This is a genomic window from Actinomyces ruminis, from assembly GCF_002154335.2.
Lineage (GTDB): Bacteria > Actinomycetota > Actinomycetes > Actinomycetales > Actinomycetaceae > Actinomyces > Actinomyces ruminis.
Window position 1 is genome coordinate 1 of record NZ_MTPX02000005.1, and the last position, 42,157, is coordinate 42,157.

Sequence of the window (42,157 nt, forward strand, 5' to 3'; positions counted from 1 at the left end):
CGCCCTCCGTGCCTGCGGCATCGACGGCGGCGTCCCCGGTGGCGCGGCGCCCAGGGTGTTGGCGCGCTCCACGGCCAGCTTGCAGGAGTCCACTCGGTTGACCTGCCCCATGCCAACCCCGACGGTGGCGCCGTCATGGGCCAGCAGGATGGCGTTGGAACGCACCGCGCGCACGGTGCGCCAGGCGAAGGCGAGGTCGGCCAGGGTGGCTGCGTCCGCGGCCTGGCCGGACACCAGCGTCCAGCCTGTGGGCGCGTCACCGGGCGCGTCGATGGTGTCGCGCTCCTGGATGACGGCACCGCCGGAGATCTGCTTGACTTCCCAGCCGCCACGCGCGGGTGGGGCCACAACCAGGATGCGCAGGTTCTTCTTGGTGGTAAGGATCTCCAGGGCCTCGTCGTCATAGGCGGGAGCGGCGATCACCTCGGTGAAGATGGGCTTGATCTGGCGGGCCATGGCGGCCGTGACGGGGGCATTGGTGGCGATGACGCCGCCGTAGGCCGACACGGGGTCGCAGGCGTGGGCCTTGCGGTGCGCCTCGGCCACGTCGCCGGCAGCGGAGACGGCCACGCCGCAAGGATTGGCGTGCTTGATAATCGCCACGCAGGTGGCCTCGCCGTGGTCGTAGGCGGCACGGACGGCGGCATCGGTGTCGGTGTAGTTGTTGTAGCTCATGGCCTTGCCGGACAGCTGCCGGGCCCCGGCCACCCCCTGCCCGGGCGCGGCCCCGACGGCGGTGTACACGGCGGCCCGCTGATGGGGGTTCTCCCCGTAGCGCAGCGGGCTCAGGCGCGTATAGGCGTCCCCGACATAGGCGGGCAGGGCGGGCGCGGACGCGTCGGCCTCGAGTTGCTGGGCGAACCAGGAGGCGACGGCGGCGTCATAGGCGGCGGTGTGGGCGTAGGCGGCCGCCGCCAGGGCACGGCGCTGAGCGAGGCTGAAGCCGCCGGCAGCCACGGCCTCGGCCACCTCCCCGTAGCGGGCCGGGTCGACCACCACCGCGACTGAGGGGTGGTTCTTCGCGGCGGCGCGCACCATGGCCGGGCCACCGATGTCGATCTGCTCCACGCAGGCATCGAAGTCGGCGCCGGAGGCGACCGTCTGGGTGAAGGGGTACAGGTTGACCACCACCAGGTCGATCGGGGCGACCGCAAGCTGAGCGAGCTGAGCCCGGTGCTCGGACTTGCGGCGGTCCGCGAGGATGCCGGCGTGGATGCGCGGGTGCAGGGTCTTGACTCGCCCGTCCAGGCACTCGGGGAAGCCAGTGACGTCCTCGACGGCGGTCACCGGCAGGCCGGCGTCGGCAATGACGGCGGCGGTGGAGCCGGTGGAGATGATCTCGACGCCGTGGGCGGCCAGGGCGGCTGCCAGCTCCGGCAATCCGGTCTTGTCATACACCGAGATGAGGGCCCGACGGATCGGGATCCGGTCGGCGTCGGAGGGTGCGGCGGGGCTGGTGGACGAGGATGGGGTCTGGGCGGTCACGAATGCTCCTTGTGCCGGTGTCGGCGGGACGCCCAGGCGGGCGACGTCCCGTTTCGGGATACCGGTGTCCGGTCGGCTGCTCCCCGGTGGTGCCCCACCCTCGCCAGTTGCGGCCAGGGCCAGCCTACCGCTTGTCGGAGCGTGCTTTCAGGTGCTCCCGGACACGACCGGCGACGGCACCGGTGGCGGCGGTGGTCGCCTCCACGCCGCGGAAGGTCAGCGCGCGGGTGCGCGGGTGAGGCAGCACGGCCACTAGGCCCACGCCCACCAGCACCATCAGAGCGACAATTGCGGCCACGTAGCCGCTGCGCGGCCCGACCTCGGCCATGCGCCCCGGTCCAATCTGTCCGGAGGCGGCCAGGCACACCAGCAGCACGCCGAGGGCGACAAGCGCCGTGACCGTCGCCGTCGTCGCCGCCGCCTGCCGCAACGGCAGTTCGCGCAGCACCGCTCGGTGCCGCCACGCCACCACACCGGCCGCCACGGCAATCACGAAGGGCAAGCCGCCGCCCCCGGCACCGATCGCGGCGGTAGGCAACCCGCCCAATAGCGGCAGCGCCGGCACGGCCCCAGCGAGCACGCGGGTGGGTGAGAACACCGAGCCGGCGCCCACCACGAATCCGGGGCCGGCCAACCAGGACAGGGCCCACACCATCCAGGTAGGCAACCAGCCCAATTGCAGCGCCACCAGCCCCGCTGTCGCCGCCAGCGAACCACCGGCAAGGGCGTCGTGCAGCCGGGAGACTCGGCCCGCGCCCACGATCAGGCCCAATAGCGCCACCACCGCGGCCAAGCCCACCAGCACCAGTGCCAGTTCACCGGCGATACGCGACGCCAACCCGATCCACCGGGGGCGCAGTTCCCGCCAGGCGCTCAGCGCCGCCCACCCCCGGCCGGAGCGCTGCAGGTAGCCGGCGATGACGATGGCATTCAGGACGGTCACGCCGATCACCGCGGTCCAGGTGCGGGAATCGACGGGGTGGGTGGCGACGGTGATCAGCTGGGCCGTCAGGGCAGCGGCAAGCACCGCGATCGCGCCGGCGGCGGGCCCGCTGATCCGGGCGCGACGCACGCTGGCGCGGGTCAGCCACGCCTGCAGTAGCGTCAGCCCCAGCAGCGGCAGGCTGAGCGTGCCGTAGTCGCCGTCGGGCGTCCCCATGGCGCCGCCGAAGCCGAGGCTCCATATGCCGGTGCCGGTGCGCAGCACGCCGCCCAGGGTCAGGGCCGCAGCGGCATCGCGGGAGGAGTCGACCAGGTAGAGGGTAAGGGTGGGCAGTACCACGGCGCCCCAGCCGAATGCAACCGCCTCCACGCCCGCGCGCACGGCCAGCGGCCAATCGGCGGGCAGAGCGGGACGCCGGGAGTCCCTCGGCGTCGGCGGGGGCTGCCGGTGCAGCCGTTCCCTTAGGTTCATACCCGCTTCTCCATCCTGTTCAGGGGCGTACCTCCCGACGGCGTCGGGCTGGTCGACACCGACACTAACCCGGTCCGGCGGGCGGGCCGCGCTAGGACACGGGCGGGCCCGGCGTGAGCCAGGGGCGAACCAGGTGAACAAGGCGTGAACGAGCCCTGACGCACGTAGGGCATGCGGCGCGTACCACATTAGAATCGGGTCCAGCACCAGGCACCGGACGCCACGGAAGGACCCACCATGGCTAACGACGCGCTCAGCAGTACCTCGGCCGACCCGGCCGACGCCGCTGGTACTAGCCCCGCTTCCTCCACCGCCGAGCCCGTGCGCGTCGGCGTGCTCACCTCCGGCGGCGATGCGCAGGGCATGAACGCGGCCGTGCGCGCCGTCGTGCGGACCGCACTGCGCATGGGCGCCCAGCCGTACGCGGTCATGGAGGGCTGGTCGGGCGCCGTGGCCGGCGGGGATGGCATCCGCAAGCTGGAGTGGGACTCGGTCGGCTCCATCCTGCACCGCGGCGGCACCATCATCGGCACCGCCCGCTCGGCGGAGTTCCGCGAGCGCGCCGGGCAGTTGGCGGCCTGCCGCAACCTGCTGGAGCATGATATCGACCGGCTGGTGGTGATCGGCGGGGACGGTTCCCTGACCGGCACCAACGAGTTCCGTAAGAACTGGCCGTCCCTGGTGGCCGAACTGGTCGAGCGCGGGGACATCACCGAGCAGACGGCGGCCGCACACCCGGTGCTGATGGTCACCGGGCTGGTCGGCTCGATCGATAACGACCTGGTCGGCGCGGACATGACCATCGGCGCCGACTCCGCCCTGCACCGCATCCTGGAGGCGATCGACGACATCTCCTCCACCGCCGCTTCCCATCAGCGCACCTTCATTGTGGAGGTCATGGGTCGGCACTGCGGCTACCTGGCGCTGATGGCGGCCGTGGCCGGGGGCTGTGACTACGTGCTGGTGCCTGAACTGCCACCTGCCGAAGGCTGGGAGGAGGACATGTGCCGCAAGCTGGCCAAGGGTCGGGAGGCCGGGCGCCGCGAGTCCATGGTGATCGTGGCCGAGGGAGCCACCGACCGCGCCGGCAACCCCATCACCGCCGACGACGTCAAACGGGTGCTTGCCGAGCGGCTCGGCGAGGAGGCACGCGTGACCATCCTCGGTCACGTGCAGCGCGGTGGTAAGCCGAGCGCCTACGACCGTTGGATGTCCACCCTGCTGGGCTGCACCGCCGCCCGCGAGGTGGTGCTGGCCACCGCGGAGAGCGAACCGGTGATCATCGCCGAGCGGCAGAACCGCATCAAGCGCCTGCCATGATGGAGCAGATTCACGCCACCCGGGCCGTGAAGGATCTGGTGGCTGCCGGCGACTACCGGGGGGCGGTGGCGGCACGCGGAGCGAGCTTCGAGCAGATGCTGGGGATCTTCGAGACCATGTCCACCCCGCCCGAGCTGGACCCGGCGGCGGAGGGCGCCCTGCAGGGTGCCGGCCGCGACCGGCGGGTGGCGATCGTGCACGCGGGCGGCTGGCGCCGGGTATGAACACGGCCGCACGCGCCGCGGTGCGCCTGGGCTTGGACCACGGCTTCACCATGCTCGGCGTATACGGCGGCTTCCCGGGCCTGCTGGACGGCAATGTGCGCGAGTTGTCCTGGGACGATGTCGAGGGCTGGGTCGGCGACGGCGGCGCCGAGCTGGGCACGCGCAGGGACATCCCCAGCATAGAGCAGCTGTATTCCCTGGGCCGGGCGATTGAGTCCAACCGGATCGATGCCCTACTCATCATCGGCGGTTTCAACGCCTATCTGGCCGCGCACGAGTTGGTCACCGAGCGGGACCGCTACCCCGCCTTCAAAATCCCCATGATCTGCGTGCCCGCGTCCATCGACAATAACCTGCCCGGCTCCGAGCTGTCGATCGGGGCGGACACGGCCTTGAACAGCGCGGTGGGGGCGCTGGACGCGATCAAGCAGTCGGCGGCAGCCTCGCGGCGCTGCTTCGTGGCGGAGGCGATGGGCCGCCGCTGCGGCTACCTGACCCTGATGAGCGGCATTGCCACCGGCGCCGAGCGGGTGTACCTCAACGAGGAGGGGCTGACGTTGAAGAAGCTGGCCCAGGACTCGGCCCGCATGGTGGAGTCCTTCCGCTCGGGCCGCAAGCTCTACCTGGTGATCCGCAACGAGCGGGCCAGTGAGAACTACACCCTGGACGTGCTGGCGAAGATCTTCTCCGAGGAGAGTGAGGGCCTGTACGACGTGCGCCAGGCGCAGATCGGCCACCTGCAGCAGGGCGGCGATCCGACCGCCTTCGACCGCATCATGGCCACCAAGCTGGTGGCGCACGCACTGGACCTGTTGTCCGACCAGCTGGATGCCGGTACCTACCACTCCAGCTATGTGGGGCTCGTGGAGGGGCGGATCACCCACCATCGCCTGGAGCGCATGGACGAGGAGCTGGACCTGAGAGCGCGCCGTCCGCTGAACCAGTGGTGGATGGGGCTGCGCGACGCCATCGGCCTGGTCAACAAGAACCTGGGGGTCATTCCCCCTCAGGAGGTGCCCGACTTCGGCCAGACGGTCGCCCAGGCGGCCTCCGCCAGAGAGCCGGACTGAAGCCACACGGCAGGCCAGGACTATCGCGGATTCGGGCATGATGCGGACATGGTGACAATCGCCGATGTTGCGCGGCACGCTGGTGTCTCGCCGAAGACTGTGTCCAATGTGCTCAACGGATACCGATATCTGCGACCTGAGACTAAGGAACGGGTGGAGAGGGCCATTCGGGAGTTGGGCTATACGGTCAACCTCGCGGCACGCGGCCTACGACGCGGACGCACCGGGATGGTGACGCTGGCAGTTCCCGACCTGCGCGACCCCTATCTGGCCGAGCTCTCCGGGGAGGTTATCCACGCTGCCGAGCGTGAGGGAGGCCGTGTGCTCGTCACGCAGACGGATGGCCAGCGCGAACGTGAGATCGACGTGCTCCACGGTCCTAACCGGCATTTCACCGATGGAACGATTCTCAGTCCTCAGGCCCTCGGACCGGAGGACGTGGAACAGTACGAGGTTGACTTCCCACTGGTGCTGCTGGGCGAACGCGTGGATCCGCCCGGTTTAGACCGGGTGACTCTGCCGAATGTGGCTGCTGCGCGTGCGCTGACCGCCTATGTGCTTGGCCTGGGGTGTCGCAGGGTGGTGCTGTTGGGTTGCGCACCGGGTACCGATCATGGCTCGGCACCACTGCGCGAGCAGGGGTTCCGCGAGGCTCATGCGGAACTGGGGGTTGAGGTCGATGATCGTCTGCTGCTTTCGGAGTCGACCTGGCGCCTGCCTCAGGGCGCTCAGAGAATGAACGCCTTCATCGACTCGGGAACGCCCTTCGACGCCGTCGTGGCGATGAACGACGCCTTGGCCGTCGGTGCGCTGCACAGCTTTCGGGCGCATGACATACCCGTGCCTGACGCCGTGAAAGTAGTGGGTATTGACAACATTGAGGACGCTTCTTTCACCAGTCCCACGCTGACTTCCCTGTCCGTCGACCACCGCGAGTTCGCGCGGGAGGCTATTCGACTGCTACTGACACGGATCGACGAGCACCATCGCGATCCCGATCTGCCGCGCCGTCCCAAGGAACTGATCCAGCCCGCCTTCCGCATTGAGGTACGTCAGTCCACCGGAGGAATTCCGGTAGACGACGGCGTTCTAGGTGGTCCCGAAACAGACTCGAACGGGATCGACGGTCAAATGACTTCAAGTTGAGTGAGCCTGCCGCCGTTCGGGAATAACCATCTGATCGCCTCAATGTGCTGTTCCGCCTCGAACGAGTCGAACAGGGCGATTACTCGCGTCTCTTCCGGCCAGCGGAACACCACCCGACGTTTGATAGCTCGGGACCAGACACCTTCGGCACGCACAGCCACCTCCAGATCGGTGCTGCCGGTTCCGGTCAGAGTAATGACTCGGACTGGTTCGGCACTGTTCAGTTCCATCTCCATCTGCGCGCCGGGAGGCAACACGACCTCGGTGTCCGCGGTGTCGTCAAGGAGGGCGGCGATCCCCCGTTGCGTCGAGCGCAAGCTCCCGGAACGGGTTTTGTCCTGCTGGTATTCGCAGGCGGACGCAGGCGCGAATTGTGCCCCCATTCCCCAGCCGTGTGGTCTGGAATCAACCCGTACCCGGATATGCGTGTCGGCATGCAGGACAGAGGCAGCTACCACCGGGACAGTCAGCGCACGCCCATTGACCTCGACATCGGCGATGTACTTGCCACTCCCCTGCCGAGTGATGGACAGGACGGTCCCGTCACGGCGAGTCCAACGCATTGAGGGCAGTTGCGGCGTAGTAACCACGAATTCGCCCGAGCCCACGTCGAGCGGATACAGACCCATGGCCACAAAGAGCCACCAGGCGCTGAACTCGCCGTTGTCCTCGTCGCCCGGCCAGCCCTGTCCGATACGACCGCCGGTGAACAGATGGGCGAAGGCGTCGGCCAAGACCTCAGCAGATCGGTCCGGCCGATCGGAATGCAGATACATGAACGGCACATGGTGGGCGGGCTGATTCGAGACGGCGAACTGTCCCATGCCGATTGCCCGGGCCTCGGTCATCTCGTGGAGGATATGCATAAGTGCCACGTTGGGAGGAGGCCGCCTTCTCCGGGTCCTGGTAGTAGCGTCGAGCCTCTTCCCCAATGCAGCCGGTCCCCCCAGGGCATTTACCAGCCAGTCGGCATCATGAACCGGAGAGAACGCCATTCCCCAACCGTTCGTCTCGGTGTATCCCCCGCCCCATTCTCGCGGATTGAACTGTGCCAGGGGGACCTCCCACATGCCATCAGCGCGACGCTCCCGGACGAAACCGGACCGGGGGTCGAAGAGGCTGCGCCAGCGCAGTGAACGGTTGGCGAAGTAGTATGACTCCGCTAGCAAGTCCGAACGTTCTTCTCCATCGGCGCGGTGGGCGCGGCGCCGCGCCCACCGCGCGATGGCAGCGTCATCAAGCGCATTCTGGACTGTCCAGCTCAGGCCTTCCGGCACGGCGGAGTCGATATAGTCCCGGAATCGTGCCGCACGGTTGCTCCTGCGCCCCACTTGCGTGCTGGATGGCGGAGTCATGGCGTTGCGCAAGGCGGACAGGTAGGCCGTTTCCTGGTCGAAGTCGACGCCGTGCGCGGAGGCGTCCGAGAAGATCACATCGGAGTCTGTGCCCACCATGCAATCGATGAACCCGGGGGCCGTCCATCTGCCCATCCAACCGCCGTCACGGAACAGCTGCAGCAGCCCGTTCAGCAGTTCCCCGGCACGTTCCGGCATGAGCAGATGGTACGCGGGCCAACTGGTCCGGTACGTGTCCCAGTATCCGTTGTTGACATACAGTTCGCCGGGCAACACGCGACATCCGGTGACGGTGTCGGTGTGCTCACGGTCGAGCGGCAGAGCGACGGCCGCGTGCGCAAGGCGTGGGGCCTGCGCGCTTCCGACGTTCTCATGGGCGATATTGGGATAGCACAGGAGTCGATATAGACCGGTGTAGGCAGCCTCACGCTGTTCTTCCGTGGCGCCGTCCAGTTCCAGCGCCTCGAGCGGTCCCCTCCACGCATCGTGCGCCGCTTGCCGTAGCTCCTCGAAAGTGCGTCCCTCCGACTCCAGACCGAGGTTGTGCCAGGCCTGTTCCACGGAGATGAATGAGGTGGCCAGACGCACCTCGTGCGTGCCCGCGGAAAGGGTGACATGCGCGGCTTGGCTGCGCACACGTCCGTCATCCTCATAGGCGGGATCGACGCGGATGCCGTCATCAATCTCACCGACAAAGAACATGCGCGGCGGGCTGGGATGGGAAGGGCGCGCTACGTTTCCGGGGGCCCAGCCGTGCAGCGACACCCCGGTATCGGTCACCCGGGCGTGCAGGCGCCCGTCAAAAGCTTGATCGACGGTGATGCCGCCGGCACGTGGCAGGTGGATCCGCAGAGCGATCGTGCGAGTCGTCGCGGTCATCTCCAACTCGACGCCACCATCTAGGCTCACCCGGTAATAGTCCGGGCGAGCGATCTCGTCATCATGGCGAAAGCTCAGTGACCGGCGCCGCGGTTCCAGGATGGGGGCGTCGAGGTAGGGCATGATCTGCATCGATCCGCGGTCACCGATCCAGGGGCTCGGCTGATGGCTCAGTGCGACGGCCTCCAGACGAGGGTTGGGGTCTCCGTGCCATCGATAGAGCCAGCGGCGGGTGCGGGCATTAGTCACCGGCGTAGCGAAATTCATGCCGTGTGGCAGACAGACCGCCGGTAACGTGTTACCGCGAGAAAAACCGCGGCCGCTGTGTGTCCCGCGGGTGGTGTGTACGTACTCGACCACGTCCCCGACGTCCCGCGTGCTCTCCGTAATATTCCCCGCCACCACGCGCACCTGAATCCAGCCGGATCCGTGATCGGTGTGAGCAACAAGCCTGACCATGCGGAGCGGAGTACCGGTCGGCAGCGCATCGAGTGGTATCCGCCAGAGATTCCACTGCTCGGGGAGCAACGCAGTGGCGGCCAGATGGGGCGGGCGTCTCGGCGGTGAGGCAGTTAGGTCGCGCCCGCCGTCGTCATGCAGGCGCCAAAGCCCGCCCCGCCCGTCGTCCACCCCTACACCCAGCAGAGTTGAGGCACGGTCGGGCACGCCGTCCCGCTGCAACAACAACTGGGGGAACAAGGCGATTTCGAGAATCTCCCCCGCTGCAGCGGGACGGTCGGGAAGACCGATGTCAGCCCGGCCAGGGGCAAGGACCGTATACGTCCTGACCTCTCCTTCGAACAGGCCGCAGAGCGGTGTCGAGCTCGGCGGTGTCCCCGGACCGCGCGACGCTGCGAAACGTATGGCTTGGGGCGTTGTCGAAGTCGTCATTGCTCAGTCTCTTTCCATCCGAAGGCCTGGCAGGTACACTCATAGTACATCGTGGTACTACCACGATGTACTAGGTGCACTGATGCACCGTCGTCTGAGCTGCAAAGGAGCCTTCAATGTCGACACACTTCTTCCGCCCCTCACGTCGCGCTGTGCTTGCCTACAGCGGCGTCTTCACCGCGTCCAGCCTGCTGGCAGCCTGTGGCTCATCAGGTTCGGGATCCTCGAGTAGTTCGGACGCCAACAGCATCGAGATGTGGGCGCGCGGCGGCGCCACCACCGCCGACGCCTATGCGGAAATCGTCCCCACGCTCGAGCAGGCCACCGGCATCACAGTCAACTTCTCCACGGTCGACAACTTCGGACAGGAGCTGCAGAGCCGGGCTCAGTCCAAGAACCTGCCGGACTTGTGGATCAACGACGACGTACTGTTGGGCACCTACCAGCGCCAGGGCCTCCTGCGCGAGATTGTCCTCGATGACTATGCCGAAGCATCCGACATCGATGACGCCCGGTGGGCGGAGACGCAGATCGATGGCGGCGCTTACGCCGTGCCCTACTCCCGGCAGACAATGGTCAACTGCTTCCGCTCTGACTGGCTGGAGACGCTGGGGCTTTCGGTACCGACCACTTGGGAGGAGTATGTCGCCTTCCTGGACGCCGTCGTCTCACAGGACCCCGACGGCGACGGGTCGGCGAATACCTACGGCACCAACGTGGCCGGAACCGCCAAGAACGGGTACCTCGCTCGCTGGGCCATGAGTTACATATGGCAGAGCGGCGGTTCGTTGTGGACGGACAACGGCGACGGCACTTTCTCGGTGGACACGACCTCAAAGGAGACGGTATCCGCAGTGCAGTGGATCCAGGACCTGTTCGCCGTCGGCGGGCGCGTTCAGCCCGGAGCGCTCACTGCGGACACCTCCGTATCCACTCCCTTCTTCGCAGAAGGGAAGGTGGGGCACACGCTGACCGGTCCGTATCAGTTCTCCGCCATGGACGAGGCACCCGGAAAGGATCTTTACGTGGTCGCTCCGGCCCCCGCAGGACCGCATGACAGCACGGTTCTTGCCGAAGGCGAGAACATCTACGTTTCAGCCGGCACCGAGAAGCTGGAGGCCGTCAACAAGGTCATCTCCTGGTTCATATCAGAAGAGGGACAGACAACCTGCATGACCAACAGCAAGCAGCCGGTCGTGAGGGTTCCGGTTCGTTCCGACATGGACGCGGCCACGATCTACGACGACGAGCGCTGGGGCGTTGTCCAGAACAGCCTCGCCGATTCCTCACAGGTGTTTCCCGCCGTCGCGGACGCATCGGCCATCAAGCAGGTCATCGCCGAGTCCCTAAACACCATCGTTTCCAGCCCGGAGCAGGACCCGACGGCCGAGCTCGAGAATCTCAAGGCCGAGCTGGAAGGTGTCTTTGACGAGTTGGGGCTACTGTGACCAGTTCCCGTAACGCTCTGCCGAGCGCACGCAAGCGGTTGCCCATTCCGAAGGCAACCACCGTCACTATGTGGCTGTTACTGACGCCGGCGTTGCTGCTGGCCGTGATGTTCAAGTTCATCCCGCTCGCAGAGGGGATCTACTACAGCTTCCACAAGGTGACCCCGTATCTCGGTAACACCTGGGTGGGACTGGACAACTATGCCAAGGTGCTCACTTCCTCCGGATTCACCTCCGCCCTGGGCCACACCGTCATTCTCGCCTGCGTGCAGACCGCAGGGAGTGTCGTCGGCGGTCTGTTGCTGGCCCTAGCTCTAGAGGGATCGGGAATCGGCCTGTGGCTCACCCGCACCGTCGTGGTCCTGCCCGTGGTCACTGCAACAGCAGTTATTGGTGAGATCTGGCGCATCATCTACTTCCCGGACGCAGGCGGCTTTCTCAACACCATTCTCGGTTGGTTCCACCTCGGGCCGTCTCCCTTTCTGGACAGCCCGAGCACGGCGCTGATGTCGGTGGCCGCGGTGGGGATCTGGTCGGGAGCCCCCTACAACATGGTGATATTCCTGGCCGGGTTGGCGGGCATAGACAGGAACCTTTACGAGGCCGCAGCAGTCGACGGTGCCGGACGGTGGCGGCGCCTATGGAGCATCGTGATCCCCAGTCTGCGCAGCTCCATGGTCATTGTTCTCACACTCGCTGCGATTCGCGCACTGGGCATCTTCACCGAGGTCTACGTGCTGACGGGTGGTGGTCCCGCGAACTCGACGACTACCTGGATGACGCAGGTATACACACAGGGATTCGATCGCAGCGACGTCGGCGTTGCCAGCGCCGCTTCCATGTTGCTGCTTGCTACAACGCTGACGCTCACCATCATCGTCCGCTGGTTGGCCGCGCGCAGGAGGGAATCGTGAAAGGCAAGGGCAGGCCCGCGCCAAGTCGCTTCGACTCAGCACTAGGATGGACCGGGGAGCCGAGCTCCAGGCTGATCAGGCTGGTGATCGCTGCACTGTTGCTGGCGGTCTTCGGCGTCCCATTCCTCACGGTCATATCCAGCGCCTTCAGTCACACCTCCGACCCGACCCAGCTCGCTGTGCTGCCGACAGACCCGACGCTGGACAACTTCCGCGCAGCAGGCGAGTGGAGCCTGTTCACCTACCTGCGCAACTCCTTGATCATCGCCGGGGGCGGGCTGCTGTTGCAGATGACGGCGTCGGTGCTAGCGGGTTACGCGCTCTCTCGGCGCAAGTTCCGTGGGCAGGCATTGGTGATGCTGCTGTTCCTGATGACCATGATGCTGCCTGAAGAAGTGATCGCGGTCCCGCTGTCCATTGTGCTGGGCGATCTCCCGCTCCTGGGAATCAACCTCAAGGGCACCGTCTTCGCGATCATCCTGCCCGTAGGCATCTGGGGATTCTCCATCATGGTCATGACCGAGTTCATGCGGGATATCCCCGAGGAGATCTTGGAGGCGGCGAGGCTGGACGGGCTCAGCGAGATCGGCGTACTTGGCAGGATCGTCCTTCCGATGTGCAAGCCAGCGCTAGGCGTCATCACGATCTTCGGCTTCATCATGATCTGGAACCAGTATCTGCTGCCGTTGATCGCCTCCAATGGACCCGGCTCCTACACCATCACCGTAGCCATCGCACTACTGCGGGATGACCCTTCGGGTTCCACAGGACTACTCGCAGCGGGCTCAGTATTAGCACTGGTGCCGAGCCTGATCGTTTACCTGCTCCTACAGAGCTCTTTGGTACGAGGGATCACCGCAGGGGCAGGAAAGTAGGCGACGATCAACGAAGCAGCCGTCGATTCGCCGCACCGGGGTAGCTGAGTATGCCGGTAGGGTCGCGGGGTGACCACTGCCCCTGCCGCAACTCCGCCCGGCTCCCCCGCCCGCGCCGGCGTGCGTCTCCTGGCGGCCGCCCTCGTCTCCGGCGTGGCCGCGGGGCTAATCGGCATCGCCATGGCCCTCCTACTGGAGGGCTTCGAATGGCTCTTCTACGGCGTTGGCGCGGGGACGCTGCCGCAGCGGGTGCAGACGGCCGCCACCTGGAGGCGGATCGCTGCGCCGGCCGCCGGTGGGCTGACGGCCGGCGCCCTGTGGTGGTGGGAACGAACCACCGGCGGCGTGGTGAGCGTGGAGGCGGCGGTCGGCGACGTCTCCGGCCGGGCGGGGCGGCGCATGGGTATGCTGCGTCCCTTCGCCGACGGCGTGCTGCAGGTACTCACAGTAGGTGCCGGCAACTCGGTGGGACGTGAGGGCGCACCCCGGCTCATGGCCGGTGCGGTCGCCGCCCGAGCCGCCTCACGTCTCGAACTGGACCCGAAGACGACGCGAACGCTGGTGGCCGCGGCCGCGGGTGCGGGGCTGGCGGCCATGTACAACGCGCCTCTGGGCGGGGCCGCCTTCGCCGTCGAGATCACGATGCTGGCGGGCATGCGCCGCCGGGGCGTGTGGCTGGCCCTACCGGTGAGTCTGCTGGCCACGGTAGTCTCCTGGCTGCACTCGGGCGGGCGACCTACCTTCACGGTGAGCATCGACGAACCCAATGCCGCCACGCTGGTAGCCGCCCTGCCGGTGGCGGTCGTCGCGGCACTGCTGGGCGTGGGCGCCCGCGCGCTATGGGCATGGGTGCGGGCCCACCGGTTGCCGGACACCTGGCACTGCCCCTCGGCATAGGAGCTGCCGGGCTGCTCACCGGGACCGCCTCCCTGTGGCTGCCGGTGCTGCCGGGCAACGGCCGTGACGCCCTGGAGGCGGCGCTGCTCTCCCCCGCTACCACAACCGCCCTGGCGGTCCTGGTCAGCGTCGTCGTGCTCAAGCCGCTGCTGACCGGACTGACCCTGGGCGCGGGCGCCACCGGCGGGTTGCTGGCGCCCTCCTTCGCCCTGGGCGGCAGCGCGGGGGCGGCGATCGGCGTCGCCGCGAACCTGGCCGGCTGGCAGGTGAGCATCCCAGCGCTGGCGCTGGTCGGAGCCGGGGCCGTGCTGTCGATCACGCAGCGGGCCCCGGTGTTCGGCACCGTGTTCGTGTGGGAACTGGCCCGCGGTCCGCTGTGGGTGCTGGCGCTTATGGCGGTGGTCTCCGGGATCTGCAGGTGGTTGACGTCGCGGCCCGACCACCCGCGCAAACCGGCCCCCTAAAACCATCGGCGCAGAATGACCGAGTCCCAGCCGGCCAGGTCGGGCACGCCGGTTTCCAGGGCCGCGTCGGTCGGCCGGGAGGCCATGAGCACGCGCTCGGCGGCATCCCACTCCCCCAGGTCAACTCCCTCGGCGGCCAGCCGCCCGCGCAGCGCGGAGCCGGGCCCGGTCTCCAGCCCCTTGCGCGTACACGAGGCGAGCAGCAGCACCTGCTCGCGCGTACCGTCGGCATCCACGTACTCGCGCAACAGCGTCCAGGAATCGGGTGCGTCGGCGTCCAGGAGGCGGAAGGTGCCCAGGGCGACGGCGTCGTCGCTGTGCCGCAGGGCAATCAGCGCCCGGTAGTGCTCGAAGACGCTGCCGGGCACGCCCACCTGGGCGGCGGCGTTGATCTCCCCGTAGTTGGGGGTGACGTCGATCCACGGGGTGCCGCTGGTGAAGCCGGCGCCCGCGGTCGCGTCCCACTGCACCGGAGTGCGGGCGTTGTCGCGGGAGTTGACGGCCATGCCGGCCAGCAGCGCGTCCGGGTCGTCGCCGACGCCGGTGCGCTCGCGGAAGTAGTTGATGGACTCCAGGTCCCGGTAGGAGTCGATGCCGGTGAAGACGGTGTTGGTCTGGCCGAGCTCCTCCCCCTGGTAGACGTAGGGCGTGCCCCGGTGCAGGTGGAGGATGGAGGCGATGGTCTTGGCACTGATCTCCCGCCAGGCGGGATCGTCGTCGCCGAAGCGGGAGACGGCGCGCGGCTGGTCGTGGTTGTCCCAGTAGTTGGAGTTCCAGCCCCGCTCACCGGTGATGCGGCCGGCGGCGTCGACCTCGGGGGCGAGGGCGGCCTGCCAGTCGGCCAGGTTGCGCTTGAGGGCGACGCGGTCCAGCGGCCGGGGATCGAACTTGCCGCCGGGGCCGTCGGTCAGGCCCACATGCTCGAACTGGAAGACCATGTCCACCTCACCGCGGGCGGGGTCGGTGTAGCGCGTCGCCTCGGCGGTGGTGACGCCGGGAGTCTCGCCAACAGTGATGATGTGGCGCCTCCGCGGCACGAAAACCGTCTGGTTCATCTCGTGCAGGAACTCGTGCACCCGCGGCCCATTGGCGACCTGCGCGGCGCCGTCGCCGTACAGGGCGCCCTCCGGTCGGTGACCGTCGGCCAGGGGGTAGGTCTTGGAGATCAGGTTGATGACGTCCATGCGGAAGCCGTCCACTCCGCGGTCGAGCCAGCGGCCCATCATGTCGTAGACGGCGTGGCGCACCTGCGGGTTCTCCCAGTTCAGGTCCGGCTGCTTGACGGAGAACAGGTGCAGGTAGAACTCCTGCGTGTCCTCATCCCACTGCCAGGCGGGCCCCGAGAAGAAGGAGCCCCAGTTGGTGGGCTCGGTGCCGGGCGCGCCCGGTTTCAGGCCGGGGACCGCGCGGGCGGGCCGCCAGATGTACCAGTCCCGCTTTGGGTTGCCCTTCGAGCCGCGGGAGGCGGTGAACCAGGGGTGCTCGTCGGAGGTGTGGTTGACCACCAGGTCCATGACCAGGCGCATGCCGCGCGCGTGCAGCCCGGCGATGAGGTCGTCGAGGTCCGCCAGCGAACCGAATAGCGGATCGATGTCCTCGTAGTCGGAGATGTCGTAGCCGTTGTCGTCCTGCGGGGAGCGGTAGACGGGGCTGAGCCAGACGACGTCGACGCCGAGGCGATCCAGGTGGTCCAGGCGGGCGGTGATGCCGGGGATATCGCCGTAGCCGTCGGCGTTGGTGTCCTGGAAGGAGCGCGGGTAGATCTGGTAGACGACGGCGCGCCGCCACCAGTCGGCGTCGTCTCCAACGTGGCGGGGGCTGACGATCAGCGGCGGGTAGCTCATGGCAGTGGCCTTCCGGGCGGGGATGTATAGCGGCAGCTCCCGCCCGGGGGCGCGGGACTACGACGTTCCGCGCCCCCGGGGAGGAGCCGTTGCAACCGGTCTCGGCACGTCATCGGTGCCGGTCTGGGTGTGTTACTAGTGCCGGTCTCGGCCGGCGGTGTTGGGAAGAGCCTATGCCCTCTCCCCTACTTCTGGCTGCCGCGCATGACGCCGGAGATGACCCAGCGCTGGGCGACCACGTAAACCAGGAACATGGGGGCGATCGCCATCAGATAGGAGGCGAAGGACACCGGGTAGTTCGTGTTGAACTGTCCCTGGAAGACGTACTGGGCCAGCGGCAGGGTCGCCTTGGACTGGTCGGTGAGGATGACCAGCGGGAGCAGGAAGTCGTTCCACGCCCACAGGCAGGTCAGGATCCCGACGGTGGCGTTCATGGGCGACAGCAGCGGGAAGATGATCCGCCAGAAGATCGTCCAGCGGCTGGCGCCGTCCATGGCTGCCGCCTCCTCTAGCTCCTCCGGGATGGATTTGATGAAGGAGGTGTACATCAGGATGTTGAAGGCCAGGCCGTAGACCACGTACAGCAGGATCAATCCCGCCTCATTGTCCAGGTGCAGCAGTGCGGTCTCCTTGACCACCGGCAGCATGATGATCGGGAACGGCACGAACAGCGCCGCCACGAAGTAGTAGTACAGGCGCCGGAACCAGGGGCGGTGCATGTTGCGGCCGAGTGCATAGGCGACCATGGAGTTGGACAGCAGGGTGAACACGGTCGCACCGACCGTGATGATCGCGGAGGTCAGCACCCGCCGCGGGTAGGAGGTCATCTCCCAGGCCGTGGCGAAGTTGTCCAGGCTCCAGGAGCGCGGCAGTGCCCAGCCGGAGGTGGCGAGCTCCTCGGGGGTCTTGAACGCGGTGACCACGGTGAAGTACAGCGGCACCAGCACGGTCAGGCTGAGCACGATTGCCAGCAGGGTGGTCCACCAGTTGGTGCGGCCGAATATGCTCTTGGAGCCACGGCGGACCCGGTATACCTCGGGATCGGCTGTACCGATACGGCTCGAACCGGCTGCCGGGTTACTAACCCCGCCGGTGGGGTTGGAAGCGTTGGCGGTGGTGGCGGTCATGGCGGATCAGACCCTTTCCTGGCTCTGGGTGAAGCGCAGCTGGGCGAAGGACAGCAGCACCACGATGAGGAAGTAGATGACGCCATTCGCCGTCTGGTAGGCGTACTCGCCGCCCTGGAAGCCGTTCTTGAAAATGAGGTAGGAGATGGACTGAGTGGCTGTGCCCGGGCCACCGGAGGTCAGGGCGACGATCTGGTCGAAAACGCCCAGGAAGTTCTTGAAAGAAAGCACCATGTTGATGCCCAGGTAGGGGATGATCAGCGGCAGGGTCATGGACCACAGCCGCCGCACCGGACCGGCACCGTCGATGGCGGAGGCCTCGTAGATCTCATCGGGCACGGTCTGCAGGCCGGCCAGGTAGATGATCGTGTTATAGGCGACCGCCTGCCACACGCCGACGACGACGATCGCGAGCCAGGCCAGGTCCTCGTTGGCCAGCAGCGAGGTGCTCAGCCACTCCCAGCCCAGGGCCTGCCCGATCTGGGGCAGGTTGTTGGTGAACAGGTAGCTGAAGATGTAGGAGACGACCAGCACCGGCAGAATGTAGGGCACGAAGAACACGCCGCGGAAGAAGGTGCGCGCCTTCATCTTGGAGTTGAGGATGAGGGCCAGCCCCAGGGCGATGATGTTGGTCAGGATGGAGGCTACGATCGAGTACTTGAAGGTGAACAGGTACGAGCCCCAGATGATGTCATCGGAGAACAGGTTCTTGTAGTTGGTCAGGCCGACGAAGTGCCAGTCGCCGTAGCCCTTGAAGTTGGTGAAGGTGTAGAAGACGCCCGTGAGCAGCGGGATCGTCAGCAACACGGTGAAGACGAGCGCTGCCGGGACGAGCATCCAGATGAAGGCCGGGTCGACCTTCTTGGCCTTGTTGTCCTGGATCTTGCGGGGCACGGCCTGCGGGTCTTGGGCCCGCAGCACGGTGGCGGTTTGCGTGGTCATGATGATTCGGTCCTCCTGCCTCAGGCCGTCTCGTTGATGCGACGGACGACCTTGTCCCACTGGCGTCCAGGGTGGTGATGAGCTGGTCCATGTCGCCGTTGAACAGGTACTGCTGTACGTAGGCGTTCAGCGTGATGGCCGGCGGGAAGTTATGGTCGGAGTAGGTGGCCACGCGCCCGGCGTCGAAGTAGGACTGGAGCCCCTCCAGGGCGGGGTCCTGGGCGGACAGCGTGGTCAGGGTCGGGTAGGCGACCTGCTCGTCGCAGTAGGCGGTCATATTCGCCTCATCCATCAGGTACTGGAAGAAGCGCAGATTCTCTTCCAGGTGGGCCGGATTCTCGCCCATAGTCAAGGCCACGTCGACGCCGGAGACCACCTTGGTGTCGGCCGCGTTGTCGGCCGGGGCGGCGAAGGTGCCCAGGTTGATGTCCGGGTTGTAAGAGCGGATGGCGGGGATGGCGTAGGTGCCGTGCCAATACATGGCCGCCTTGCCCTGGGCGAAGCCCTGATTGCCGTCGTTGTAGCCCAGCGCGGCCTTGTCGGCGTTGCCGTACTGGATCGCTTGGTACATCTTCTCGAACACCGGGCTGAGCTCGGCGAAGGAGGTGCCCGAGTCGAGGTCGCGGCGCTGCTCGTACCAAGCGGCGACGCCGTCGGCGAGGAAGGAGCCGGACAGGGAGTTGAAGGCGGGAGCTCCGGTCCAGTTGTCCTTGATGGCCCAGTAGAAGGGGTCGATGCCCTGGGCGGTGAGCTCGTCGCAGACCTCGATGAGCTCGTCCCAGGTGGTCGGCGGCTCCACGCCGGCGGCGTCAAAGACGTCTTTGTTGTAAATGATGCCCGAGCCGTTGTCGGCGAAGGCGACGCCGTTGGTCTGTCCCTCGCCGCCGGTACCGAGCGTGTCCAGGATGGCGGCGATGGACGGGTTCACGCCGTTGAGCAGGTCGGTGCGGTTGAAGTCGTAGAAGATGCCGGTGTCGGCCAGGGCACCGTAATTGTAGTCGCCGTTGATGGTGATCAGGTCCGGGGTGTCGCCCTTGACCAGCCGAGCGCGCAACGAGGTGATGTTGTCGGCCTGGAAGTTCTGGGTGACGACGATGTCCGGGTTGGCGGCGTTGAAGTCCTCGCAGATCTGGTCGAACAGGGTGATGGCCTCACTCTTGAACTGGAACAGCTCCAGGTGGACCTTGCCGTCGCCGGACGAGCAGCCGGCGAGGGTGCCGCCCGTGGCCGCGAGCGCCGCCGCCGTCGCCGTGCCGGCGAGGAAGGAGCGCCTGCTCAGTGCTCTCATGGGTACCTCCGTGCATCCTTGCTGAGGTTGGGTGGGGGGGGTGGGAATGCCACCGGTCGGCGGCAACACAGATTATTCTGCGCCAGAAGAAACATGCATGCAAGCCCACCGGCCATGAGCGTCGCCGAGTCGGGCATGATGGGGCCATGGCCGTCTCAACCGCCACGCCCGGCGTCGATTCACCCGATTCGCCGTGGGCCGACCTCAGCGACACCCAGCGCGAGATCGTATTGGCCCTGCTGCGCCACGGGCGGCTGCTGCGACCCGACATCATGCGCATAGTCGGCATCTCCCCCGGGTCCGTGACCCGGCTGACCACACCCCTGGTGGAGGCAGGACTGCTGACCGTGCACACTCAGCAGGTCGCCGACACCGGCCGACCCCAGTCGCCGCTCGAGGTGCGCGCCGACGCCGAGTCCGTGGTTGGGGTTGGCCTGTCAACGAACCTGCTGACCGCGGTCCTGACCGACCTGCGCCTGGGCGTTCTCGCCACCGTGCGCCGCCCATTGACAGGCCATAGCCCCGTCGACATTATCGGGGAGCTGTCCGCTGCGCTGACCGATCTCGCCGGCGCCGCCACAGACGCCCCGCTGCCCTCCTGCCTGGGGATCAGCCTGGGAGGTACGGCGCGCGATGGGCGCACGGTGGATGAGGCGGTGTTCTACGGCTGGCACCGGGTGCCGCTGGCCGATTTCGTCGAGGCCAGGCTGGGAGTGCCCACCATCATCGGCAATGACCTGACCGCCTTGACGCTGCGGGAGGCCTGGTTCGGAGTGGGACGGGAACATGGCCGTTTCAGCCTGCTCACGGTGGGGGCCGGTATCGGACATGGACTGGTAGTAGACGGGCAGGTAGTGACCAACCCCGACGCCGAGATGGGGCTGCTGGGTATGGTTCCGGTGCCCGACGGCGGTCGGCCGGCCAGTGCCGCCGCGGCAATGGACTGCCTGACTAATGAGGCGATCGAGCGCGCTGGGTGCAACGTGGTCGCAGCTGGCTGGCAGCGGCGGACATCGTCGAGCTGGCAACTGCGGGCGACACCGACGCCGTGGCCCTATGCGCTTCCTACGCGCGCAGGCTGGGGCGCTTGCTGGGCATGGCCGCAGCCTTCACCCTGCCCGAGGTGGTGGTGATCGCAGGCGAACGTGCCGCCATCGCCACGCTATTCGAAGATGAGGTGCAGCAGGGGGTCGCAGCGGTGCGCCGCGCCAGCGCGACTCCGCTCGACGTCGTCGTGCGCGAGCACGATCGGGCCGAATGGGCCACCGGCGCCGCCACCCTGGCCCTGCGCGCCCGCGTCCTCGGCGAGCTATGATTCACGTCACGCCAATAAGGCCGCGACTACATCGCGGTCCAAGACGAAGACTTCACCACATCCAAACCAAAAGACCTTGTCGGAAGTGACTGCTATGGGCAGCGGGTCGAGTAACTCCAAGTCGCGCTTCACGTTGCACGTCCTGGCAACGTTCATAGTTGCCGTTGTGGTCTGCGGCGTCTTTGCGGCGCTGGGACGCGGCGACAACATCCCCCTGGTCCTCGTTGCCGCGCCCATCGTCGGCGTTCTCGACGCTGGCGCCCTGAAGCTGAGGCACAACCACGACGTCGATGGTGACCGACGCGAGTGAGGCAGGCTCTGGCGGCGGCCTCCGGTATCAGCTAGGCGCCGGCCCGAGCGTCCCTTCCTCCTGCCAGACGACCGGAAGCACGGTTTGCCGCGGCCCGTGCGCTATGGCGAGGTGCGCACGGCGGATCAGGCCCAGCGATTCGTCTGCTCGGGCTGACGGTTCGTGCCTTGGCCTGACGGTTCGTGTGTTCTGGTCGACGATTCGGCACTTGCCACGACGGTTCGCACGGTAGGTGTACGAATCGTCGTCGTTCATGCCGAATCGTCGGTGCTAGGTGACGAACCGTCACCGGAACACACGAACCCTCCACCCCTCGACGACGTCCCTGTCTGTCCAACAACGTCCTCACCGACCCGACCACGACCACCACACAGCAACCCCAGCCCACACCACCACACCCACAAACACGAAGAACTCTGCAAGTGACGGCGCGTTCCTCAAATGGTGTCACGCAGCCGCAAGATTTCCTCCGTGAGGCGACGCCGAAGCTCCCGATGAGCCACACCCAGCGCGTATGCCGAACTGATCCAGGACGACCGCGGATACAGCCACACCGGTACAGACCTTCTCTACCGCACTGGCCACGAGGTCGACATCGGCCAAGAAGGCAACTCATTTCAGCCATTCTTTACTCTCCCATAGTCTGGCAGGCAGTCCACGGTTTGGCCGGAGCATTCTCGGCCGCAGCAGGACGCCTCCTATTAATGCCGTCATACGCGCGACTCAAATCGGTGCTGGCCCAAGTGTTCCCCCCTCCTGCCAAGCTACCGGCAGTACGGTCTGCCGCGGGGTGCCGTCGCCGTCGCGCAGCTCATCCAGCAGGAAGTCGACGGCAGTGGTGGCCTTGTCCCTTATTGGCTGACGTACCGTGGTCAGAGGCGGCTCCAAGTAGCGGGCCAGGTCCAGCCCGTCGAACCCGACCACGGAGACATCCTCGGGCACCCGCCGCCCCGCCTTCCGCAGTCCTGCGACCACACCGAGGGCCAGCACGTCACCGGAGGCGAAGACGGCGGTTACGACGGGATCTCGCTCCACGATCCTGCTCGCGACACCAGCACCCTCATCGAAGTCGACTTCGCTGAGCAGCACATCCTCTCTTGCGATGCCGCCGCCATAGACGGCTAGCCCCTCGCGCAGACCGCGCAGGCGCTCGCGCACAACCCCAGGGATGTCAACCGTGGGCCCAACGAAGGCCACGCGCCGATGGCCCGCGGTCCCAAGCCGCTCACCCGCCATCCGCGCGCCGACGGCATCGCCAACGTTCACTTGGGAGACTCCCTCAGCCTCCTGGTATGCGTCGATGAACACCGCAGGTACGCCGGAGCGCTCCAAGAACTCGCCCGGCAACATCCGGGTGGTGGCCATGACGATCGCACCGGCAACGTTCCATGAGCGCATCTGGGCGACCGTGTCCTCCGCCTTCGATGCGCCGCAAAGCATAAGGGCATAGCCCTGTGCCCGCGCCGCCTGCTCGCACACGCCCACGAACATCGACTCATACGGAGACTCCAAAGCCGGACGTCCCGGAACCGCCTCATAAACCAAGGCGAGGATCCGCGAGGACGAGACCGCCAAAGACCGGGCCGCGGCGCTGGGCACGTACCCCAGGGCGGCAATTGCCTCCCGGACGCGGGCAATCGTCGGCTCGGAGACCTTGCCGGTGCGGCCGTTGATGACGTTCGACACCGTCATAGCACTCACGCCGGCGCGCGCCGCCACGTCTCGCAAGGTCGCCATGAACCACTCCTGCCTGCTAGCAACATCTTGACGGTCGTACTTCCCGCCGATACAGTGTATGACGTTTACCGGTAAACCTAACGCCGGTACCGACGAAGGACTCTACGATGCACACTCCCTCCCCCAGGGCAATCTCCCGCCGCGGCTTCATCGCTGCCGGAACCAGCGCCGCACTGTTGACCACCCTCGCAGCTTGCGGCGGCGAAAATAAGACCGCGACAGTCCAGGACACCCTAGCCGCCAAGGGCCTCGAGATTCAGGGCGACCACTTGACCTACGACCCGAACACCCTGGTGAACCAGGCGCCCCCATCACTATCGAGTGGTGGCTGTGGGATGGCGATGAGAAGTTCAAGGCATTTGCCGACGCCTACAGCGAGATCCACCCCAACGTTGAGATCAAGATCGTAAACCAGGCCTGGGACGACTATTGGACCAAGCTACCTCTAGCCCTCCAGGGTGAGGACGGCCCGGCCCTGTTCAACATCCACAATTCCTACCACGAGAACATCCTGCCCTATTGCGAAGCTTACGACATGGACCTGGATAGTCTCTCCCAGGACTTCGTCGGAGTCGACGGTCATGTCATCGAAGGCTCGGTTTACTACATCGACTACGGCTCATGACCGGCTGATCTTCTACAACAAAGCGATGTGGGAGGCTGCCGGACTGACGGAAGACGATATCCCGACGACATGGGACGACTTCCGTGAGATAGCGAAGAAACTCACCGTGCGTGACGGCAACTCGTTCCAACAGGCCGGATTCAACTTCAATGACAGCCTCTACCTCATGCTGCTGGGGAAGCACTACCAGTCGGGATACAACTTGTTCAACGCTTCCGGAACCTCCGTGCAGGTTGACAACGAAGTAATGAAGTCCGATTTCCAGTACTTCAAGGACCTTTACGACGTAGACCAGGTGGGATCGCCGGACTTCGGCCCCAATGCGCAGGAGGCCTTTGGGCAAGGCCTGTCCGCCATGCACTACTCGTGGGGACACCTGTACGGCACGATGGCCAACGATTACCCCGAAATCGAGTTCGGCACCTTCCAGTTCCCGGTCAACGACGCCGACCAGACCCCCTACGCATACGACCGCTACAACGGAGAATCCACTCCCGGCATCAATAAGAACGCCTCTGACGGCGCACGCGAAGTCGCCCAGGACTTCCTAAAGTTCTTCCTGACAAGCAACGATCTGCTCGTCGACCTCTGCCTCAACTACAGTCTCTTCCCGTCGTCGGTCGCACTCGCCGACAACGCCGAGATCAAGGAGCACCCCGTCACCAGCGTCCTCGGATCGATTGACCGTTACGTATGGCCCGGCCCGATGCCTGCCACCGTTGAAGACAACATGAACATCGCCGTGTCCGACGTGCTTTACAACGGCGTTGCCATCTCCGAGGCCTTGACCACCGCAAAGGCGACCATCGACGCCGACATCGCCAAGAGCGACTTCATGTCCGTTGAGAACCTTTACGCCCACGCCGACGAGCTGGTCGGCTAGCACCCGGCTCACCCGGCCAGACGCCACCTGAAGGAGGACGGGTGGGCGGGGAAGGCGCCACTCCCCGCCCACCTATCGTCATGAGCAAACAAATATCAGCGGCCGCCTCGTCGTCCCCATCCCCCACTGTCACGCGGCACCGCCGTACCTACAAGGGAGAAAGAAGCCTTCGCAACAGTGTCGTTGCCCTGATCGTCCTGTTCAACGCCGTGCTGCTGGTCTACCCGATAGGTAAGGCGTTCTCAGGTTCCTTTCACCAATGGAACCCACTGAACGGCACCTATAAGTGGGTCGGCACACAAAACTACTCCGACCTCTTCAGGGACCCGGCTTTTTGGACCTCCCTCACCAATACCCTGTACTTCTCGGTCGTAGTAATCATCCTGCGAGTCGGTCTGGGCCTGGCACTCGCCTACGCCATATGGTCGAAGGTGACTCGTCATAAGACTCTCTTCCGCACCATATTCTATATGCCCACGGTCACTCCGATGGTGCTGTCGCCTACGTGTGGAAGATGATGTACAACCCCCAAATCGGCATCTTTCACAGCTTCCTCAACATAGACATCAATTGGCTGTACAACTCGCACTGGGCCTTGCCCGCGATCATGCTCATGACGGTGTGGAAGGACTTCGGCTACGCGGTCATCCTCTTTCTATCCGCACTGCACTCCCTGCCCGAGGACGCTCTCGAGGCCGCCAGCGTTGACGGAGCAAGTTCATGGAAGCGTTTCCGCCACATCATTTGGCCCCTGCTGCGTCCGATGACCATATTCGTAGTAATCACCTCCCTCATAAGCTACGCGCAAGCCTATGTTCAAATCCTCATCATGACCCAAGGTGGCCCAGGAAAGTCCACGTTCCTCATTTCATACATTATCTTTGACGAGGCCTTCCAGCAGTACGACTTCGGGTACGCGTCCGCGATTGCGTTCGTACTTCTGGTTATCACCGCGGCGCTTACCGCGATGTCATTCGGCCTCAACTCACGGAGCTCGGGAGGCCAGCGATGACCAAGCGCATCCAAACCCTCGTCCTCGAGGCGCTCCTGCTCATTGTCGGCATCACGACCGTGTTCCCGTTCGTGTGGATGCTGTTTTCGGCATTCAAGCCCAATTCGGAGATCCGCGCACTCGACCAGACGCTCCTTCCACGGGAGTGGACGCTTGATAACTTCCTGAGTCTGCAGGACAAGTTCGACTTCATCCGCTTCTTCGCGAACTCGCTTGGCATAGCGCTCGTCGTCACCGGAGTAACCATATACACCAGCTGCCTGTGCGGCTTCGTGCTCGCCAAGTACCGCTTCCCCGGCCGTAACGCCATTTTCGGTTTCATCCTCGGCACGATGATGATTCCCTGGGCCGTGACCATCATCCCGCGTTACACCATGTTCGCCGCATGGGGTCTGCGTGACAACTATCTATCGCTGATCCTGCCGGCAGCGATGAGCGGCTTCGGCATCTTCATGATGCGACAGTCGATGGATGACATACCCGACGCGGTCCTCGAGGCGGCGCGCATAGACGGCGCAAGCGAGATCTACATCTTCCACCGCATAGTTCTGCCAATGAGCCGTAATCCCATCTCGGCACTCGCGATCTTCCAGTTCCTGTGGGCCTGGGAGGACTACCTGTGGCCATACCTCATGATTGACAATGAGAAGATGCAGGTTCTCGCGGTCGGGCTTACTACCTTCAACGGGCGCTACGGCACCGACTATGGTGGCCTGTTCGCCGCCACTACGATTTCGGTCATCCCCGTTCTCGTGGTTTATCTTATCTTCCAGAAACGCTTCATCGCCGGTGCCGCTGCCGCGGCAGTAAAGGGCTGATTACATGGCTTCCCCCCTCTCATCCGCTTCAACCGACCTCCGTCCAGCACCTGCCCCGGTCGCGCCGTCGTCGCCGGCGCCGACTACCGCTTTACGGTGCTGACCTCGCGGCTGATCCGCATGGAGTACTCCCACGCCGGCAACTTCGTGGACGCCGCCACCCAGCTGGTGGTCTCCCGGGACCTCGGCCCGGTACCGCAGTTCGAAGTGCGCCGCAGCGAGAACCGTATCGAGATCATCACCGAGCACTTGCATCTGACCTACCTGCCCGCGCGCGGCTTTTCCCGCTCCGGACTCAGCGTCACCCTGCGCACCGCCGTCATTGGCGCCCACGGAGGCACCTGGCGCTACGGGGACCGCTGGGACCCGGATGAGCTCTACCGCACCAACTTGGGTGGCACGGTCCGCACGCTCGACACCGTGGACGGCGCCACTCCGGTACAGCCCGGTCTGCTGTCAATTACCGGGCAGTCGGTCGTCGACGACTCCGGCTCGCTGCTCATTCAGGAGGACGAGTGGGTGCGCCCGCGCCCGCACTCCGACGCCGCTAACACCGCAAGCGCCCCGGATAGGGACCTGTACTTCTTCGGCTACGGGCAGGACTATCAGGCGGCCCTGCGTGACTTCTTTGTTCTGACCGGCCCCACCCCGCTGATCCCGCGGGCGCTGCTGGGCAACTGGTGGAGCCGCTTCCACAGGTACTCCGCGGAGTCCTACCTGGCGCTCATGGACCGCTTCGCCGCCGAGCAGCTGCCCTTTTCCGTGGCCGTGATCGACATGGACTGGCACCTGGTGGACATCGACCCGGCGATCGGCAATGGCTGGACCGGATACACCTGGAACCGGGAGCTGTTCCCGGACCCGGAGCGTTTCCTGGCGGCGCTGCATGAGCGCGGCATGCAGGTGACGCTCAATCTGCACCCTGCCTCCGGCATCCGCCGCCACGAGGACGCCTACGCCCCCGTGGCCCGCGCGCTGGGACTGGATCCCGCCACGGGTGCGGACATCCCCTTCAACATCGGGGATAAGGCCTTCACCGCCGCCTACCTCGAGCACGCCCACCACACCCTGGAGGATCAGGCGTCGACTTCTGGTGGCTTGACTGGCAGCAGGGAGGCGACACCGACATTCCGGGACTGGACCGCTGTGGATGCTCAACCACGTCCACTACCTCGACTCCGGCCGCGAGCGCAGCGGCCCCGGGCAAAGCACCTACCGGCGTCGGCCCATCACCTTCTCCCGGTTCGCCGACGCCTCCAGCCACCGCACCCCGATCGGCTTCTCCGGGGACACGGTCACCACCTGGGAGTCGTTGCGGTTCCAGCCAGAATTCACCGCCACCTCTGCGAACATCGGTTACTACTGGTGGTCCAACGACATCGGCGGGCACATGCTCGGTGTCAAGGACGATCAGATGGCTGCCCGCTGGGTACAGCTGGGCTGCTTCTCCCCCATCAACCGCATGCACTCCACCATGTCGGTGTTCAACTCCAAGGAGCCGTGGCGCTACTCCCGCGACGCCCGGGCGACCATGAATGCCTATCTGCGGCTGCGGCACCGACTCGTGCCCTACTTGTACACCTGGGCCCGGCGGGCGCACACCGAGGGCATCGGTCCGGTGCGGCCCGTCTATCACGACCACCCCTGGCGCATGGGCTCCTATGACAACCGCAATGAGTTCCTGTTCGGGGACCTGCTGGTCATGCCGATCACCCGCCCCGCCGACCGGGCTTCGCGCCTGGCCCGGGAAGAGGCGTGGCTGCCGCAGGGCACCTGGTTCGATCTGCCGACCGGACGCCGTTACGACGCCGCTGCCGCCGATGGCCGCATGCTCACCCTCTCCCGGCCGCTGGAGCAGGTACCCGTGCTGGCGCGCGCCGGCTCGGTGATCGTGGGCGCCGAGGACCTTACCGAACCGGCCGGCGACAACCCGCGCCATCTCTCCGTACTGGTGGTGCCTGGGGCCGACGGCGAGTTCTTGCTCGAGGAGGACGATGGCTCCGCCGACCCCGGTCCTGACGCCGTGGTGCGCACACGCTTCGCCCTCGCCTGGGACGAGGCGGCCGGCTCGGCCCGCTGGATATCAACCAGGAGGGTCCGGACGGCGTCGTGCCGGACGAGCGAGAGATCACCGTGCATCTACTGTCCGTCGGCGGCCCGGTCACGGCCCGCATGAACGGCACCGAAGCACCGGTGAGCGTGCGCGAGGCCGACGGTTTCACCCTCGGCGGCGGCATGGACGTCTCCCTGGGCACGGTACGCCCGGCCGACCGCGTCGTGCTCGAGCTGTCGGGAGTGAGCACGCAGCCGCCGGCGCTGGCAGACGAGGTCTTCCGAATGCTTGAGCCCGCTCAGATGTCCTACGTGGCCAAGGACCGGGCCTGGGGCGTGGTCTCTTCCGGGGCCACCGGTGGCGAACTCATCGGTGGACTGCGGGCGGCGGGCCTACCTGAAGACCTCCTGGCCGCGGTCAGCGAGGTCGCCTGAACGAGCGTTCTCGGGCCCGTCGCGTCTCCTTCCAGCACCCGTGTCGCGGTCGGTCGCTGTGACGACCGACCGCGGTACGTCATTAGTGCCGGTACCGGCAGCGGTCTGGGTGGACTAGGCGGGGTGGGGCGGGGCGGTGGAGCCGTGATCGATGAGGCGGGGGGCGACCAGTTCCACACCGGACATGGTTTCGCCCTCCAGGGATTGCAGCAGCAGGCCGCCGGCTTTGCTACCAAGTGCCGGGCGATCCACCCCCACCTCGGTCACCAACTCTCCACTCTGGGTGCGGGCCACGGTCAGGCCGACCGACACGGCGGACAGATCCCCCGGCAGAGACAATCCGCGCGCCCAGGCCGCCGCGATCACCCCCTCGAGTGCATGGGGATTGTTGGAGACAACGGCGGTGCAGCCCTCAGGGAGCCCGGCGGCATCTACCTCGCGAGCGCCGGCGATGACGTTGTCGGGACAGGAACGGAAAACGGCCTTCACCCCATGTCTGCGGGCCGCCGAGCGCACCGCCCGGCTCTGCGCCATATAGGCGTTTGAGCGATCGGCGTGCACGTCGCGCATGAGGAACAGGATGCGGCGGTGCCCCAAGTCAACCAGGTGGCGCACGCCCAGGTCGGCCATCTGGTCGAAGTCTGCGTCTACTCCAGGAGCGCCGTCGGTGCGGTGGGAGGTGCCGATCAGCACGGTCGGCACACTTTCATTCAGCAGGTATTCCTCGCGCTCGTCATCGGGGGCGACGTCCATCAGCACGGCTGCGTCCAGGGCTCGGGATCGCACCAGCCCCTCCAGCGCGAGTCCGCTGGAGCGTCGTCCTACGGGCACGAACACCTGAATGCCGAGCGGCTCCACGCTCTCGCGCAGACCCTCGACGTACTCCAGGTCGTTGGCGTCGATCCCGGAGCGCTGCATGCGGAACAGCACTCCAACCGTGCGCACCGAACGGGCCGCCAGCAGGGACGCGTGACGATTGGGCCGGTACCCGAGCTCGTCAATTGCACGCTGCACGCGTTCCCGGGTGGCGCGGGTAGTGGAGCGCTGTCCCGTCAGCACATAGGTGACGGTTGACGGGGAGACCCCGGCGAGGCGCGCGACATCGGCACGGGTGGCCATGCCTCCTCCTTCCGGGGCAACCTGTTACCCCTCCCTGCGTCGCCTCATGCGGCCAGCCATAGCGTTGCATTCGCCGGAATGGTGACGGCATCCAGGTGCGCACCCATATGTCCATTCCAAGACTGCACCAGCACGGTACCCGTCAGGGGCAGCGTGGCCTCCTCGCTCCCCATATTGATAACGACGGTGACCTCGCCGTTGCGGAAGGCGAGCACCGTCTCGGGCATGCCCTCCAGCCATTCGACGCCGCCACGGCCCAGGCGCCACTCGCGTCGAGCGGCGATGGCGCGCCGGTACATGGACAAGGTGGAATCGGGGTCCTTCTCCTGGATGGCGGGGGCATAGGTGCCCCAGCCTCCGGCTGCGGGAGCCAAGTCCGCCCGGTGCTGTTGAAGCCGCAAGTCGGTCCGTCGGCGGCCCAGGGCAATGGCACCCGGCATCCGTCGCGCCCACGCGTGCGCTTGCCGGTGCGCAACCAGGCCGGGTCCTGCCGGGCGGCATCATCCATGGTGGTGTGCTCGGGCAGGCCGAGCTCCTCCCCCTGGAACATGTACATGCCGCCGGGCAGCCCCAGGGCGAACAGGGTGGCGGCCCGGGCCTTGAACAGCCCCAGGGTGGCGTCCGGCTGCGGGTCTTCGGCGCCAATGCCATCGTCCGGTTCCATCCCCGGGGGAAAGCCGAAACGAGTGGCGTGACGCACGACATCGTGATTCGACAGCACCCAGGTCGTGGGCGCACCGACGACCGCATTGGCGGCCATGGAGGTATCGATGACCCGCCGCAGGTGCGGCGCCCTCCAAGGGGACTTGAGGTAGTCGAAGTTGAAGGCCTGGCTCATCTCGTCCTCGCGGACGTACTTGGCCATCTGCTCGGGCGGGTCCACCCAGGCCTCGGCCACCAGCAGGATGTCGGGGCGGATGCCGCCCAGCACGCGCCGCCAGTCGCGGTAGATCTCATGCACGCCGGGCTGGTCGAACATGGGGCCATTGTCGGCGGTCTTGGGGCGGGAGCCTTCCTCATCGGCGGGGACGCCACGCCAGCGGTCGGCGCCCAGGGCGTCGTCGGGCAGGCCGGGGGCCTTGACCAGGCCGTGGGCGACGTCCACGCGGAAGCCGTCCACGCCGTGGCCAGCCCAAAAACGCAGGAACTCACGGAACATCTCGTGCACGTCGGGGTGGTCCCAGTTGAAGTCTGGTTGTTCGGCGGCGAACAGGTGCAGGTACCACCAGTCGCGGTCCTCCTGCCGGCCGGTCAGGGGTTCGACCTGGGTCCACGCCGGGCCGCCGAACAGGCTGCCCCAGTTGTTGGGCGGTCCATCCGGGCTGTGACGGAAGATGTAGCGCTCGCGCTCCGGTGAGCCGGGACCCGCCTGAAGCGCCGCGCGGAACCAGGCGTGTTGGTCTGAGGAGTGGTTGGGGACCAGGTCGACGACCACCTTGATGCCGACGGCGCGGGCGGCGGCCACCATGGCGTCGAAGTCCGCCAGCGTGCCGTATTCGGGGGCGACGTCGAAGTAGTCGGCGACGTCATATCCGGCGTCGACCTGCGGGGAGGGATAGAAGGGCGAGAGCCAGATGGCGTCGATTCCCAGAGCGGCCAGGTGGTCCATGTGGGAGGTGATGCCGGGCAGGTCGCCCAGGCCGTCGCCGTCGGAGTCGGCGAAGGAGCGGGGATAGATCTGATAGATCACTGCGTCGCGCCACCAGGCGTCCTGGTCGTTGCGCACGGCGGCTATGGGAGCGAGCGAGGTCATGAGGTCTTCTGGTCCTGGAACGGGGCAAGCCCGGGAACTACGGCCCCGGGCACGGGTGAATGGTACATACACTAGAACAGAGCGAAAAACCGGGAACGGTGGGTGGGTGCGCACGGCGACTGCGCACCCACCCACCGTCCACGTCACTGCTTGAGTCCGCCGGCAGCCAGGCCGGCAACAATGCGGCGCTGGAAGATCAGCACCATGATCACCAGCGGCAGTGTCATGATCACGCCTGCGGCCATCTGCGAGCCGAACGGGGTGTTGAACTGGGACGCGCCGGTGAACTTCGACAGCAGCACGGTGGCCGGCTGCATGGCCGGGTTGTTGATCATGGTGACGGCCACCAGGAACTCGTTCCACGCGCCGATGAAGATGATGATGGCGGTGGTAAAGATGCCGGGCGCGGCGATCGGCAAAATGACCTTGCGGAACGCCTGCCCGGGGGTACAGCCGTCAACCATGGCGGACTGCTCCAACTCCTGCGGCATCTGCCGGAAGAAGCTGGTGAGGTTCCACACCGCCAGCGGCAGCGAGAACGACAGGTCCGGGATGATCATGGCCTGGTAGGTGTTGATCCAGCCCCAGGCGGAGAAGTTCTTCAGCAGCGGCACAATGATGGCCACCAGCGGGAACATCGAGGTGGCCAGCACCACCAGCAGCAGCACCCCCTTGCCGCGGAAATCCAGGCGGGCCAATGCGTAGGAGGCGAAGGTGGCAATCGCCAGGGCGACGACGGTGACCACGATCGACACAATGAGCGAGTTGACCAGCCCCTGGCCGAAGTTGTTCTTGGAGGAGAACACGGCCTGGTAGTTCTCGAATGACACGTGCCTGGGCCACCAGGTGTTCTCGAAGATCTCGGTGTCCGGCCGCAGCGAGGACACCACCATCCAGTAGAACGGGGCGAGGCAGTAAATGACGATGAGCACAATACCGAGGGTCGAGAAGCCGCCGGCCCAGTCGATCTTCCTCCGGGGTCGTGCACTGACTGGTGTTGACGCAATTGCTGCGCTCATGACGCGCTCCTCTCATCGGGCTCGGCGCCGCTCGCCCCTACGGCGGCCGCGAAGGGGCTGCGTCGCGGCAGAAAGACGGCGGCGGGCAACTTGCGCCGCCGCCTGCCACCGGTGCGCGGGGCGGTGGCCCCCAGGTCGGCGTGGGTGATCCGGGTGAAGGCGAAGGCGAAGATGAACACGTACAGGAACAGGATGAGCGCGTACGCGGCCGCCGAGCCGTAGCGCAGGTTGGAGGCCTCGTCCTGGACGAGCATGGAGATCGTCTCGACCGACCCCTTGCGTGGACCGATGAGGATATAGGGCAGGTCGAACATGCGCAGCGCGTCCAGGGCGCGGAACAGCACCGCGACAACCAGCGCCGGCTTGACCAGCGGCAGCGTGATCCGGGTGAACCGCTTCCAGGCGTTCGCGCCGTCGATCTTGGCGGCCTCATACACCTCGTCTGGAATGACCTGCAACCCGGCGAGCGTGAGCAGCCCGATGTAGGGGGCGGTCTTCCACACGTCGGCGATGATGATGGCCAGCTTGGCGGTGGCGTTGCCGGAGGCCCACATGATGTGCTGCCCCAGGATGGCGTTGGCCACGCCGTTCTGGTTGAAGATCCAGCCCCACAGGATGGCCGAGACGGCGGTGGGGATCGCCCATGGCACCAGGATGGCCGCGCGGACGAATCCGCGCCCGCGCATGGCCCGGTGCATGATCAGCGCCATTGCCACGCCGAGGATGGTCTCCAGCACGACGGTGACCACGCCGAACAGCGTGGTGTTCCAGGCGGCGGTCCAGAAGCGGGCCCCGGCGTCGGTGAAGATGGCGGTGTAGTTGTCCAGCCCGATGAAGGGCTCGACATCGGAGACGAATCCGGTTTCGGGGTCGAGCCCGGCCTTGCCGTACAGGGACTGCCGCAATGACTGGAAGACGGGGAGGATGATGACGATCGTCAGGACGAGGATCGTCGGGGTGATCAGCAACCACGCCAGGCGCGCCTGCGCCCGGCTGGATTTGGACCGGCGGTTTACGTCCGGCATGTAGGTATTAGCGCTCATTGCCTGTGTCGTCCCTACTCTCTGAGCTCGCCGTGCGCAGCCGGTGGGGTGGGTGCTCCCCTCTCCCCCAACCGGTTGCGCACGGCCACGGAACCCTGAGAAGCAGCAGTGTCGGCTGTTTCTCAGGACAGGGCCTTGAGCGCGGTCTCCAGGTTGCTGATGGCCTCCTCTGCCGTGACCTGCTGCTGCACCGCCGGGTAGAGGGCGTCCTGGATCGCGGCGGTCACGTCACCATAGGAAACGGCCTTCGGCCGCCCCTTGGCGGAGTCGAGGGACTCGCGCAGCGTGGCAGGTAGGGGAACTGCTCGAGCATCTCGGAGTCCTCGTACAGCGAGCCGAGGATGGGCGCGAGGGTCTGAGTCTCCAGCGCGTACTTCTCAGACTCTTGGCTGGTCCACCACTGAACGAACTTCAACGCCGTCGCCTTGTTCTTCGAATACGCGGAGATACCGCAGTTGTGCCCGCCCAGGGTGGGCACGAAGTCCTTGCCGTCGATGGTGGGCAGCGCTGCAACGCCGAATTTCTCCTCCCCGAGGGCGGCTACGTTGTTGGCGTACTGGTAGGGCCACTGGCGGTAGAAGAGCAGGTCTCCGGACTCGAAGGCGTTGCGGCCGTCCTCCTCCTTCCATTCCAAAGCCTCGGTGGGGATGTAGCCGTCCTTGAAGCCGTCGATCAGAACCTGTAGGCCGGCGATGGCCTCCGGGGAGTTGATGGTGACGTTGCCTCGTCGTCGTAGAAGGAGCCACCCGCAGTGTTGATGAACTCGCTGGCGCAGCAGGTCAGGCCCTCGTACTTGGCAAACTGGCCACCGAATCCGCCGATGGTCTCATGCCCCGGCAGGGCGCGCACGGCGTCGATGGCGGACTTGACCTCGTCCCAGGTGGTGGGGACCTCGACGCCGGCTTCCTCAAGGAAGTCCTTGCGGTAGAACATGATGGAGGAGTCAGTGACGAAGGGCATGGCGTACAGGGTGTCCCGGTACATTCCGGTCTCCCACACCGACTCGATGATGTCGTCGCCCTTCAGCTCGTCCGCGGGCAGCGGGACAACCCACTGGTTGGCGGCGAACTCAGCCACCCACACGAGGTCGATCGAGATCACGTCGTAGGCGTCGGACTGGGTCTGCGCGTTGTTGATGAGCGACTGCCGTTGCTGATCAGCCTCTGCCGAGAGCTCGATCAGCGTGACCGTCTCATCGGGGTAGAGCTCGTTCCACTGATCAATGCGCTCTTGCACCTTGCCGTCCGAGTTGTCCTTGCCCTGTACCCAGGTGATCGGCCCGGTGCCGGTGAAGTCTGCTGCCGAGCGCCGACGGAGCAGAGCCGCCCGAGCCGCCCGAGCCGCTGCCGGAACAGGCGGCCGCAGCGGAGAGGGCCGCGACGACAGCGGACCCCTGAATGAAACGGCGCCTGGGAAGCCGAGGAGAATTGGATGCCATGTGCTGTTCCTCCTTGAAACGCCACCTGCGGGCATGACGTCCGTGTCATGTGGGAACCCACTGTCGACGCGCGTGACTCGATGGCCTCGACAATGTTAGCCAGTTCTCATCGCGCGGCCAACCATCAGAAGCCGCCACAACCATTCGATACCCTATCGTTATCCAGCGTTCAGTCAGTCCATCCACGTCTGAAGGTGCACAACGCCTCGCCCCTACGCATTTCTCATACCCACCGCCTGTTTGCCAGAATTTGTTGCGCGGCACGCCCTTCCCGTTCCGGACCCCTCCCCACCTGGCGCGCCGCGAGGAGATATTCAGGGCAATGAGCAGTACCCCCGCACCCGGCGCATCGGCGAGCGAGCATGCAGACGCACAGGCGATCTCCAGCGCCGTCGAGGGCATGACCTTCCGCCCCGACCGGCGGTTCTGGGTCGTCTACATCTGCCTGATGATGGTCCAGTTCCTCACCGCGATGTACCACACGGTGGTCGCAACCGCACTTCCAACCGTGATCGGTGACCTCGGCGGCGTGGCGCACATGTCCTGGGCTATCACCGCCTACACACTCGGACAGACCCTGGCCATGCCGATCAACGGAAAGCTCGGCGACCTGGTGGGCCGCAAGCAGCTCTATCTGCTGGCCATCGCCCTATTCGTAGGAGGATCCGCACTGTGCGGTCTGACGAGCGACATGTTTGAGTTCACCGTTTTCCGCTTCGTTCAGGGATTGGGCGGCGGCGGCCTCATGATCTGCTCCCAGGCCATCACCGGGGACATCATCCCGCCGCGCGTGCGCGGCACCTACATGGCCCCCATGGGCGCAATGTTCGGCATCGCCGCCATCCTCGGCCCACTCCTGGGCGGCTGGCTCTCCGACTGGCTGGGGTGGCGCTGGATCTTCTGGTTCTTCCTGCCCTTCGGCCTGTTCGCTGGGTGGCCGTAGCCATCGCGCTGCGCATGCCCCGACGCAGCTCCTCCTTCAGCATTGACTGGGCGGGGCTGGCACTGACCGGCGTCGGCGCCGCGGGAATCGTGCTCATCGCCACCTGGGGCGGAAGCACGTACGCCTGGAACAGCCCCGTGATTCTGGGGCTAATCGGCGTCACCCTGGCCTCATGGGCAGTGGTCGTCCCCGTCGAGCGGCGGGCGGCCGACCCGATTCTGCCGCTGCAGGTACTCACAAACCACACCTTCATCATCGCCACCGTGGTCTCGGTGCTCATGGCCGCATGCATGTTCGGAATGAACGGCTACCTGCCCACCTACCTGCAGATGGTCCACGGCGTCTCCGCCACCATGTCCGGCCTGCTGTTGGTTCCCGGCAGCGTCGGCATGTTCACCGGCTCGCTCCTGTCGGGCATGCTGGTCACCCGCACCGGCCGCTACAAGCCCTTCCCGATCATCGGATCACTGCTGGCCGCATCCGGCATGGCCATGCTGGGGCTGCTTCCCGCCAACACTCACGTGGCCTGGACGGGCGTAGCGGTATTCATCCTCGAGATCGGCATCGGTCTGTTCCTGCAGCTGAGCGTCCTGGTCATTCAGAACGCCCTGCCGGCGTCCATGCTCGGCACCTCCACCTCCACCAACAACTTCTTCCGGGAGATCGGGGTATCGATCGGCAACACGATCGTAGGCGTGCTGTTCACCGGCCGACTGACCGCGTCCCTGCTCGCCCTGGGTTTCGACTCGCAGAAGGCCGCCTCTATCACTCCGGCCGTTGCCCGGAGCCTGAACGCGGCCACCGGTGCCGCCGTGATCGACGCCTACCATCACGCACTCGCCCCCGTATTGCTCTCCCTGGCCCCGGTGCTGCTGCTTGCGGCGGCCATCGCCGTCCTGTTCAGGCCGATTCCGCTGTCGACCAAGACCGGCCTGGAACAGCTGGAGGAAGAGCTTGCCGAGGAGGGCACCGAACGCACCTATCGCGCCGAACACTCGGACAGTTAGGCTTTCTCCGACAACGCAGTCCGCCTGCCTTCACGGAGAGCAACCGCCATGACCGTCAACACCACCAGCGAGGTCGCCCAGGGATTCACCAGTGCCGCCGCCGACGCCGACCGCTCCTACGATCCACGGCTCGCGGAGCTGGCCCGCAGAGCGGCCGCCGCGGGCACCGTCCTGCTCACCAACGACGGCGTCCTCCCCCTTTCCCCCGCCGAGCCGGTGGCGGTGTTCGGCCGCGTGCAGATCGACTGGTTCGCTGTTGGCTACGGCTCGGGCGGCGACGTCAACGCCGTGTACACCACCAACCTCCTGGGCAGCCTGGTGGAGCAGGGAGTGGCTGTTGACGCGGAGCTGGCCTCCACCTACCGGCAGTGGTGCAACACGCAAGAGCCGCCCACCGAGGAGTGGGGCAACTGGCCGCGCTTCTACCCGGAGATGGAGGTTGACGAGGAGCTGGTATCCGCGGCCGCCTCCCGGGCCCGCACCGCCGTCGTCGTGATCGGCCGGGCCGCCGGCGAGGACCGGGAGAATGTGCTGGAGCCCGGCGGCTACTACCTCACCGACACCGAACACACCCTGCTGGAGCGGGTCACCGCGCATTTCGAGAGCACGGTGGTGATTGTCAACTCCGGCAATGTCATGGACCTGTCCTGGGCCGAGGAACTGGGCGTGTCCGCCCTGCTGCTGGCCTGGCCCGGCGGCATGGAGGGCGGCCGGGCCGTGGCCGACGTGCTCACCGGGATCGCCGAGCCGGGCGGCCGCCTTACCGATACCATTGCCCGCGCCTATGCGGATTACCCGTCGGCTGGGAACTTCGGAGGCCAGGAGTTCAACAACTATGCCGAGGACGTGTTCGTCGGCTACCGCTACTTCGAGACCTTCGCACCCGAGAAGGTGCTGTTCCCCTTCGGGCACGGCCTGGGCTACACCTCCTTCGACCTGAGCCAGGCGCACCTGGACGCCGCCTCCGCCGACACCGATGTCACCGTGTGGGTGCGGGTTGCCAACACCGGGCCGCGGCCGGGAGCCACGGTGGTGCAGGTCTACCGGGGCGCACCCGCCGTCGGCACCCTGCCGCGCCCATCCCGTGAATTGGTCGCTTTCACCCGCACCCGCGTGATCGCCCCGGGTGAGGCCCAGGAGGTAACGGTCTCCTTCCCGCGGGAGCGCCTGGCCGCCTTCGACGACGACGGCCGGAGCGGTCACGCCCACGCCTGGGTGATCGAGGCCGGCACCTACCCGGTACACGTGGGCACCTCGGTGCGGCAGACCATCGAAGCCGGCGCCGTCGTCGTGGAGGAGACCGAGGTGGTCGAGCAGCTCCAGGAGGCGCTCGCCCCCAACCCCGCGGTTCCCTTCGACCGTATGACCGTGGCCCGTGACGCGGACGGCCGGGCGCGCGTCGGCTGGGAGGCCGTCCCCACGGCTACCGTCGATCTGCGCGAGCGGATCCTGGCGCACCTGCCGGAGCCGATTGAGCCCACGGGTGACGTCGGCATTCGGTTCAGTGACGTGGTCGCCGGGCGGGCCTCCCTGGAGGCATTCGTGGCCCAGTTGGACGTGGAGGACCTCGCGCAATTGACCTACGGGGATGTGGAAATGAACTCCCCGCTGGGCGCGCCGGGCAACGCCGGGGCCTTCGGGGGTCTTACCGAGCATCTGCGCGCGCTCGGCATCCCCCCGGTGATCACCACCGACGGTCCCTCCGGGATCCGGGTATCCGCCTACGCCAGTCTGCTGCCCTGCGGCACCGCCCTGGCCTCCACCTGGGACGAGGCACTGCTGGAGGAGCTGGCCACCCTGCACGGCCAGGAGATGCTGCGCAAGGGCTCGGACGTGTTGCTGGCACCGGGTATGAACATCCACCGCGACCCGCTGTGCGGACGCAACTTCGAGTACTACTCGGAGGACCCACTGCTGACCGGGATGGCGGCGGCCGCCGTCGTGCGCGGCATCCAGTCGCAGGGCGTGTCCGCCTGTCCCAAGCACTTCGCGTGCAATAACCAGGAGACCAACCGCATCTACAACGACTCGCGCGTCTCCGTCCGAGCGCTGCGGGAGATCTACCTGCGCGGCTTCCGCATCTGCGTACAGGAGGCGGGTCCGTTCAACATCATGACCAGCTACAACCAGGTCAACGGCCAGTGGGCCCACTACAACTACGACCTGGTGACCACCATCCTGCGCGGCGAATGGGGGTACCGGGGCAATGTGATTACCGACTGGTGGATGCGCTACGCGCCGGACCCGATCTTCCCGCGGCTGCAGGACTCCGCCACCCGGGTGCGGGCGGGCGTGGACGTGCTCATGCCCGGTGGCGTCACCTGGTCCTCGAAGCGCGCCGACGGCCATGACGACGCCGTCCTGGCCGGATACTCACCGGACGACACTAGCGGCGAGCACCTCACCCTGGGGGAGCTGCAGCAAACCGCGCTGCACGTGCTGCGCATGGCTGCCACTACCCCGGCCGCCCGGGCGGCTGCCGAGGCCTGAGCCGCAATACCCGAACGGCGAAGGGCGGTGCCTCGTCAGTTGCCAGCGCCCCCGACCCGCAGCACCTGCCCGTCGGGAGCGGTGACCGTAGCAGTCGGAGTCGGCTCCAGGCGCAGCTCGACGCCAAGCCGCTGCCCATTACGACCCACCGTGTCGTAGCTGTAGGCACGGTTGTCCAGGTGACGGGTCACCGTCGTGGCGGTGGCCAGCCATGGGTTGCGGCGGCGCAGGGCGATCAGTTCCTGGTGCAGGCGCAGCATCGGTGCCCCCAGGGGTGAGAGCTGCGCGGGGTAGGCCGGGAAGGCGGGCCGTACCTCGTCGTCGCCGCCCAGCCGCTCCGTCTTCTCGCCGCGGAAGGCCTGCTCGTCCCCGTAGTAGATGGCGGGGGTACCGCCGACGGTCAGCAGCAGCGCCACGGCCAGGGCCGCCTTGGCGTCCCCGATCTTGCTGGCAATGCGGGTGACGTCGTGGTTGCCGACGAAGGTCATGGGGGTGAAGGCGGCCAGCAGCTTGTTGTGCCGCTTGAGGCACCAGTCGAGCTCGTAGAAGTTCTCATCCAGCAGGGAGCTCCAGATCGCTTTCCACAGCTCGTACTGGGTCACCGAGTCCATGCCGGAGCGGGCCACGATATCGGCGTAATCGCCGTGGATCACCTCCCCCATGAACCAGGCCTCGGGGAACTCCTCGCGCACGCCCGGCAGCACCCGCGCCCAGAACTCCGGTGGCACGGCGTAGGCGGCGTCCAGGCGCCAGGCCATGGCCCCGCGGCGCAGCCAGTGGCGCATCACGTCGGAAACCAGGTCGATGACGGCGTCGGAGTCGTGGTTGAGGGCGGCCAGGCCCCGGTGGCCCTCGAAATCCTGGTGGACCACGCCATCCTCGGTGTGCTCCAGGCGGAAGAGCTCCTGCGCCCGCGCCTCCCCGGCGATGGCGGCGCGGAAGCGGGGGTGACCGGTGCCGACGTGGTTGAACACGCCGTCGAGCATGACGTTGATACCGCGCCTACGGCAGGCGGCGATCAGCCGGTCGAAGGCGGCGTCATCGCCCAGACGTGGGTCGATGGAGTAGAAGTCGACCGTGTCATAGCCGTGGGTCTCGGAGGCGAAGATCGGGCCGAGTGCGAGCCCGTTGGCGCCCAGCTCGATCAGGTAGTCCAGCCACGGCTCCAGAGCGTCCAACCTAGGGGTGAGCTTCCGTTCCGCTTCTGTGGGCCGGACCGGTGCGCCTGTGAAGCCCAGCGGGTAGACGTGCCACCAGATACAGGAATCACTCCATGCGGACACCGATACTCCTAAGCGGGATTCCAACTGGGACCTGTCTGGTTCCCGAATCCGCCACGGCTTTCCAAGCCGGGGCCACACTCCGGGCGACAGCGATCACCTTAACATTACGGTCCCGTGCAGGAGACTCCGCCACGGTGGCATGTCACCGGCAGGCAAAAGTCTTCGGCTCAGATCTTCTCCACGGGCGCCAGGCGCAGCATGAGCCGTTTGGTGGCCGGGGCGCCGTCGATAATAAACTCCACGCGCGCGACGGTGGAACGGCCCGTGCCCTCGACGGCGATCACGCTACCCTCCCCGTAGGTCTTGTGGCGCACCCGGTCGCCAGTCTTGAGCCCGGCGACCGCCTCGGGCAGAGCCGCATCCGAGGCCTCGGACTCGGACTGCGCCCCCAGCCTCACAGGTTTGCCACGCGCCGCCAAGCGCTTGGCGCGGCGGGCTTCGGCCCGGTCCTTGGGCGTCTCCACCCGGCCCAGCTTGCCGGTGCGCGTATGCCTACCGGAGCCAATGGCGGGGGCGAAGTCGCCGTCGTCGTCGGGGACTTCCTCGGTGCGACGCCCGTAACCGCGGCGCGTCCCAAAGCCGCCCTCGTCCCAGGAGGCGCCCCAGCCGGTGCCGCCGCCGCGCAGCGCGTCCATGGAGGAGGCCACGCGCTTCCACTCGATCGTGTCTTCGGGGACGTCGTCGAGGAAACGGGAGGGCGGCATGGCGGTGGCGGCGCCCCAGGCGGAGCGCACCGCGGCACGAGTCAGGTACAGGCGCTCCCGGGCACGAGTGACGGCCACGTAGGCCAGGCGGCGCTCCTCGGCCAGCTCGGTCTCGTCGGCCAGTGAGCGCGAGTGGGGGAAGGTGCCGTCCTCCAGGCCGGTGACGAACACGACCGGGAACTCCAGCCCCTTGGCGGTGTGCACGGTCATCAGGGTGACCTGCCCCTGCTCGCGGGCCTGGGCCTCCGCCTCGGCCTGGTCGGCGACATCGGCACTGGGCGGCAGCTGGTCGGAGTCGGCCACCAGCGAGACCCGTTCCAGGAAGTCGGCGAGCGTCCCGTCGGGGTTGGCGGCCTGAAAGTCGGAGGCGACGGCGTGCAGCTCGGCCAGGTTCTCCACGCGGCTGGCGTCCTGCGGGTCGTCGCTGGCGCGCAGCTCGGCCAGGTAGCCGGAGGCGTCCAGGGCGGCGTCGAGGATGTCGGCCACCCCGTCACCGGCGTCGCGCCCGTGCCGCAGGGAGGTGAGCAGCTCGTGGAAGCCGGTCACCTGCCGGACGGCGCGCGTGGTCAGCCCCGACGACGGCGGGCG

At 66.6% G+C, this 42,157-nt stretch carries 33 protein-coding genes and 4 pseudogenes; 21 read left to right on the forward strand and 16 right to left on the reverse strand.

What is annotated here, in order from left to right; genetic code table 11:
* Both purH and BW737_RS00365 read right to left on the reverse strand, forming a co-directional pair.
* A pseudogene (purH, locus tag BW737_RS00360) lies at positions 1-1,485 on the reverse strand (bifunctional phosphoribosylaminoimidazolecarboxamide formyltransferase/IMP cyclohydrolase); the annotation flags it as partial.
* 124 nt (positions 1,486-1,609) lie between these two features.
* A complete protein-coding gene (locus BW737_RS00365) occupies positions 1,610-2,899 on the reverse strand; it encodes a cell division protein PerM (RefSeq protein ID WP_086615529.1) in 1,290 nt (429 codons plus the stop codon).
* Positions 2,900-3,262: 363 nt separating this feature from the next.
* On the opposite strand from BW737_RS00365, the pseudogene BW737_RS00370 reads away from it, so the two are divergent.
* Both BW737_RS00370 and BW737_RS00375 read left to right on the forward strand, forming a co-directional pair.
* A pseudogene (locus BW737_RS00370) lies at positions 3,263-5,513 on the forward strand (6-phosphofructokinase).
* 48 nt (positions 5,514-5,561) lie between these two features.
* Positions 5,562-6,659: a LacI family DNA-binding transcriptional regulator gene (locus tag BW737_RS00375; RefSeq protein WP_086615530.1), complete on the forward strand. Its 1,098-nt coding sequence runs from the start codon at positions 5,562-5,564 to the stop codon at positions 6,657-6,659.
* On the opposite strand, the gene BW737_RS00380 is transcribed toward BW737_RS00375, so the two are convergent.
* The gene (locus tag BW737_RS00380) at positions 6,641-9,352 is read right to left on the reverse strand and encodes a GH92 family glycosyl hydrolase (protein ID WP_180271954.1); all 2,712 of its coding nucleotides are present in this window, start codon (positions 9,350-9,352) and stop codon (positions 6,641-6,643) included. The two genes, BW737_RS00375 and BW737_RS00380, sit on opposite strands and share 19 nt — an antisense overlap.
* 548 nt (positions 9,353-9,900) lie before the next feature.
* Between BW737_RS00380 and BW737_RS00385 the strand changes: the two genes are divergently transcribed.
* The 5 genes from BW737_RS00385 to BW737_RS19205 all read left to right on the forward strand — a co-directional run bounded on the left by BW737_RS00385 (position 9,901) and on the right by BW737_RS19205 (position 14,382).
* A complete protein-coding gene (locus BW737_RS00385; protein WP_086615532.1) occupies positions 9,901-11,232 on the forward strand; it encodes an ABC transporter substrate-binding protein in 1,332 nt (443 codons plus the stop codon).
* 68 nt (positions 11,233-11,300) lie between these two features.
* On the forward strand, positions 11,301-12,146 hold the full coding sequence (locus BW737_RS16440) for a carbohydrate ABC transporter permease (RefSeq protein ID WP_218961711.1): 846 nt from the start codon (positions 11,301-11,303) through the stop codon (positions 12,144-12,146).
* Positions 12,143-13,021 (forward strand): carbohydrate ABC transporter permease, encoded by an 879-nt coding sequence (locus BW737_RS00390; protein WP_218961712.1) that lies wholly within the window; start codon positions 12,143-12,145, stop codon positions 13,019-13,021. Before BW737_RS16440 ends, BW737_RS00390 begins: the two co-directional genes overlap by 4 nt.
* A gap of 69 nt (positions 13,022-13,090) precedes the next feature.
* Positions 13,091-13,918 carry a chloride channel protein gene (locus tag BW737_RS19200; RefSeq protein WP_338063811.1) on the forward strand — a complete coding sequence of 276 codons (828 nt, stop codon included), beginning with the start codon at positions 13,091-13,093 and terminating at the stop codon, positions 13,916-13,918.
* Positions 13,867-14,382 carry a chloride channel protein gene (locus tag BW737_RS19205; RefSeq protein WP_338063812.1) on the forward strand — a complete coding sequence of 172 codons (516 nt, stop codon included), beginning with the start codon at positions 13,867-13,869 and terminating at the stop codon, positions 14,380-14,382. Before BW737_RS19200 ends, BW737_RS19205 begins: the two co-directional genes overlap by 52 nt.
* Here BW737_RS19205 and BW737_RS00400 read toward each other — a convergent pair.
* The 4 genes from BW737_RS00400 to BW737_RS17185 form a co-directional block, all read right to left on the reverse strand.
* On the reverse strand, positions 14,379-16,226 hold the full coding sequence (locus tag BW737_RS00400; RefSeq protein ID WP_086615534.1) for an alpha-glucosidase: 1,848 nt from the start codon (positions 16,224-16,226) through the stop codon (positions 14,379-14,381). The two genes, BW737_RS19205 and BW737_RS00400, sit on opposite strands and share 4 nt — an antisense overlap.
* A gap of 185 nt (positions 16,227-16,411) precedes the next feature.
* Entirely contained in the window at positions 16,412-17,353 is a 942-nt protein-coding gene (locus tag BW737_RS00405; RefSeq protein ID WP_257210297.1) for a carbohydrate ABC transporter permease, read from the reverse strand.
* A gap of 6 nt (positions 17,354-17,359) precedes the next feature.
* Complete coding sequence (locus tag BW737_RS00410; protein WP_257210298.1) at positions 17,360-18,160, reverse strand: carbohydrate ABC transporter permease; 801 nt, start codon at positions 18,158-18,160, stop codon at positions 17,360-17,362.
* Positions 18,045-19,583, reverse strand: a complete 1,539-nt coding sequence (locus BW737_RS17185) for an ABC transporter substrate-binding protein (RefSeq protein WP_257210299.1) — start codon at positions 19,581-19,583, stop codon at positions 18,045-18,047. Before BW737_RS17185 ends, BW737_RS00410 begins: the two co-directional genes overlap by 116 nt.
* A 146-nt stretch (positions 19,584-19,729) precedes the next feature.
* Between BW737_RS17185 and BW737_RS17190 the strand changes: the two genes are divergently transcribed.
* The 3 genes from BW737_RS17190 to BW737_RS00430 all read left to right on the forward strand — a co-directional run bounded on the left by BW737_RS17190 (position 19,730) and on the right by BW737_RS00430 (position 21,208).
* Positions 19,730-20,716 (forward strand): ROK family transcriptional regulator, encoded by a 987-nt coding sequence (locus BW737_RS17190; RefSeq protein ID WP_257210300.1) that lies wholly within the window; start codon positions 19,730-19,732, stop codon positions 20,714-20,716.
* Positions 20,605-20,898, forward strand: coding sequence for an ROK family protein (locus tag BW737_RS17195; RefSeq protein ID WP_257210303.1), 294 nt, complete (start codon positions 20,605-20,607; stop codon positions 20,896-20,898). Before BW737_RS17190 ends, BW737_RS17195 begins: the two co-directional genes overlap by 112 nt.
* Positions 20,899-20,983: 85 nt before the next feature.
* Complete coding sequence (locus tag BW737_RS00430; protein WP_143233201.1) at positions 20,984-21,208, forward strand: hypothetical protein; 225 nt, start codon at positions 20,984-20,986, stop codon at positions 21,206-21,208.
* A 723-nt stretch (positions 21,209-21,931) separates the two neighbouring features.
* Here BW737_RS00430 and BW737_RS00435 read toward each other — a convergent pair.
* A complete protein-coding gene (locus BW737_RS00435) occupies positions 21,932-22,945 on the reverse strand; it encodes a LacI family DNA-binding transcriptional regulator (RefSeq protein ID WP_086615536.1) in 1,014 nt (337 codons plus the stop codon).
* Positions 22,946-23,577: 632 nt separating this feature from the next.
* Between BW737_RS00435 and BW737_RS16450 the strand changes: the two genes are divergently transcribed.
* The 8 genes and pseudogenes from BW737_RS16450 (at position 23,578) to BW737_RS19225 (ending at position 28,770) form a co-directional block, all read left to right on the forward strand.
* Entirely contained in the window at positions 23,578-24,453 is an 876-nt protein-coding gene (locus BW737_RS16450) for an extracellular solute-binding protein (protein WP_257210304.1), read from the forward strand.
* 80 nt (positions 24,454-24,533) lie between these two features.
* Positions 24,534-24,971 (forward strand): carbohydrate ABC transporter permease, encoded by a 438-nt coding sequence (locus tag BW737_RS16455; protein ID WP_218961714.1) that lies wholly within the window; start codon positions 24,534-24,536, stop codon positions 24,969-24,971.
* Complete coding sequence (locus tag BW737_RS16460) at positions 24,968-25,465, forward strand: carbohydrate ABC transporter permease (RefSeq protein ID WP_218961715.1); 498 nt, start codon at positions 24,968-24,970, stop codon at positions 25,463-25,465. The genes BW737_RS16455 and BW737_RS16460 overlap by 4 nt, the downstream gene beginning before the upstream one ends.
* Entirely contained in the window at positions 25,462-26,283 is an 822-nt protein-coding gene (locus BW737_RS00450) for a carbohydrate ABC transporter permease (RefSeq protein ID WP_086615537.1), read from the forward strand. The genes BW737_RS16460 and BW737_RS00450 overlap by 4 nt, the downstream gene beginning before the upstream one ends.
* A 120-nt stretch (positions 26,284-26,403) precedes the next feature.
* Positions 26,404-27,198: pseudogene (locus BW737_RS19210) on the forward strand (TIM-barrel domain-containing protein); the annotation flags it as partial.
* A 235-nt stretch (positions 27,199-27,433) separates the two neighbouring features.
* Positions 27,434-27,805, forward strand: a pseudogene (locus BW737_RS19215) (TIM-barrel domain-containing protein); the annotation flags it as partial.
* Between the two features lie 129 nt (positions 27,806-27,934).
* The gene (locus tag BW737_RS19220; protein ID WP_338063815.1) at positions 27,935-28,459 is read left to right on the forward strand and encodes a hypothetical protein; all 525 of its coding nucleotides are present in this window, start codon (positions 27,935-27,937) and stop codon (positions 28,457-28,459) included.
* Entirely contained in the window at positions 28,456-28,770 is a 315-nt protein-coding gene (locus tag BW737_RS19225) for a hypothetical protein (RefSeq protein WP_338063813.1), read from the forward strand. The genes BW737_RS19220 and BW737_RS19225 overlap by 4 nt, the downstream gene beginning before the upstream one ends.
* A gap of 114 nt (positions 28,771-28,884) precedes the next feature.
* On the opposite strand, the gene BW737_RS00460 is transcribed toward BW737_RS19225, so the two are convergent.
* From BW737_RS00460 to BW737_RS19680, 6 genes are all read right to left on the reverse strand, one after another.
* On the reverse strand, positions 28,885-29,889 hold the full coding sequence (locus tag BW737_RS00460) for a LacI family DNA-binding transcriptional regulator (protein ID WP_086615538.1): 1,005 nt from the start codon (positions 29,887-29,889) through the stop codon (positions 28,885-28,887).
* A 142-nt stretch (positions 29,890-30,031) separates the two neighbouring features.
* Complete coding sequence (locus tag BW737_RS00465; RefSeq protein ID WP_476723618.1) at positions 30,032-31,642, reverse strand: glycoside hydrolase family 13 protein; 1,611 nt, start codon at positions 31,640-31,642, stop codon at positions 30,032-30,034.
* Between the two features lie 143 nt (positions 31,643-31,785).
* A complete protein-coding gene (locus BW737_RS00470; RefSeq protein ID WP_086615539.1) occupies positions 31,786-32,661 on the reverse strand; it encodes a carbohydrate ABC transporter permease in 876 nt (291 codons plus the stop codon).
* On the reverse strand, positions 32,658-33,704 hold the full coding sequence (locus BW737_RS00475; RefSeq protein ID WP_086615540.1) for a carbohydrate ABC transporter permease: 1,047 nt from the start codon (positions 33,702-33,704) through the stop codon (positions 32,658-32,660). The genes BW737_RS00470 and BW737_RS00475 overlap by 4 nt, the downstream gene beginning before the upstream one ends.
* Positions 33,705-33,927: 223 nt before the next feature.
* On the reverse strand, positions 33,928-34,482 hold the full coding sequence (locus BW737_RS19675) for an extracellular solute-binding protein (RefSeq protein WP_420835687.1): 555 nt from the start codon (positions 34,480-34,482) through the stop codon (positions 33,928-33,930).
* Positions 34,377-34,940, reverse strand: coding sequence for an extracellular solute-binding protein (locus tag BW737_RS19680; protein WP_420835686.1), 564 nt, complete (start codon positions 34,938-34,940; stop codon positions 34,377-34,379). The genes BW737_RS19675 and BW737_RS19680 overlap by 106 nt, the downstream gene beginning before the upstream one ends.
* A 524-nt stretch (positions 34,941-35,464) precedes the next feature.
* Between BW737_RS19680 and BW737_RS17200 the strand changes: the two genes are divergently transcribed.
* From BW737_RS17200 to BW737_RS00490, 3 genes are read left to right on the forward strand one after another with little or no spacing between them, the layout of a single operon-like run.
* A complete protein-coding gene (locus BW737_RS17200) occupies positions 35,465-36,085 on the forward strand; it encodes an MFS transporter (RefSeq protein ID WP_257210301.1) in 621 nt (206 codons plus the stop codon).
* Complete coding sequence (locus tag BW737_RS00485) at positions 36,076-37,092, forward strand: MFS transporter (RefSeq protein ID WP_257210302.1); 1,017 nt, start codon at positions 36,076-36,078, stop codon at positions 37,090-37,092. The genes BW737_RS17200 and BW737_RS00485 overlap by 10 nt, the downstream gene beginning before the upstream one ends.
* Positions 37,093-37,140: 48 nt before the next feature.
* Complete coding sequence (locus tag BW737_RS00490) at positions 37,141-39,582, forward strand: glycoside hydrolase family 3 C-terminal domain-containing protein (RefSeq protein ID WP_086615541.1); 2,442 nt, start codon at positions 37,141-37,143, stop codon at positions 39,580-39,582.
* Between the two features lie 35 nt (positions 39,583-39,617).
* Here the strand turns inward: BW737_RS00490 and BW737_RS00495 are convergent, their stop codons facing one another.
* Both BW737_RS00495 and BW737_RS00500 read right to left on the reverse strand, forming a co-directional pair.
* Positions 39,618-40,865, reverse strand: a complete 1,248-nt coding sequence (locus BW737_RS00495; RefSeq protein WP_086615542.1) for an alpha-amylase family protein — start codon at positions 40,863-40,865, stop codon at positions 39,618-39,620.
* A 167-nt stretch (positions 40,866-41,032) separates the two neighbouring features.
* Positions 41,033-42,157, reverse strand: a 1,125-nt coding sequence (locus tag BW737_RS00500) for a 3'-5' exonuclease (RefSeq protein ID WP_180271956.1), incomplete at its 5' end; no start/stop codon positions are given.

Coding starts and splice junctions, on each gene's coding strand:
- BW737_RS00450 (WP_086615537.1), top strand. CDS start 25,462: ATGACCAAGCGCATCCAAACCCTCGTCCTCGAGGCGCTCCTGCTCATT.
- BW737_RS00375 (WP_086615530.1), top strand. CDS start 5,562: ATGGTGACAATCGCCGATGTTGCGCGGCACGCTGGTGTCTCGCCGAAG.
- BW737_RS16455 (WP_218961714.1), top strand. CDS start 24,534: ATGAGCAAACAAATATCAGCGGCCGCCTCGTCGTCCCCATCCCCCACT.
- BW737_RS00470 (WP_086615539.1), bottom strand. CDS start 32,661: ATGAGCGCAGCAATTGCGTCAACACCAGTCAGTGCACGACCCCGGAGG.
- BW737_RS17185 (WP_257210299.1), bottom strand. CDS start 19,583: ATGAGAGCACTGAGCAGGCGCTCCTTCCTCGCCGGCACGGCGACGGCG.
- BW737_RS00435 (WP_086615536.1), bottom strand. CDS start 22,945: ATGGCGACCTTGCGAGACGTGGCGGCGCGCGCCGGCGTGAGTGCTATG.
- BW737_RS00460 (WP_086615538.1), bottom strand. CDS start 29,889: ATGGCCACCCGTGCCGATGTCGCGCGCCTCGCCGGGGTCTCCCCGTCA.
- BW737_RS00490 (WP_086615541.1), top strand. CDS start 37,141: ATGACCGTCAACACCACCAGCGAGGTCGCCCAGGGATTCACCAGTGCC.
- BW737_RS17200 (WP_257210301.1), top strand. CDS start 35,465: ATGAGCAGTACCCCCGCACCCGGCGCATCGGCGAGCGAGCATGCAGAC.
- BW737_RS19220 (WP_338063815.1), top strand. CDS start 27,935: ATGGGCTCCTATGACAACCGCAATGAGTTCCTGTTCGGGGACCTGCTG.
- BW737_RS16440 (WP_218961711.1), top strand. CDS start 11,301: ATGTGGCTGTTACTGACGCCGGCGTTGCTGCTGGCCGTGATGTTCAAG.
- BW737_RS00380 (WP_180271954.1), bottom strand. CDS start 9,352: ATGGTCAGGCTTGTTGCTCACACCGATCACGGATCCGGCTGGATTCAG.
- BW737_RS16460 (WP_218961715.1), top strand. CDS start 24,968: ATGATGTACAACCCCCAAATCGGCATCTTTCACAGCTTCCTCAACATA.
- BW737_RS00475 (WP_086615540.1), bottom strand. CDS start 33,704: ATGAGCGCTAATACCTACATGCCGGACGTAAACCGCCGGTCCAAATCC.
- BW737_RS19205 (WP_338063812.1), top strand. CDS start 13,867: ATGGGTGCGGGCCCACCGGTTGCCGGACACCTGGCACTGCCCCTCGGC.
- BW737_RS00465 (WP_476723618.1), bottom strand. CDS start 31,642: ATGACCTCGCTCGCTCCCATAGCCGCCGTGCGCAACGACCAGGACGCC.
- BW737_RS19225 (WP_338063813.1), top strand. CDS start 28,456: ATGAACGGCACCGAAGCACCGGTGAGCGTGCGCGAGGCCGACGGTTTC.
- BW737_RS00400 (WP_086615534.1), bottom strand. CDS start 16,226: ATGAGCTACCCGCCGCTGATCGTCAGCCCCCGCCACGTTGGAGACGAC.
- BW737_RS00365 (WP_086615529.1), bottom strand. CDS start 2,899: ATGAACCTAAGGGAACGGCTGCACCGGCAGCCCCCGCCGACGCCGAGG.
- BW737_RS00385 (WP_086615532.1), top strand. CDS start 9,901: ATGTCGACACACTTCTTCCGCCCCTCACGTCGCGCTGTGCTTGCCTAC.
- BW737_RS00405 (WP_257210297.1), bottom strand. CDS start 17,353: ATGACCGCCACCACCGCCAACGCTTCCAACCCCACCGGCGGGGTTAGT.
- BW737_RS17190 (WP_257210300.1), top strand. CDS start 19,730: ATGGCCGTCTCAACCGCCACGCCCGGCGTCGATTCACCCGATTCGCCG.